Source organism: Bradyrhizobium sp. 137, from assembly GCF_023074095.1.
Classification (GTDB): domain Bacteria; phylum Pseudomonadota; class Alphaproteobacteria; order Rhizobiales; family Xanthobacteraceae; genus Bradyrhizobium.
The window spans coordinates 1-56460 of record NZ_JADPKU010000021.1; the positions used below are offsets into that span (position 1 = coordinate 1).

51 protein-coding genes and 4 pseudogenes are annotated in these 56460 nt (G+C 63.8%); 21 read left to right on the top strand and 34 right to left on the bottom strand.

The features are described 5' to 3' along the window. Positions 1 to 149: 149 nt before the first annotated feature. Positions 150 to 947 (bottom strand): RimK-like protein, encoded by a 798-nt coding sequence (locus IVA78_RS03800; RefSeq protein ID WP_247464324.1) that lies wholly within the window; start codon positions 945 to 947, stop codon positions 150 to 152. A 374-nt stretch (positions 948 to 1321) separates the two neighbouring features. On the opposite strand from IVA78_RS03800, the gene IVA78_RS03805 reads away from it, so the two are divergent. From IVA78_RS03805 to IVA78_RS03815, 3 genes are all read left to right on the top strand, one after another. Then, positions 1322 to 2095, top strand: coding sequence for a ferredoxin--NADP reductase (locus IVA78_RS03805; RefSeq protein WP_247276363.1), 774 nt, complete (start codon positions 1322 to 1324; stop codon positions 2093 to 2095). Positions 2096 to 2500: 405 nt separating this feature from the next. After that, complete coding sequence (locus tag IVA78_RS03810; protein ID WP_247464587.1) at positions 2501 to 4126, top strand: FMN-binding glutamate synthase family protein; 1626 nt, start codon at positions 2501 to 2503, stop codon at positions 4124 to 4126. Between the two features lie 101 nt (positions 4127 to 4227). Then, positions 4228 to 4467, top strand: a complete 240-nt coding sequence (locus IVA78_RS03815; RefSeq protein ID WP_247464328.1) for a PilZ domain-containing protein — start codon at positions 4228 to 4230, stop codon at positions 4465 to 4467. 72 nt (positions 4468 to 4539) lie between these two features. Here the strand turns inward: IVA78_RS03815 and IVA78_RS03820 are convergent, their stop codons facing one another. The 4 genes from IVA78_RS03820 to IVA78_RS03835 all read right to left on the bottom strand — a co-directional run bounded on the left by IVA78_RS03820 (position 4540) and on the right by IVA78_RS03835 (position 9660). Further along, entirely contained in the window at positions 4540 to 5835 is a 1296-nt protein-coding gene (locus tag IVA78_RS03820; RefSeq protein ID WP_247464331.1) for a hemolysin family protein, read from the bottom strand. Positions 5836 to 6082: 247 nt separating this feature from the next. Continuing rightward, positions 6083 to 8053, bottom strand: coding sequence for a carbohydrate porin (locus IVA78_RS03825; RefSeq protein ID WP_247464336.1), 1971 nt, complete (start codon positions 8051 to 8053; stop codon positions 6083 to 6085). A 396-nt stretch (positions 8054 to 8449) separates the two neighbouring features. Continuing rightward, the gene (locus tag IVA78_RS03830) at positions 8450 to 8713 is read right to left on the bottom strand and encodes a hypothetical protein (protein ID WP_247464339.1); all 264 of its coding nucleotides are present in this window, start codon (positions 8711 to 8713) and stop codon (positions 8450 to 8452) included. A 140-nt stretch (positions 8714 to 8853) separates the two neighbouring features. Then, on the bottom strand, positions 8854 to 9660 hold the full coding sequence (locus IVA78_RS03835; protein ID WP_247464341.1) for a creatininase family protein: 807 nt from the start codon (positions 9658 to 9660) through the stop codon (positions 8854 to 8856). Positions 9661 to 9825: 165 nt separating this feature from the next. Between IVA78_RS03835 and IVA78_RS03840 the strand changes: the two genes are divergently transcribed. From IVA78_RS03840 to IVA78_RS03865, 6 genes are all read left to right on the top strand, one after another. Beyond that, the gene (locus IVA78_RS03840) at positions 9826 to 10848 is read left to right on the top strand and encodes an ABC transporter substrate-binding protein (RefSeq protein ID WP_247464359.1); all 1023 of its coding nucleotides are present in this window, start codon (positions 9826 to 9828) and stop codon (positions 10846 to 10848) included. 209 nt (positions 10849 to 11057) lie between these two features. Then, positions 11058 to 11873, top strand: coding sequence for an ABC transporter ATP-binding protein (locus tag IVA78_RS03845; RefSeq protein ID WP_247464362.1), 816 nt, complete (start codon positions 11058 to 11060; stop codon positions 11871 to 11873). Further along, positions 11870 to 12688 (top strand): ABC transporter permease, encoded by an 819-nt coding sequence (locus IVA78_RS03850; RefSeq protein ID WP_247464365.1) that lies wholly within the window; start codon positions 11870 to 11872, stop codon positions 12686 to 12688. The genes IVA78_RS03845 and IVA78_RS03850 overlap by 4 nt, the downstream gene beginning before the upstream one ends. Further along, positions 12688 to 13677, top strand: coding sequence for a 2-hydroxyacid dehydrogenase (locus IVA78_RS03855; protein WP_247464368.1), 990 nt, complete (start codon positions 12688 to 12690; stop codon positions 13675 to 13677). Before IVA78_RS03850 ends, IVA78_RS03855 begins: the two co-directional genes overlap by 1 nt. Further along, the gene (locus IVA78_RS03860) at positions 13677 to 14369 is read left to right on the top strand and encodes an AprI/Inh family metalloprotease inhibitor (protein WP_247464371.1); all 693 of its coding nucleotides are present in this window, start codon (positions 13677 to 13679) and stop codon (positions 14367 to 14369) included. Before IVA78_RS03855 ends, IVA78_RS03860 begins: the two co-directional genes overlap by 1 nt. A gap of 95 nt (positions 14370 to 14464) precedes the next feature. Beyond that, a complete protein-coding gene (locus IVA78_RS03865) occupies positions 14465 to 14839 on the top strand; it encodes a hypothetical protein (RefSeq protein WP_247276373.1) in 375 nt (124 codons plus the stop codon). A 17-nt stretch (positions 14840 to 14856) separates the two neighbouring features. On the opposite strand, the gene radC is transcribed toward IVA78_RS03865, so the two are convergent. The 3 genes from radC to IVA78_RS03880 all read right to left on the bottom strand — a co-directional run bounded on the left by radC (position 14857) and on the right by IVA78_RS03880 (position 17910). After that, a complete protein-coding gene (gene radC, locus IVA78_RS03870; protein WP_247464373.1) occupies positions 14857 to 15570 on the bottom strand; it encodes a DNA repair protein RadC in 714 nt (237 codons plus the stop codon). 89 nt (positions 15571 to 15659) lie between these two features. After that, a complete protein-coding gene (gene map / locus IVA78_RS03875) occupies positions 15660 to 16478 on the bottom strand; it encodes a type I methionyl aminopeptidase (protein ID WP_247302683.1) in 819 nt (272 codons plus the stop codon). A gap of 118 nt (positions 16479 to 16596) precedes the next feature. Then, entirely contained in the window at positions 16597 to 17910 is a 1314-nt protein-coding gene (locus tag IVA78_RS03880; RefSeq protein ID WP_247464590.1) for a mechanosensitive ion channel domain-containing protein, read from the bottom strand. A gap of 216 nt (positions 17911 to 18126) precedes the next feature. Here IVA78_RS03880 and IVA78_RS03885 point away from each other — a divergent pair, with 216 nt between their 5' ends. Both IVA78_RS03885 and IVA78_RS03890 read left to right on the top strand, forming a co-directional pair. After that, complete coding sequence (locus tag IVA78_RS03885) at positions 18127 to 19920, top strand: potassium/proton antiporter (RefSeq protein ID WP_247464376.1); 1794 nt, start codon at positions 18127 to 18129, stop codon at positions 19918 to 19920. Positions 19921 to 20087: 167 nt separating this feature from the next. Next, entirely contained in the window at positions 20088 to 20348 is a 261-nt protein-coding gene (locus IVA78_RS03890; RefSeq protein ID WP_247276378.1) for a PepSY domain-containing protein, read from the top strand. Positions 20349 to 20391: 43 nt separating this feature from the next. Here the strand turns inward: IVA78_RS03890 and modC are convergent, their stop codons facing one another. The 7 genes from modC to IVA78_RS03925 form a co-directional block, all read right to left on the bottom strand. Next, positions 20392 to 21054, bottom strand: a complete 663-nt coding sequence (gene modC, locus IVA78_RS03895) for a molybdenum ABC transporter ATP-binding protein (RefSeq protein WP_247464379.1) — start codon at positions 21052 to 21054, stop codon at positions 20392 to 20394. Between the two features lie 2 nt (positions 21055 to 21056). Next, positions 21057 to 21752 carry a molybdate ABC transporter permease subunit gene (modB, locus tag IVA78_RS03900; protein ID WP_247276380.1) on the bottom strand — a complete coding sequence of 232 codons (696 nt, stop codon included), beginning with the start codon at positions 21750 to 21752 and terminating at the stop codon, positions 21057 to 21059. A 13-nt stretch (positions 21753 to 21765) separates the two neighbouring features. Continuing rightward, positions 21766 to 22551: a molybdate ABC transporter substrate-binding protein gene (modA, locus tag IVA78_RS03905; protein ID WP_247464381.1), complete on the bottom strand. Its 786-nt coding sequence runs from the start codon at positions 22549 to 22551 to the stop codon at positions 21766 to 21768. A 106-nt stretch (positions 22552 to 22657) separates the two neighbouring features. After that, positions 22658 to 23239, bottom strand: a complete 582-nt coding sequence (locus IVA78_RS03910) for a hypothetical protein (protein WP_247464384.1) — start codon at positions 23237 to 23239, stop codon at positions 22658 to 22660. Positions 23240 to 23241: 2 nt separating this feature from the next. After that, positions 23242 to 23451: a TOBE domain-containing protein gene (locus IVA78_RS03915; protein WP_247464387.1), complete on the bottom strand. Its 210-nt coding sequence runs from the start codon at positions 23449 to 23451 to the stop codon at positions 23242 to 23244. A 172-nt stretch (positions 23452 to 23623) separates the two neighbouring features. After that, the gene (gene mepA, locus IVA78_RS03920; protein ID WP_247464391.1) at positions 23624 to 24568 is read right to left on the bottom strand and encodes a penicillin-insensitive murein endopeptidase; all 945 of its coding nucleotides are present in this window, start codon (positions 24566 to 24568) and stop codon (positions 23624 to 23626) included. A 107-nt stretch (positions 24569 to 24675) separates the two neighbouring features. Next, positions 24676 to 25380: a glutathione S-transferase family protein gene (locus IVA78_RS03925; protein WP_247464394.1), complete on the bottom strand. Its 705-nt coding sequence runs from the start codon at positions 25378 to 25380 to the stop codon at positions 24676 to 24678. A 108-nt stretch (positions 25381 to 25488) separates the two neighbouring features. On the opposite strand from IVA78_RS03925, the gene IVA78_RS03930 reads away from it, so the two are divergent. Both IVA78_RS03930 and IVA78_RS03935 read left to right on the top strand, forming a co-directional pair. Then, positions 25489 to 25848, top strand: coding sequence for a helix-turn-helix domain-containing protein (locus IVA78_RS03930; RefSeq protein WP_247276386.1), 360 nt, complete (start codon positions 25489 to 25491; stop codon positions 25846 to 25848). A 29-nt stretch (positions 25849 to 25877) separates the two neighbouring features. Next, a pseudogene (locus tag IVA78_RS03935) lies at positions 25878 to 26134 on the top strand (EAL domain-containing protein); the annotation flags it as partial. Here IVA78_RS03935 and IVA78_RS03940 read toward each other — a convergent pair. Together IVA78_RS03940 and IVA78_RS03945 are read right to left on the bottom strand one after the other, a co-directional pair. Further along, positions 26095 to 27246 carry an acyl-CoA dehydrogenase family protein gene (locus tag IVA78_RS03940; protein ID WP_247464397.1) on the bottom strand — a complete coding sequence of 384 codons (1152 nt, stop codon included), beginning with the start codon at positions 27244 to 27246 and terminating at the stop codon, positions 26095 to 26097. The pseudogene IVA78_RS03935 and the gene IVA78_RS03940 overlap by 40 nt on opposite strands. A gap of 11 nt (positions 27247 to 27257) precedes the next feature. Continuing rightward, positions 27258 to 28478 (bottom strand): MFS transporter, encoded by a 1221-nt coding sequence (locus IVA78_RS03945; protein ID WP_247464399.1) that lies wholly within the window; start codon positions 28476 to 28478, stop codon positions 27258 to 27260. A gap of 240 nt (positions 28479 to 28718) precedes the next feature. Here IVA78_RS03945 and IVA78_RS03950 point away from each other — a divergent pair, with 240 nt between their 5' ends. Further along, entirely contained in the window at positions 28719 to 29966 is a 1248-nt protein-coding gene (locus tag IVA78_RS03950) for a serine hydrolase (protein ID WP_247464401.1), read from the top strand. Between the two features lie 34 nt (positions 29967 to 30000). Then, positions 30001 to 30368: pseudogene (locus IVA78_RS03955) on the top strand (SRPBCC domain-containing protein); the annotation flags it as partial. Here IVA78_RS03955 and IVA78_RS03960 read toward each other — a convergent pair. The 7 genes and pseudogenes from IVA78_RS03960 to lepA all read right to left on the bottom strand — a co-directional run. Then, positions 30313 to 30487 (bottom strand): annotated as a pseudogene (locus IVA78_RS03960) (acyl-CoA dehydrogenase); the annotation flags it as partial. The pseudogenes IVA78_RS03955 and IVA78_RS03960 overlap by 56 nt on opposite strands. A 43-nt stretch (positions 30488 to 30530) precedes the next feature. Next, on the bottom strand, positions 30531 to 31688 hold the full coding sequence (locus IVA78_RS03965; RefSeq protein WP_247464404.1) for an acyl-CoA dehydrogenase family protein: 1158 nt from the start codon (positions 31686 to 31688) through the stop codon (positions 30531 to 30533). A gap of 594 nt (positions 31689 to 32282) precedes the next feature. Next, a pseudogene (locus tag IVA78_RS03970) lies at positions 32283 to 34272 on the bottom strand (protein-L-isoaspartate(D-aspartate) O-methyltransferase). A gap of 425 nt (positions 34273 to 34697) precedes the next feature. After that, a complete protein-coding gene (locus IVA78_RS03975; protein WP_247464408.1) occupies positions 34698 to 35639 on the bottom strand; it encodes a complex I NDUFA9 subunit family protein in 942 nt (313 codons plus the stop codon). Between the two features lie 71 nt (positions 35640 to 35710). Then, positions 35711 to 35944, bottom strand: coding sequence for a hypothetical protein (locus IVA78_RS03980; protein ID WP_247276393.1), 234 nt, complete (start codon positions 35942 to 35944; stop codon positions 35711 to 35713). Between the two features lie 10 nt (positions 35945 to 35954). Further along, a complete protein-coding gene (locus IVA78_RS03985) occupies positions 35955 to 36257 on the bottom strand; it encodes a plasmid stabilization protein (protein WP_247464411.1) in 303 nt (100 codons plus the stop codon). Between the two features lie 585 nt (positions 36258 to 36842). Further along, positions 36843 to 38654: a translation elongation factor 4 gene (gene lepA, locus IVA78_RS03990; RefSeq protein ID WP_247276394.1), complete on the bottom strand. Its 1812-nt coding sequence runs from the start codon at positions 38652 to 38654 to the stop codon at positions 36843 to 36845. A gap of 114 nt (positions 38655 to 38768) precedes the next feature. Between lepA and IVA78_RS03995 the strand changes: the two genes are divergently transcribed. Next, positions 38769 to 40394: a glycosyltransferase family 39 protein gene (locus IVA78_RS03995; protein WP_247464414.1), complete on the top strand. Its 1626-nt coding sequence runs from the start codon at positions 38769 to 38771 to the stop codon at positions 40392 to 40394. Positions 40395 to 40511: 117 nt separating this feature from the next. On the opposite strand, the gene IVA78_RS04000 is transcribed toward IVA78_RS03995, so the two are convergent. The 5 genes from IVA78_RS04000 to IVA78_RS04020 form a co-directional block, all read right to left on the bottom strand. After that, positions 40512 to 40829: an HPr family phosphocarrier protein gene (locus IVA78_RS04000; protein WP_247464417.1), complete on the bottom strand. Its 318-nt coding sequence runs from the start codon at positions 40827 to 40829 to the stop codon at positions 40512 to 40514. Continuing rightward, positions 40826 to 41227, bottom strand: coding sequence for a PTS sugar transporter subunit IIA (locus tag IVA78_RS04005; protein WP_007597752.1), 402 nt, complete (start codon positions 41225 to 41227; stop codon positions 40826 to 40828). The genes IVA78_RS04000 and IVA78_RS04005 overlap by 4 nt, the downstream gene beginning before the upstream one ends. 133 nt (positions 41228 to 41360) lie before the next feature. Then, a complete protein-coding gene (locus tag IVA78_RS04010) occupies positions 41361 to 41885 on the bottom strand; it encodes an HPr kinase/phosphatase C-terminal domain-containing protein (protein ID WP_247464420.1) in 525 nt (174 codons plus the stop codon). Further along, entirely contained in the window at positions 41882 to 43678 is a 1797-nt protein-coding gene (locus IVA78_RS04015) for a sensor histidine kinase (RefSeq protein WP_247464422.1), read from the bottom strand. The genes IVA78_RS04010 and IVA78_RS04015 overlap by 4 nt, the downstream gene beginning before the upstream one ends. Positions 43679 to 43794: 116 nt before the next feature. Next, positions 43795 to 44496, bottom strand: a complete 702-nt coding sequence (locus IVA78_RS04020) for a response regulator transcription factor (RefSeq protein ID WP_008542552.1) — start codon at positions 44494 to 44496, stop codon at positions 43795 to 43797. A gap of 240 nt (positions 44497 to 44736) precedes the next feature. Here IVA78_RS04020 and IVA78_RS04025 point away from each other — a divergent pair, with 240 nt between their 5' ends. The 3 genes from IVA78_RS04025 to IVA78_RS04040 all read left to right on the top strand — a co-directional run bounded on the left by IVA78_RS04025 (position 44737) and on the right by IVA78_RS04040 (position 48303). Further along, positions 44737 to 45486: a DUF2470 domain-containing protein gene (locus IVA78_RS04025; RefSeq protein WP_247464425.1), complete on the top strand. Its 750-nt coding sequence runs from the start codon at positions 44737 to 44739 to the stop codon at positions 45484 to 45486. A gap of 176 nt (positions 45487 to 45662) precedes the next feature. Beyond that, complete coding sequence (locus IVA78_RS04035) at positions 45663 to 46214, top strand: CHAT domain-containing protein (RefSeq protein ID WP_346275285.1); 552 nt, start codon at positions 45663 to 45665, stop codon at positions 46212 to 46214. Between the two features lie 472 nt (positions 46215 to 46686). Continuing rightward, positions 46687 to 48303 carry a phosphoenolpyruvate carboxykinase gene (locus IVA78_RS04040; RefSeq protein WP_247276400.1) on the top strand — a complete coding sequence of 539 codons (1617 nt, stop codon included), beginning with the start codon at positions 46687 to 46689 and terminating at the stop codon, positions 48301 to 48303. Between the two features lie 165 nt (positions 48304 to 48468). Here IVA78_RS04040 and IVA78_RS04045 read toward each other — a convergent pair whose 3' ends face one another. Beyond that, a complete protein-coding gene (locus IVA78_RS04045; RefSeq protein ID WP_247464429.1) occupies positions 48469 to 49284 on the bottom strand; it encodes a thioesterase family protein in 816 nt (271 codons plus the stop codon). Between the two features lie 216 nt (positions 49285 to 49500). Continuing rightward, positions 49501 to 52017, bottom strand: a complete 2517-nt coding sequence (locus IVA78_RS04050; protein WP_247464431.1) for a glycogen/starch/alpha-glucan phosphorylase — start codon at positions 52015 to 52017, stop codon at positions 49501 to 49503. A gap of 636 nt (positions 52018 to 52653) precedes the next feature. On the opposite strand from IVA78_RS04050, the gene IVA78_RS04055 reads away from it, so the two are divergent. Continuing rightward, the gene (locus tag IVA78_RS04055; RefSeq protein WP_247276404.1) at positions 52654 to 53085 is read left to right on the top strand and encodes a hypothetical protein; all 432 of its coding nucleotides are present in this window, start codon (positions 52654 to 52656) and stop codon (positions 53083 to 53085) included. A 22-nt stretch (positions 53086 to 53107) separates the two neighbouring features. On the opposite strand, the gene IVA78_RS04060 is transcribed toward IVA78_RS04055, so the two are convergent. Both IVA78_RS04060 and pyrE read right to left on the bottom strand, forming a co-directional pair. After that, entirely contained in the window at positions 53108 to 53881 is a 774-nt protein-coding gene (locus IVA78_RS04060; RefSeq protein ID WP_247464433.1) for a DUF2865 domain-containing protein, read from the bottom strand. A 249-nt stretch (positions 53882 to 54130) separates the two neighbouring features. Further along, positions 54131 to 54694 (bottom strand): orotate phosphoribosyltransferase, encoded by a 564-nt coding sequence (gene pyrE, locus IVA78_RS04065; protein ID WP_027575142.1) that lies wholly within the window; start codon positions 54692 to 54694, stop codon positions 54131 to 54133. A gap of 174 nt (positions 54695 to 54868) precedes the next feature. Here pyrE and IVA78_RS04070 point away from each other — a divergent pair, with 174 nt between their 5' ends. Further along, positions 54869 to 55495: a glutathione S-transferase family protein gene (locus tag IVA78_RS04070; RefSeq protein ID WP_247464436.1), complete on the top strand. Its 627-nt coding sequence runs from the start codon at positions 54869 to 54871 to the stop codon at positions 55493 to 55495. 178 nt (positions 55496 to 55673) lie between these two features. On the opposite strand, the gene IVA78_RS04075 is transcribed toward IVA78_RS04070, so the two are convergent. Further along, entirely contained in the window at positions 55674 to 56309 is a 636-nt protein-coding gene (locus tag IVA78_RS04075; RefSeq protein WP_247464438.1) for a LysE family translocator, read from the bottom strand. Positions 56310 to 56460: the final 151 nt, after the last annotated feature.

The window sequence follows — 56460 nt, forward strand, 5'->3', positions numbered from 1 at the left end:
GGTCGAAGCGCGAGCGGGGGTGGGGTAATCTCTCCCCACGGGCAGTGTTCGAAGTGGAGAGATCACCCCACCCCGCTGCGCATTCCGCTTCGCGCCATGCACAGCGACCCTCCCCCTCCAGGGGAGGGTGGGCATCTGCGCCGCCGCTGCTAACGTCCGGCAAACACCCGGTCCAGCGCCGCGTCGTACGTCGCCTGCACCAACTCCGGATGCAGCTTCGCCAGCGACTCCATCATCACGCCGGAATTGATCTCGAGCACGCACCAATCGGCGTCGACGCGCACCACGTCGATCGACGCAAAGGCGATGCCGATCGCGCGCGCGGCCTCGATCGCGAGCTTCACGCAAGCCGTTCGAACCTCGCCGCTCTCCAGCAATACCGGCTTTGCGCCGGCATCAAGATTGTGTCGCCAATCTCTGCCACGCTGCTTGCCGTAGACGACGAGGGGTACATCATCGAGCAGCACCACACGGACCTCGTCCTCGATCGCGACATAGGGCGAGATCACGAGCCCGGCACTCATCGAAAAAACCTCGCCAACCGCGTGATCCAGTTCCGCCTCCGTCGTCACCTTGAACACCGAGCGCCCCGATGTCCCCTCGTTCGGCTTCACCACCACGCCTTGCGGATGGCCGTGAAGCAGCTCAAGCATTGCACCTCGCCAGGTGGGGCCAACGACATTCTTGCCGAGCTTCGGGTTGAGGAACAGATGATGCGGAATGCACGGCACGCCCTCCAGCGCCAGCGCCTCGGCGGTGGCCGATTTGTCGTTGGCGAGACGATGCGCGATGGCGCTGTTGAGGCCGATGTCGTAGCCGAAGGCGAAGCGGCGCGTCTTGCCCCGGCGCATCGCAACCAGCCAGCCGCTGGCGTGGACGTCGACCGCAATGCCATGGTCCGCGCAATAGCGCCTGATCGCCTGGATGAAGATCCGCTCGCTCGCCATGGTTTCGGTCGTTCCTGTCGCCAAAAGCCGCAAAAATGCGAGAAACGGCGCCAAACCGGGGTGAAAATCAGAGCTATTCTTAATGAAATTCTCGTTAGCGCGACGGAAATTAACTGCTGCCATCGAGCCCCGGAGGGAAAAGAAATTGCCCGCCGCGCGCGCGGGGCAGCAAATTCATCAATGATGCGCCCAATTCCGCCCAAATGCCGGTTTGGCGGGCACTAATTGCTTCCGAAACGAGGTTGATTATTGGTCTCAATGGCGTAGATCACACACGCGAAATCCTCCGCCATGGCAAATGGTGCTCGCCCCGCCGTCAGGGGCTGGGCGATGCTTTTGTCCGAAAACCGCAAATATTCGGAATATCGAAAATCATGAGCGCGTTTTACCGAGAGAAGGTTCTTTCCGTCCACCACTGGACCGACACGCTGTTCAGCTTCCGCGCCACGCGCGATACCGGCTTCCGCTTCCAGAACGGCCAGTTCGCCATGATCGGCCTCGAGGTCGATGGCCGCCCGCTGCTGCGCGCCTACAGCATGGCGAGCGCCAATCACGAGGAACAGCTCGAGTTTTTCTCGATCAAGGTTCAGGACGGTCCGCTGACCTCGCGCCTTCAAAAGATCAAGGAAGGCGACACCATTCTGGTCGGTCGCAAGGCGACCGGGACGCTGATCACCGACAATCTGCTTCCCGGCAAGCGGCTGATGCTGTTGTCGACCGGAACCGGCCTTGCGCCGTTCGCGAGCCTGATCAAGGATCCCGAGGTTTATGACCAGTTCGAGTCGATCGTGCTGGTCCATGGCTGCCGCCAGGTCTCCGAGCTCGCCTATGGCGAGAAGCTGGTCGCGAATTTGCGTGAGGACGAGGTGTTCGGCGAACTGCTCGCGGACAAGCTCGTCTACTACCCGACCGTGACCCGCGAGCCGTTCCGCAACCGCGGCCGCATCACCGACCTCATCAACTCCGAGCAGATCTTCAACGACATCGGTCAAAGCCCGCTCGACATCGCAACCGACCGCATCATGATGTGCGGCAGCCCGGCGATGCTCGAAGAGCTGAAGCTGATGTTCGAAGGCCGCGACTTCGTCGAAGGCTCCGGCAACAAGCCTGGCCATTTCGTGATCGAAAAGGCGTTCGTCGAGCGCTAGCCCCCGCTCTTCGTCGTCTCGGTGTCGTCCTGGCGAAGGCCCGGTGAAGGCCAGGACCAGTACCGACCGGGTAAAGCTTGGCGAAGGCTTAGTCGTTGCCAGTCTTCGCAACAACGCCCGCTTAGGGGTGGTCCGGGCTTTCGCCAGGAGGACAGCGGCGGGTGAGGCGCCTTTGCCCGCTTAGCCGCGTCCCTTCCCCTTCTGCTGCACTGCAAAAGCCCGCCCATCGGGCTGATTGATTTGTCTCAGCCGAATTCGCTAGCCTGAAACAAGGGCCGCGTCATATCCGTATGACAGGCACAGGCGTATCGTATCGCCTCATGCTGGCGAGAGGATCCGATCGTGGCCGAGGACAACAAGACGCACGAAGCTCCCAAACGCCTGCCACTGGCCGAAGAGGGGGTCATGGAAACCCTGCTGCTTCCGTTCTCCCCGCGCTTCATCGTGCTGACGATCTGCGCGGTCGTCACCGCGCTGCTGATCGCCATCGGTATCGTCGACCGCAAGATCTTCGACATCCTGCTGGTCCCGATCCTGATCTTCGGCGCGCTGACGCTGCTCGGCGTCCGCGATCTCTTGCAGAAGAGTCACGCGGTGCTGCGCAACTATCCGATCTCCGCGCACATCCGCTTCCTCCTGGAAGAAATCCGCCCCGAGATGCGGCAATATTTCTTCGAGAGCGAGAAGGACGGCATGCCGTTCTCGCGCGATACCCGCGCGGTGGTCTATCAGCGCGCCAAGATGGAGCTCGACAAGCGTCCGTTCGGCACCCAGGAGGACGTCTATCGCGAGGGTTACGAGTGGATGCATCACTCGGTCTCGCCGAAGGCGCATGCCGAGGAAAAATTCCGGGTCGTCATTGGCGGACCGGATTGCGCAAAACCCTATTCGGCCTCGGTGTTCAATATCTCGGCGATGAGCTTTGGTGCGCTCAGCCCGAACGCGGTGCGTGCGCTCAATGGCGGCGCGAAGAAGGGCGGTTTCGCGCATGACACCGGCGAGGGCGGCGTCAGCCCCTATCACCGCGAGATGGGCGGCGACATCATCTGGGAGATCGGCTCCGGCTATTTCGGCTGCCGTCATCTCGACGGCAGCTTCGACCCTGAGGCGTTCGCGCGCGTCGCCGGCGAGGACCAGATCAAGATGGTTGAGCTCAAGATCAGCCAGGGCGCCAAGCCCGGCCATGGCGGCGTGCTGCCGGCCGCAAAGGTCTCGGAAGAGATTTCCAAGATCCGCGGTGTCGCGATGGGCGAGGATTGCATTTCGCCGGCCTCGCACCGCGCCTTCTCCACGCCGGTTGGCATGATGCAGTTCATCGCCGAGATGCGCCGCCTGTCCGGCGGCAAACCGGCCGGCTTCAAGCTGTGCATCGGCCATCCCTGGGAGTTCCTGGCGATCTGCAAGGCGATGATAGAGACCGGCATCTATCCTGATTTCATCGTCGTCGACGGCAATGAGGGCGGCACCGGCGCGGCGCCGCTGGAATTCATGGATCACCTGGGCATGCCGATGCGCGAGGGCGTCAATTTCGTCCACAATGCGCTGGTCGGCATCAATGCGCGCGACCGTATCAAGATCGGCGCGTCCGGCAAGATCGCCACCGCCTTTGACATGGCGCGCGCCATGGCGATTGGCGCCGACTGGTGCAATTCGGCGCGCGGCTTCATGTTCTCGCTGGGCTGCATCCAGTCGCTGAGCTGCCACACCGACCGCTGCCCGACCGGCGTCGCAACGCAGGACCCGACGCGCGCGCGCGCGCTCTACGTGCCGCTCAAGATCGACCGCGTGCACAATTACCACCATGCGACGCTGCACTCGCTGACCGAGCTGATCGCCGCTGCCGGCCTCGAACATCCGCAGCAGCTGCGTCCGATCCACTTCAGCCAGCGGACGTCGACAACCCAGGTGCAATCCTTCGCACAGCTCTATCCGGCGCTGCGCCCGGGCGAGCTGCTCGAAGGCACGGAAGATCCTCGGTTTCGCGACGCCTGGCGGATGGCGCGCTCCGAGACGTTCCAGCCCGCGCAGTGAGCGTCGCGCCGCCCCGCAAGGACGCCGGTCCCGGCGCGTAAAATCATCGCGAGCTGGACTGCGTTTAACTCTTGGTTCAACTTTGGGTGTAAATTGTGCCCATGGACGAACGGCGCGACAAGGCGAGACATCGCGTGCTGAAGGCCGGGACGATCGAGTTCGGCGGCGGCGCGATCGACTGCACCATCCGCAATCTGTCCGATACCGGCGCAGCCCTCGACGTCACCAGCCCGGTCGGCATCCCCGAACATTTCACCCTGTTCGTCCAGTCCGACGGGACGCATCGATCGTGCACCGTGGTCTGGCGCAAGGAACGGCGGATCGGGGTGAGATTCGGGTGAAGGTTTTGCGTTTGGCCTGCGCCGGGACGAGTGGGTGCGGCGTCCCGCGCTGGTGCATGCAATGGCGCACCCTCACGCCGCCGCCTGTTCGCCTCTCCGGCTCGCCAGAATTTTGTCGATCCGTCGCCCGTCGAGATCGACCACCTCCATGTGCCAGCCGGCGAAATCGAAGGCGTCTCCGACGTTGGGCAGCATGCTGAATTGTTGCAGCACGAGGCCCGCCACCGTGTTGTAGCGATGCGGCGGCAGCTCGATGCCGAGCAGTTCGCCGAACTCGTCAACCGGCATCCAGCCGGAGATCAGGAGCGAGTCGTCGTCGCGCCTGATAAAGGCCGGCTCGGGCGGTCCTTCCTCGGAATGGAAGGCGCCGACGATCGACTCGAGGATATCGGCGGCTGTCACCATGCCTTCGAAGGCGCCGTATTCGTCGTAGACGAAACCGACGTGAACCGGCGCAGCTTTCAGGAGGGCCAGCACGTCGCGGGCATCGGCCGAGGCCGGAATGCCCGGCGCCTCACGCACCAGCGCGCGCAGATCCGGCGTGCGCTCGTTCATATAAGCGATCAGCAGGTCCTTGGCCTGGAGCACGCCGATCGGCTTGTCACGATCGCCGTCCGAAACGGGGAAACGCGAGTGCGGGCTCTTCGCGATGATCTCGTGAATGGTCTCCACATTGTCGTTCAGGTCGATCTCGTCCACCTCGGTGCGCGGCGTCATGACCGCGCCGACTGGCCGATCGCCGAGTCGCATCACGCCGGCGATCATCTCCTTCTCGCCCGGCTCGAGCACGCCGGCGCTTTCGGCCTCGCTGACGAGGTGATGGATTTCGTCCTCCGAGACCTTTTCCTCGGCTCTGCCGCCGCGACCGAGCAGCGCGAGGATCACCTTGCCCGAGACATCGAGCAGGAAGACGAGCGGCAGCGAGATCCGCGCCAGCAGGTGCATCGCGGGCGCGACGCTGACGGCGATGCTCTCGGGGTCGCGCAGTGCCACCTGCTTCGGCACCAGTTCGCCGACGATCAGGGTGGCGTAGGTGATGAGCGTGACGACGATGCCGACGCCGACGATGTCGGCAATGCCTGGGGACATGCCGAGCTCGAGCAGCCATTGCGTCAGCCGCTGCCCGAGCGTTGCGCCCGAGAATGCGCCGGAAAGCACGCCGACCAGCGTGATGCCGATCTGCACCGTCGAGAGGAATTTGCCAGGATCGGCCGCCAGCGTCAGCGCCCGCTCGGCGCCGCGCACGCCCTTGGCGGCGAGCAATGACAGCCGCGCCGGGCGGGACGACACTACGGCGAGTTCGGACATGGACAGCAGGCCGTTGATGACGATCAGGACGACGACGATGACGAGTTCGATCGAGAGCATTGATGTTCCGAGGTAAGGGAGTGTGGCTGGGCGCCCAGGCCTTGATATAGGTATTCAGCGAGAGACAATCCCGCCGCATCTGGCGCCTCGGGAACCGTATGATCGATGGTTCCTGCGCGCCGGCGAGGCCGGCCGCGGCTTCGCCGTCGCCTCCGAACAACTCTTCCCGCTCGGAAATCGCATTTGAAAAGCGAATCCCTGCGCGTCTCGAAGGACTACGCGCGCATTCATCCCGCCCGAGCTGCGCTCAGAACTCCCCGTGCAGCCGTCCCGAAAACACCGACACCGGTCCGCGATCGGCGTTGTAGGCAGGATTGACGATGAGCTGGTAGTCGGCAGTGAGGGTGAGGTTCTTGTTCAGCGCGTAGGCGTAATACGTCTCGAGGATGCGCTCCTTGCGGTAGTTGAGCGCGCCGTCGCCGATCAGCACGCCGAGGCCGCCGGCGGCCAGGAAGTCACGATAATCCTGCGAGATGGCATTGACGGCGCCGCCGATACCGATCACGTCGTCGGGCCGGCCCCATCTCGTGCCCTTGATCGACAGTCCGGCGGACAGGCTGCGATGAATGTCGGTGAAGGCCACCGTTTCGAAACGGCCGTCGTTCCAGCTCCAGCGGCCGAACAGCCCGACATCGTCCGTGATCGCCTGCTCGAGATTGAGCACATAGCCATACTTTAAACGGCCGCGCCGGGTCTGCGCGATGTCGAGATTGAGCGCGGGATTATCCAGTGTCTCGCGGAAGCTGCCCATGTTCGCGCTGTCGAGCCAGCCCATGGTCCTGAGCTTGCCGGGCTGGCCGAACAGCGAGAAGCGCGTCTCGAGCTCGAGTACGTACTGGCCGCGCTCTCCGACCTTGGTGTCGAAATGATTCGAGTTGGGCTCGGAGACCATCAGGAAATAGCCGCCGCGCAGCGCCCATTGCTTCTGGTTGAGCTCGGCGGTGACGCCGTAGGTGAGGCCGACCTTGTCGGCGGAATAGTCGAAGGCGCCCGGCGCCCATAGCGACCAATTCATGAAGTCCTTGCGAGTGTCCTTGGCGTAGGCATTGCCGTCGAACACGTCGACCACCGCGAACTTGCCGGCCTGCAGGGTGAGGCGGGACACGTCGACCTTCTGCCCGAGCTGCAACTGGCCGCTCGCGAGCTCCTCCTGCTCGCCGCCGAAGCCGAAGGTCTGGCGCACGAATAGGCGCGAGGTGTTGTAATGCGGATAGGGGAAGTTCGACTTCTGCGCTTCGCCGTTCGGGAAGCCGGCGGCGCCAACGGTGTCGTTCAGTCCAAACCCCTGGAGCAGCTCGGGATTGTAATAGACCTCGCCACCGTCCCAGAGCCGTGCGTTCAGGAACAGGCTGTTGCTCCAAGTCGCTTTGGCCTGCGCCGACGGTGAGAGCGAATTCGGCCCCGTGTAGAGGGCGGGGAACGACGGATAGCCTTGCGGCAGATAGGTGCTCTGGCCGTGGATCTCCCAGCGGTCCGATTCCGTGTCGGTCAGGGAGCTCTTCGGGACGTAGCTCGGCAGGCCCTCCCAATCGACCTTGCGGTTGAGGCCGAGCCTGATCTGCTGGAAGTCGAGCGACGAGGAGCTGTATTGGGCCCCGGTCGAGAAGGCGACGTTGGCGCCGTCGAAGCGGCTGTAGAGATATTCGAGCCGCGCACTCCAATGGGGCGCGAAGCCGTATTCGATGCCGGCGCCTGCGACCCAGCCGGGCCGCGTGTTCAGGATTTTTGGGATTTCGGCACCGGAAGCCGGCGCGTCGAAATAGCGCTCGCCCATCCAGGCAAAGCCGCCGGTGACGTAGAGCAGCCACGGACCGCTGGTGTAGCCGACGCGGCCACGCAAGCTCGCGGTGTAGTCCCATTGCTGCGTGACGGTGTTGGCGGGGGTCGAAAGGAAGGAGACGATCGAGTTCGAGGTGATGTAATTGGGAAACGAAAAATCGCCTTCGATACCAACCAGCCACCCGGAATTGAGCCGGTAATTGTAGCCGGCCTGCACGCCGCCCATCATGCCGCTGAAGACGCCGCTGTCGCTGATTGCAGCCCCGTCGTTCAGCGCAAAGTGCGACGAACCTCGGCCATAGCCGGCATGCGCGCCGATATAGAGCCCCGTCCAGTCATAGACCGCTCTCAGCGCCGGGGCCTTCAGCGGCAGATCGGCCGCGGTGCCTGTGGCGGGAAAAGCCAGCACGCCCGTCGCAATCGCCGCGGCCGTCCGCAAGTACCGGTAACGGTGACCTCTCAACGTCAAAACGCACGCCCCCAAACGCGAATGTGTCCCGATGCTGCGGCATCCCTGCCGATTCGTGGCGACCCTGTCATCAGGTCTTGGTTGGCATGCGATCGGGCGAGATGATCTCGATTCGACGCGATTCCGTCCCAAGCACCTGTGCCTGTTGCGAACTTTATTGCGAGTAATTCTCAATAGCAACTGGTGTCAATTGCCGCAGGTGTTGGTTCGCACCCTCATGTGACGGGCCTGCAACAGGGTCACGGCCCGAAAACAGATGACCCCGCCCGGGGGGACAGCCGGGCGGGGTCGGGGGCACGACACGGGGTGGATGAGGCGCCCGTGTCGGACGCAGGATCCACGTGAGATCGGCCTCAGGTACTCAAGTCAGTAGCAGGTACGAACGCGGCCGACGTACTGGCCGAAAGCGTTGTACTGGGCGACCCAGCCGCAGCGGTGATAGCCGTAGTAATAGGGATCGTTGCTGGCGGCGATTGCGGAGCCGACGACGGCGGCAGTGGCGATGCCGGCGCCCACACCCCAGCCCCAGCCAAGCGGCTTGGCTTCGGCCTGCGAGGCGGTGGACACGATGCCGCCTGTCACGGCGAGGGCAGCGAGAGCGACAGCGGCAATCCTGGTCTTGATCGACATGTGAAACTCCATCCGGGGTTGAGGCGGTCCGTTGTGGCCCGCGTGCCCAATTGGACGGAGGCTGCGCGCGTCCGGTTCGAAGCCGGCAGATGCGGTCGCGGAGCCCTGTGCTTTCCTGAACAATTCCAGGAGCATGGGATCTAGCCGAGGGGCCCCTTGGCGAGCCTGTTCACGTCGAAGTTATCGACTTCAATCAGCAGCTTGCAAAAGGCCGTCGCGCCCTGATCGATCAGGCGTTCGCCCTTTTCTGCAACGGCCAAAGTCGCATTGCCGACTGCGCCACTGGCGTTGAGATCCTGCGCCTGCCAGGCGAACGGCGCGGGGCGCTGCGTCGACAGCCAGCGATATTGCTGCTCGATCGCGATGCTGCTCGCGGGAAAATCCGCGATCGCATCTTTGCGCACCTGATCGGGGTAGCGCGCCAGCATGATCGAGGTCTCGATCGCACCGCCATGAATGCCGTGGCGAACTTCGTCCGCCGGGAACAATTTGTCGGCGCCCGACAGCCGCGACCACGACGTCGTCACCACGAGCAGTTTTTGGTGCGCGCGAAGATCCTGCGCGACCAGCATCATCGCCGGGCTGTTGCCGCCATGGCTGGTGATGATGACGAGCTTCCTTAACCCGCGTCGGGCGACGTCTTCGCCGATACCTGTCCATCGCTTCAGCGCAACGTCGGTCGGCAGCGTCTGCGTGCCCGGATAGTCGATATGCTCGGTGGAGATGCCGACTGGTTCAACGGGCAGGAAACTGGCCGGAACGGTTTCGGGCAGCAGCTCGCGCACGCGCGCGAGATAGGCATCCGCAATCAGCACGTCGGTTTCGAGCGGCAGATGCGGGCCATGCTGCTCGGTCGCCGCCAGCGGCAGCACCGCAATCCAACGCGAGGCCTCGGCCGGGGCAACATCGGCCCAGCGGATCTCGGTCCAGTCGCGGGACGGCATCATTGAACTTTCCTTGGAGGTTTCTTTGCCCGAATTTGTCACGTAATTTGGGGTATGAGGGGACGCGGGCCCGGACGGCTCGCGTCCCCGAACTTCATGCGGTTTTATCGCGTTGCGTTCACATGAGCCAGACGCGATTGGGCCAGCAACGATCGACGGAGTCCCTTCATGAGCCCTTCTCATCTGCGGCGAGCGTTAACGGCGGGCTTGATGGCCGCTTTGATCGGAAGCGTCCCGGTGGAGGCCGAAACGCTCGACAAGGTCACCTTCGGCACCAATTGGGTCGCCGAGGCCGAGCATGGCGGCTTCTTCCAGGCGGTCGCCGACGGCACCTACAAGCGTTACGGGCTCGACGTCACCATCGTTCCCGGCGGGCCCAACGAGAACAATCGGATGCTGCTGATCGCCGGCAAGATCGATTTCTTCATGGCCGCGAACACGCTGATGTCGTTCGATGCGGTCGCCAACGACGTTCCCGTCATCACCATCGCCGCGATCTTCCAGAAAGATCCGCAGGTGATGCTGACGCAGCCCGATGCCAAGGTCGCCAAGATCGAGGATCTCAAGCCGCTCACGCTGTTCGTCTCCAAGGAGGGCATGACCAGCTACTTCCAGTGGCTGAAGTCCGAATATGGATTCAGCGAGAAGAACGTCCGCCCCTATAATTTCAATCCTCAGCCCTTCATCGCCAATCCCAAGAGCGCCATGCAGGGCTACGTGACATCCGAGCCCTTCGCGGTCGAGAAGGCGGCCGGCTTCAAGCCCAACGTACTGCTGCTCGCCGATTACGGCTTCAATACCTATTCGACCCTGATCGAAACCCGCCGTGACGTGGTCGAGAAGAAGCCGGATTTGGTGCAGCGATTCGTCGATGCCTCCATGATCGGCTGGTACAATTACATCTACCGCGACAATTCCGCTGGCAATGCCATGATCAAGAAGCTCAATCCCGAGATGACCGATGATCTGCTCGCCTACTCCGTCGCCAAGATGAAAGAGCACGGCATCGTCGATTCCGGCGACAGCCTGAAGAACGGCATCGGCGCCATGAGCGACGAGCGCTACGCTTCCTTCTTCAACAAGATGGTGAAGGCGGGCGTGGTGAAGCCCGATCTCGACTTCCGCAAATCCTATACGCTGCGCTTCGTCAACAAGGGCGTCGGCGTCGAGCTGCGCCCGAGCAAGCCGTAACGCATGTTGAGATCTGGCGCAGGCGGCTCGGTGTCCTACACCTCTCCCGAAGGGAGAGGTCGCATCGCATCGTCAGATGCGATGCGGGTGAGGGGTTACTCTCCCTGGGGTGACCTGAGTCCCCTCACCCGGCGCTGCGCGCCGGCCTCTCCCCGATGGGGAGAGGTGAAAGGCGCGGCCCGACCGCGTCTCACAACAGCCTGCGGCCAATGCTAGAGAGCTCAACCTCGCCCGCCGTGGAGGCCAACCTGACGGCGCTCGCCGTCAGCCTCCGCGGCGTGACGAAAGCCTATGACAACGACGTCATGGCCCTCGGCCCGCTCGACCTCGCCGTGCGCAAGGGCGAGTTCATCTCGCTGCTGGGTCCGTCCGGTTGCGGCAAGTCGACGGCGCTGCGGCTGATCGCGGGGCTCAGCACGCCCTCGTCCGGAATAGTGCGGGTGGCGCGCCGCGAAGGCGTGCCGCAGCCGGGCCGCGGCATCGGCTTCGTGTTCCAGGAGCCGACCCTGATGCCCTGGACCAGCGTGCGCGAGAACGTGCGGCTACCCCTGAGGCTTGGTCGCGTTCCGAAGGCCGAGGCGTGCGCGCGTGCCGAGGCGGCGCTCGCCAGCGTCGGACTTGCCGATTTTGCCGAGGCCTTTCCGCGCGAGCTCTCCGGCGGCATGAAGATGCGGGTGTCGCTGGCGCGCGCGCTCGTCACCGATCCCGATATCCTGCTGATGGACGAGCCGTTCGCGGCGCTCGACGAGATCACGCGCTTTCGCCTCAACAATGATTTGCTCGCGCTGTGGCGCAGCCTCGGCAAGACCGTCATCTTCGTCACCCATTCGGTGTTCGAATCCGTTTACCTGTCGCAGCGCGTGGTGGTGATGACGGCGCGCCCCGGCCGCATCCAGGCCGACCTCCGCATCGAGACGGTCGAGCCGCGGGGCGAGGAGTTTCGTACTTCAGTCGCCTATTCCGATTATTGCCGCAGGGTGTCGGCGGCCTTGGCGCCGTCCTATGCGGGGCAATCGACGCTATGAACGTGCAAGCTGCCGTCACCGCAAAGCCGTCCGGCGCGCAACGTGCAATGCGCCTCGTGCCGCCCGTCCTAGTGTTCGCGGCCGGCCTTCTCGCCTGGGAACTGGTGGTCCGTATCAAGGAGATTCCGCCCTACGTGCTGCCGGCGCCCTCCGTCATCTTTCTGACGCTGATCAAGGATTGGGCGGTGCTGTCGCAGTCGCTCGCCACCACGCTTCTGACCACGCTAGAAGGTTTTGTGGCGGCGAGCATCGGCGGCATCGGGCTGGCGCTCCTGTTCAACCAGTCGAAATGGATGGAATATTCGCTGTTCCCCTATGCCATCGTGCTCCAGGTGACGCCGGTCATCGCGATTGCGCCGCTCTTGCTGATCTATCTGGAGCAGCAGACCGCGGTGGTGGTCTGCGCCTTCATCGTCGCCTTTTTCCCGGTGCTGTCCAACACCACGCTCGGGCTGAATTCGGTCGACCGCAATCTCGCCGGCCTGTTCCAGCTCTATGGCGCATCAAAGCCGCAGACGCTGCGCTTTCTCAAGCTGCCCGCGGCACTGCCCTACATCCTCGGCGGCTTGCGCATCGCCGGCGGCCTGTCGCTGATCGGCGCGGTCGTGGCCGAGATTGCAGCGGGAACGGCCGGTGCCGGCTCCGGGCTCGCCTACAGGATCGCCGAGTCAGGCTATCGATTGAACATACCCCGCATGTTCGCTGCGCTGCTTCTGCTGTCGCTCGCCGGGATTGTCATCTATGGGGTGCTGGCGCTAGTTTCGCACCTCGTTTTACGGCGCTGGCATGAGAGCGCGCTTGGAAAGGAAAACTGATGACCGCCGGTTCGATTTCGTCCGAAAAGATCGATCTTTTGATTTATGGACCGGTGCGGCCGATCCTCGAGAACGGGTTTTCCGACCATTTCGTCGTGCACAAGGCCGAGACGCGCGGTGACCTCGAGCGGCTGACCCCGGCGGTCCGCGACAGGATCCGCGGCGTCGCCGTGACTTATCACACCGTGCGCGCCGACAAGGATTCACTGTCGCAGCTGCCGAGGCTGGAAATGGTGGCGAGCTTCGGCGTCGGCTACGATCACATCGACGCCAAATACGCGGCCGAGCACAATATCATCGTCACCAATACGCCCGATGTCCTGACTGAGGAGGTCGCCGACGTTGCGATGGGCCTTCTGATCTCCACACTGCGCGAGTTCATCAAGGCCGATCGCTACGTCCGCTCCGGACTGTGGCAGACGCAGAACTATCCGCTCAGCGTCGGCTCGCTGCGTGACCGCAAGGTCGGCATCGTCGGCATGGGACGGATCGGCCAGGCCATCGCGCGCCGGCTCGATGCCTCGCTGGTGCCTGTGGTCTACCATTCCCGCAACCCATCCAAGGATGTCTCCTACAAGCACTACGCTAATTTGATCGAGATGGCGAAGGCGGTAGACACGCTGATGGTGATCGTGCCCGGCGGCGCCAGCACCGACAAGATGATCAACGCCGAGGTGCTCAAGGCGCTCGGCCCGCGCGGCGTGCTCATCAACGTCGCGCGCGGCTCGGTGGTCGACGAGCCGGCGCTGGTCCAGGCGCTGAAATCAGGTACCATCCTTGCCGCCGGCCTCGACGTGTTCGCGGCGGAGCCGAACGTGCCGGACGAGCTCAAGACCATGCAGAACGTGGTGCTGCTGCCGCATATCGGCTCGGCCTCGGTGGTGACGCGCAACGCGATGGACCAGCTCGTCGTCGACAATCTCAAGGCCTGGTTCGCCGGCAAGGCGCCGCTGACGCCGGTTGCGGAAACGCCGTTTAGGGGGCGCTGATGAGAGCTCTTCGGGGCGTTGCATTGATGATGGCGGCATGTGCTGCCGCGATCGATCCTGCGCCCGCGCAGGATGCGGCGACCCTGAAGAAGCAGATGCCCGGACAGTGGGAGCTCTCGACCACCGAGCGCAACAAGACCTGCGTCATCACCCTCAAGGGCGACGCCAAGGGCCAGGGTTTTAAGCTGGAGCTGGAGCCGGCCTGCAAGACCGCGCTGCCCTTCACCAAGGACATCGTCGCCTGGAACGTCCGGGGTCTCGACATCGTCCGCTTCCAGGACGCCACCGGTGAAGCCGTGATCGACTTTACCGAGGTCGAGGCCGGCATCTTCGAGGGCCTGCGCCAGGGCGAGGGTGTCTACATCCTGCAGGATCTCGCCGCGGCGCGATCGATGGCCAAATCGATGGACCAGATGATCGGCGACTGGTCGATGGTGCGCGGCAACGGCCAACCGGTGTGCGGGCTGACTTTGACCAACACCGAGGCGGGCGCGGACAATTTCCAGGTCTTCCTCAAGCCGAAATGCGACGCGGCGATCGCGCAATTCAACCCGACGCAATGGCGGCTCGAGCGCGGTCAGATCCTCCTGATGTCGAAATCAGGCGAGGCCTGGCAGTTCGAGGCCGACGACAACGCGCAGTGGCGGCGCGTCCCCGATACCGCCGATCCCTTGATCATGCTGCGTCAATAGGCAAGCCGTCAGCGCTGCCGAACGACGGGCGTGAACGCGGAACCCGCCGCCAGGGCAGCCCGTTGACGAAAGAGCGATTTCGTTGGGAGATCCGCATGGCCAAGCGCATCCTCGCGATCGGCATTGAGCCCGGCAATGCGGATTATAGCGCATTCCCGCAGCTCACGCCCGAACATGTCCGCAGCTACATCGAGGCCCAGCTCCTGCGGCTGCGCGGTCTCGGCTTCGAGGTCACGAGCTGTCTGATCGATCTCGATGCGACTGCGGAGGCTGCCGTGACGGCGGCGCTGCGCGACGAGCGCTTCGACTGCATCGTGATCGGCGCCGGGCTCCGCGAGCCGAAGGAACGGCTGCTGCTGTTCGAGAAGGTGCTCAACCTCGTCCACCGCCTGGCGCCGGAAGCCGCGATCTGCTTCAACACGACGCCGGCCGACACAGTCGAAGCGGTGCAGCGCTGGGTCGAACCATAAACTGACATCCCGCGGTGCTAGATCAAGCGCATCCCGCGCAAGCTCGCATGCCCGTTCCTGCCGACGATGATGTGGTCGTGCACGGAAATCCCGAGCGGCTTTGCGATGTCGATGATCGCCTTGGTCATCTGGATGTCGGCCTGCGAGGGCGAGGGATCGCCTGAGGGATGGTTGTGCACCAGGATCAGCGCGGTCGCGGAGAGTTCGAGCGCGCGCTTGATCACCTCGCGTGGATAGACCGGGGTGTGGTCGACGGTGCCGGTCTGCTGCACCTCGTCGGCGATGAGCTGGTTGCGCTTGTCGAGGAAGAGCAGGCGGAATTGCTCCTTGTCGGCGAACGCCATGCTGGTGCGGCAATAGTCGATCACCTCGTTCCAGGAGGACAGCGCGTTGCGGCTGTTGACGTCGCCTTTGGCGACGCGATGCGCTGCTGCTGCGACCAGCTTGAGCTGGTTGATCGCGGATTCGCCGATGCCCTCGACCTCACGCAGGCGCGCCACCGGCGCATGCACGACCTCGGCGAACGAGCCGAAAGTCTTGATCAAGGTCTTTGCGAGTGGCTTGGTGTCGCGCCGCGGCAGCGCGGCAAACAGCGCCATCTCCAGCAGCTCGTAGTCGCTGAGCGCATCCGCGCCCGCGCTGTAGAAGCGCTCGCGCAGCCGCTCGCGATGGCCGTGATAGTGCGGCGCGTCCTCAGGTTTGCTCTTGTCGTGGTCCGGCTTGGTGGGCATCGGCTGCCAGCATTGCCGGGGAACCGCAGTTTTGCAACCGTCAATTGCGATGGCAAACGCCGTTCATTGTAGGCCGGCGGCCCAAAGCATCAGCCGATCTGCTTCTCGCCGTGCCGCTCCGACAGCGTGAAGATCTCGACGCCCGTCGCCGTCACGCCGACCGAGTGCTCGAACTGTGCCGACAGCGAGCGGTCGCGGGTCACAGCGGTCCAGCCGTCGGAGAGAATTTTGACATGCGGCTTGCCGAGATTGATCATCGGCTCGATGGTGAAGAACATGCCGGGCTTGAGCTGGACGCCCTCGCCGGGCCGGCCGATATGGATGATGTTCGGCTCGTCGTGGAACATGCGCCCGAGGCCGTGCCCGCAGAAATCGCGCACCACGCTCATGCCCTGCGGCTCGACGAAACTCTGGATGGCGTGGCCGATGTCGCCGGTGGTGGCGCCGGGCTTCACCGCGGCGATGCCGCGCATCATCGCTTCATAGGTGACTTCGATCAGCCGCTCGGCTTTGCGCGCGATCGGGCCGACCGCATACATCCGGCTGGAATCGCCGTACCAGCCGTCGACGATGAAGGTGACGTCGATGTTGACGATGTCGCCTTCCTTCAGCGGGCGGTCGCCGGGCATGCCATGGCAGACCACGTGGTTGAGCGAGGTGCAGGTCGAGTAACGGTAGCCGCGGTACATCAGCGTCGCCGGATAGGCGTTGTGGCTGAAGGCGAAGTCGCGGACGAATTCGTCGATGCGCGAGGTCGGCACGCCGGGCCCGACGATATCGGTGAGCTCGTCGAGGCACTTGGCCACCAGCGCCCCCGCCTTGCGCATGCCGGCAAAGGCGCTCGGCCCATGCAGCTTGATCTGTCCGGTCTTGCGCAGGGAGGTCTCGGTGGCTTCGACGTAACTCATGCGGGCGCGATCTTCCAAAGGGGCTCGATGTCGGCGGAAAAGCTTGATTTCAGGCTCCAATCTAATGATTGCGGGCCTTCATGCAAGCCAAGCGTGATGTTTGCACCCGAAAGCGGGCCTAATTCGGGACTTCTACGGCCGTTTCGACCGGCAGGGCGCCGCGCACGCGGATTTCGCGGACGGGGTAGGGAACCCGGATGCCCTCGCGCTTGAAGGCGTCCCACAGCGCCAGCATCACGTCGCTCTTGACGTTATCCATGCCGTCGGGGTCCGCGATCCAGAACGTCAGCGAGAACTTCATGCCGGCCTCGGCGAACTCGGTCAAAATGCTGTTCGGCGGCTTGCCCTTCTGCGCGCGCGGATGGGCGGCGGCGGTCTCGGCGGCGAGCTTGCAGACGAGGCGCGGGTCGGCGTCGTAATTGGTGCCGAAGGCGATCTTCACCAGCGTGTTCTTGTCGGTGTAGGTCCAGTTCACGACCTTCTGCGTCACCAGATCCTCGTTCGGCACCAGGAATTCGCGCCCGTCGCCGGCCGCGACGGAAATATAGCGCGTCTTCATCGCGCTGATCCGCCCGGTATTGTCGCCGATGGTGACGAGGTCGCCGGGCTTCACCGACTTGTCGGCGAGCAGGATGATGCCGGAAATGAAATTGGCCACGATCTTCTGCAGGCCGATACCGATGCCGACACCGACCGCGCCGGAGAATACCGCGAGCGCCGACAGATCGATCCCGACCGCCCCGAGCGCGATTACGATCGCGACCGCGAGCAGCCCGATGCGGATGATCTTAACCAGCAGCACCTGCACCGACGGCGTCAAATCGGTGGTCGCATTGATCCGGCTCTCGGCGAAATTGCTCGCGATGTTGGTCAGCCAGAGCGCGATCAGCAGCAGCGCGCCGGCCTTGAGCGCCAAGAGCGGGGTCAGGCGCAGGCCGCCGAGCACGATTGCGAAGGAATCGAGCAGCTCGACCGTCGCATCGAGCTGGCCGAGAATGGAGAGCGCGGCGATGAACCACGCCGTGATCGACACCAGCTTGACGATGAAGGCGTTGCGCAGCACCGAGGTGAGGAGCCGGATCACCAGCCAGGCCAGTCCGAGCTTGGCCGCGACCATCAACAGATAGCTGCGGCTCGGCCAGGTCGCGTGGTACATCACCACGCGCGAAATGATCACGAGCAGGGTGAAAACCGCGGTCGAGGCGCTCGCGACCATCACCCGGACGAAGTGCCGGAGCGGCAGCGGCCAGCGCATCGCCAGCGACGTCATGTCGAGGCGGCTGCGAATGGCGGCCTCCGCGGCATAGGCGAGGCCGGCGGCCGCCAGGATGAGACCGAATTGCAGGTAGAACCAGGGTGAGGAGATTTCCGCCCCGACGCTGCGCGCGGTCGTCTGCACGAACTCCATGAAGTCCTTGAGGTCCATGTCCATCGGGTCGGTCTCGTCGGGAAGCAGGCCGGAGAATTTTGATTCGAGGGCGCCGCAGAATCCCACAAAGGGCACGGCCGGACCATCGATACACCGCGAAGTGATGCGCGTTAAGGCCGCAAAATGCGGGCAGATTGCCGCGAGCGGGAGAAAATGGGTTGGCGCGCGAGTCCGCCGACGATAAGGATGCAAATCCAGCGATTTTCACCCGGAAGGTGGATGGCCTCCCTCGACTCCGTCAGCCTCGCCATATTGCTCGGCGCTGTTCTCGTCATGGCCGGCATCCTCTCGAGCCTGCTCGCGCTGCGCTTTGGCGCGCCATTGCTGCTTGTCTTCCTTGCGATCGGCATGCTCGCCGGCGATTCCGGGCCCGGGCAGCTCCAGTTCGATGACGTCCGCACCACCTATTTGGTCGGCTCGGTGGCGCTCGCCCTGATCCTGTTCGACGGCGGCCTGCGGACGCGCTTTGCCAGCATCCGCACCGTGCTCGCGCCCTCCGTGGTGCTGGCGACCATCGGCGTGCTGCTGACGGCGCTGATCACCGCGCCATTCGCGAAATACGCGCTCGATCTCAACTGGTCGGAATCGTTGCTGGTCGGCGCTGTGGTCGCCTCGACCGACGCCGCCGCGGTTTTTCTGCTGGTGCACACCCAGGGCCTGCGCCTGCGCCCGCGCGTCGGTGCGACACTGGAGGCGGAATCCGGCACCAACGATCCGTTTGCGATCTTCCTCACGCTCATGCTGGTCGAGTACATCTCGCTCGGCTCGAGCTCGCCCGGCCATGTGCTGATGGAGTTCGTCCAGGAGGCGGTGCTGGGTGCCGTCGTCGGCGTGATCGGTGGACGCCTGGTCGTCATCGCGCTCAACCAGGTGGCGCTGCCGCAGGGCCTGCATGCGCCGTTCGTGACGACCGGCGCGCTCGTCATCTTCGGCGGCTCGCAGATCATGCACGCTTCCGGTTTTCTTGCGGTCTATCTCGCCGGAATCATTATCGGCAACCGGCCGACGCGCGCGCATAATTCGGTGGTGGCCTTCCTGGATGCCGCGACCTGGCTGGCGCAGATCGTGATGTTCGTGCTGCTCGGCCTCTTGGTCTCGCCGAGCCGGCTTGGGGCCAGCGTGCTGCCCGCCGTCGGCGTCGCGCTCGTCTTGATGCTGGTCGCGCGGCCGCTCGCCGTGTTCGCGTGCCTTGCGCCGTTCCGGTTCAACTGGCGCGAGAAGGTCTTCATCGCCTGGACCGGCCTGCGCGGCGCGGTCGCGATCTTCCTGGCCTCGATCCCGATGCTGGTCGGCCTGTCCAAGGCGTATCTCTACTTCGACGTCGCTTTCGTCGTCGTCATCATCTCGCTGCTGCTGCAAGGCTGGACGCTGGCGCCCGCCGCGCGCAAGCTGCACGTGGCGCTGCCGCGCGCCGAGCGCGGGCCGCGCCGCGTCGAGTTGGATCTGCCGGGCCAGCTCGAGCAGCAGCTGGTCGGCTATCCGGTGCGGCCGAAGAGCTTGTATTTTCGCCGCGGACTGATTCCATCCTGGTCCAAGCCGACGCTCGTCATCCGCAACGAGAACATCCTGACGCCGGTGGAGGCCGATCCAATCGCGCCCGGCGATTACATCTACCTGCTGGCGCCGCCGGAAAAGGCGGAGGCACTCGACCGCTTCTTCGTCGACATGCAGCCGAGCTCGGCGCCCGATCCGCATCTGCTCGGCGACTTCATGGTCTCGGGCGAGCACACGCTCGCCGAGCTCGCCGAGATCTACGGCGTGAAGGTCGACAAGGAGGAAAGTAAGCTGACGCTGGCTGATTATTTCGACGTTCATCTCGATCACGCGCCAAAAGAGGGCGCCGAGCTTGCGCTGGATACGATTGTGCTGGTCGCGCGCTCGATCTCCGGCGGCCGCGTCAACGTCGTTGGCCTGCGCCTGCCGGAAGAGGACGAGACCCCGACACCGCTGACGCGCGCGCAGGCGCTAAGGCGCAAGCTCGCTGACGTCTGGGCGTCGGTGGCGGGGGTCTGATTTGGGTGTCGTCCTGGCTTTTCCCAGGACAATCACGATGAGGAACCGCCACCAAATCGCCGCAACCGGCGAAGATTTGCGCGGTTTCGTGACGTCGAAACCCGGAACACTCTGCCATGCCGCTCGTTCTAAGCCGCGTAACAGCTTGGACCGACAGGAGTATGCCAATGCGAAAGTTCATCCTTCCGATCGCAACAGCCCTCGCGCTCGGCGCTGCCGCACCGGCGATGGCCTACGATACCGGCGATCAGATCTCGATGCAGGTCGCGCTCGACGTCGCGACAGATCTTGGCGTCGTGACGGTCTCGCACACCAATTTCCTCGGCGACGAATGGGAGGTTGATGGGCGGGATCGTGCAGGCCGCTGGATGGAAGTCTATGTTGACGCGAGGACGGGTGAGGTGCGCAACGTCGAGCGGGGCTGGTAGGTCTGAATGATACGGCCGCGCAGCCGGATTTCCGGCTGCGTCTTTATGTCAGCACCTTCACCCCGCCGAACGACGTCACGCGGCCCTGCTTCAGCATCACGATCTGCGTGGCGAGCTGGCGCAGCTCGGCGGCGTCGTGGCTGACATAGACCATCGGCACGTTGGCTTCATCGCGGAGCCGCATCAGATAAGGCAGGATCTCGAGCTTGCGGCCTTCGTCGAGCGCGCCGAGCGGCTCGTCGAGCAGCAGGAGGCGTGGCTTCGACAGCAGCGCGCGGCCGAGCGCGACGCGCTGGCGCTCGCCGCCGGAGAGCTTTCCGGGGCGGCGGCCGAGCAGGGTGCCGATATCGAGCAGGTCGACGATGCGCTTGTGCTGGGCCGGATCGGGTGGGAGGCGGTTCATCTGCCGTCCATAGTCGAGATTCTGCGCGACATTGAGATGCGGAAACAGCCGCGCATCCTGGAAGACGTAGCCGACGCGGCGGCGCCAAGTCGGCACATGGATGCCGGCCGCGGTGTCCTCGACGGTTTCGCCGTCGATCACGATGCTGCCGCGGTCGGGCCGCAACAGGCCTGCAATCATATTGACCAGCGATGTCTTGCCGGCGCCCGAGGCGCCGAACAGCCCGATGACGCGGCCTTCGCTGGTGAAGGACGCGTGCAGCGAGAATTCGCCGAGCTGTTTTTCGACATCGACACGCAGCATGGTCAATTCCCGTGCAGCCGCGCGGTGGCGCGGCGGGCGAACCACTCGGCCGCGATCAGAGCGCCGAGCGCGAGCACGATCGAGACGATGACGAGGCGTCCCGCCGCGGCGTCGCCGTCGGGCGTCTGGATCAGCGAATAGATCGCGGACGAGATCGTCTGGGTCTCACCGGGAATGTTGGAGACGAAGGTGATGGTGGCACCGAACTCGCCGATCGCCTTGGCAAATCCGAGCACCATGCCGGCGAGCACGCCGGGCAGCGCGAGCGGCAGCGTCACCGTGAAGAACACCTTCCACGGCGCCGCCCCAAGCGTCTCGGCGGCCTGCTCGAGCCGGCGGTCGATCGCCTCGATCGACAGCCGCATCGGCCGCACGAGAAGCGGAAACGACATCACGCCGCAGGCGAGCGCAGCGCCGGTCCAGCGGAAAGCGAAGACGATGCCGAGATTGTCGGCGAGAAAACCGCCGAGGAGGCCGCGGCGGCCGAAGCTAAGCAGCAGCAGATAGCCGGTGACCACAGGCGGCAGCACCAGCGGCAGATGCACGAGTGCGTCGAGCAGCGACTTGCCCCAGAAATCGCGCCGCGCGAGCAGCCATGCCAGCGCGATGCCGAACGGCGTCGCCACCAGCGTTGCGATGACGGCGACCTTGAGCGAAAGCAGGATCGCCGTCCATTCCGCGGGTGAAATCTCGGACATCAAGCCGGAGATATCATGTGGTGGGGCTGATAAGGAACTTGAAGCCGTATTTCTCCAGAATGGTCTTGGCGACCGTCGAGCGCAGGAAGGCAAGATAGTCGCTGGTCTCGCCCTTCGCGGTCGTGGTCGCGGCGACGGGATAGATGATCGCGGGATGCGAATCGGCCGGGAAGGTGCCGACGATCTTCACGTCCGGCTCGACCTTGGCGTCGGTCGCATAGACGATGCCGAGCACGGCCTCGCCGCGCGCCACCAGCGTCAGCGCGGCGCGCACGCTCTCGGCCATGGCGAATTTCGGCTCGGCGGCCCGCCAGGCGCCCAGCTTCTCGAGCGCAGCCTTGGCGTATTTGCCGACCGGCACGGATTTCACGTCGCCGGTCGCGATCCTGCCGTCGCCGGCGAGCCTGGCGAGGTCGAGGCCTTGCGCGATCGTGACGTTGTCGATCTTGGAGTCCTTCGGCGCGATCAGCACGATGCTGTTGCCGAGCAGGTTGACCCGGGTGGATTCGTTGACGGCTTTCTTGGCGATGGCGTAGTCCATCCAGTCGGTGTCAGCGGAGACGAACACGTCGGCCGGCGCGCCCTGCTCGATCTGCCTCGCGAGCACCGAGCTCGCAGCATAGCTGACACTGAACTTGACGCCGGTCTTGGCGGTGTAGGCCGCGTCGATCTCGTCGAGTGCGTTCTTCATCGAGGCGGCCGCGAACACGGTGATGGTCTTGTCCTCGGCACTAGCGGGCGACAGGCTCGCGCCCGCGAGGATGCCGAAGGCGGTGACAAGTGCGGCAATACGAAACATGGATAACGCTCCGTGCGAGCTCGCGCGCGGTGACGCGCGCAAATTTGGCGTTGGGTGGGTCTGATGCGACGGGCGGACCCGCTGTTCCACGGAGCCCCGCGGCGGCTTACGGCCGGCAGGGATATCGCTGCTCAAAGATAGCAGGCACACGTCTTAGGTCAAAGGCGACCGTTTGTCTAACCAGGGGCGCCGCCGGCAGGATCGCGATCGAGACCGAATTGTCCTTGGCGCCGCTGACCTGGAGCACGAAGGGCTGCGCCGACAGCCGATATTTCATGGTCTTGCGGATGCCGTCGCAATCGGTCGCGCCGCTAAAGACCACGGGCTTGAGGACATGCCCGTCCTGGACCACGTCAACCCAAGCCCCGGCCGAGAGGCTGATCGAGTAGAGCCCGGCCTTCGGCGCCTTGACGCTGGTGAAGCCCGCGAAGGTGCCGTCCTTGGGCGCGCGCTCAGGCGGCATCGGCAATTCTGCGTCCGCGGGCGCGACCAGCCCCAGCGTGATGGCGGATGACGGCACTGCCGCCTGTTCGCTGCCCGATGCGAATTTCGCACGGTCCGGCGCGGTGAGCGCCGTGCGGTCGCGCTCGATCGGCCATTTGAACTTGTCGCAGCCGCTGGGCTCCTCGGCGGCAAGAACGGGGGCCGTGCCGAGCAGCAGCAGGGCCACGAGGAAGGACGATTTCATGGTCAATCCACGGCAATCATGACGTCGGAGGCCTTGATCACCACGGTGACCTTGCCGCCTGCCCTTATGCCGAGGTCGTCGACGGCTTCGTTGGTGATCGAGGACGTCACGATCGTGCCGTTGCCGATGTCGACGCGGATGTGCGAGGTCGTGACGCCCTTTGTGACCTCGACGACATTGCCCTTGATCTGATTGCGTGCACCGATGCGCATGGAGTTCTCGCGGTGGCTGGCGCACGGCGATAGCGCCGCGCGTGCGGATGGGATGGGCTGGAGCGGGATGCGCGTCCCGGGGGGTCGCACGCTTACGGCAGCGCGACGCCGCACCATAGCGCATTCGTGAGGTCATGGACCAGCCGCTGACGGAGTTTTTACCGCGCACCTGTCACGGCTTCGCATCCGCCGCGTGCAGCACCGCCTTGCACGCGGCCGGCATCTCGGCCAGCGTCATCGGCGGCTTCGGTTTCGGTGGCTCCGGCGGCGGTTTTGGGTGCAGCACCGCATCCGAGAACCAGTAGGCAAGATCGGAAGGCTTGCAGCCTTCGTCCTCGGATTGCGACGGCTGACCCTCGCATTCCCCAGCGCCCGCCGGGCAATGCATGCGGATGTGGAAGTGATAGTCGTGGCCCCACCAGGGGCGGATCTTCGACAGCCAGGCGCGGTCACCTTTGGCCTCGCGGCACAACGCCTTCTTGATCGCGGCGTTGACAAAGATGCGCTGCACCGCCGGCTCCCGCGCCGCGTCGCGCAGCACCAACACATGGCCAGGTGTGAACACGTTCGGATCGATATCGAGTCGGTCGGGACGCACCATCATCACCGCCGACATCTCCTCGCGCTCCTCGCGCGAGAGCCGGCGTTCCGGCATCGGCGTCAGCCAGATGTCGGCATCGAGACCGATCTGGTGGCTGGCATGGCCCGACAGCGCCGGCCCGCCACGCGGCTGGGCGATGTCGCCGACCAAAATGCCAGGCCAGCCGGCGTCCTTGTGCGCCTTGGCCGCGAGCCGCTTGATCAGGGCGATCATGTCGGGATGGCCGTAATTGCGGTTGCGCGACAGTCGCATCACCTGCCAATTGTCGCCGTTGAGCGGCATCTGCATGGCGCCACCGATGCAGCCCTTGGTGTAAGAGCCGAAGACATGCGCCGATCCTTTCGACGGCAGCAGCTTTCGCGCGAACAGCTCCTTGGCAGCGAGCGTGGGATCGTTCGGATTGGCGAGCGGCGGCAGCGGCTTCGGGGTGACGCTGCCCTTGTCCTGGGCCAGCGCGGCGCCGGCGATCAGAAGCGCAGCCAGAAGCAGGAGGAGGGTGAGACGGCGGGGACTCATGCCGGGACTTTATAGCCCAACGCCGTCTCAAGGGCCAAGAATTAGACTTTCAGCCCGCCGTAACCTGTGTCTTCGGATGCCGCCGCGACGACCTTCGGCGCGGCATTCTATCTTCCGAACCGCTCGATGACCTTCGCGAGTTCAACGTCGCCCGCGCGCGCCCCGTTTCCACGGTTGGTCCCCCCTTTCTCCAGATCGGACGCATAAATGACGGCGGGATCGGCTTCCAGCCGCTGGCGCAGAGTCGCCATCTTCGGCCACCGTTCCTTGTCGGCAACTTTATGAAATTCGAGCCAGCGGGCTACGCCGATGAACGCGGCATCGGCCAAGGTCGGGCGGTCGCCGACCAGGAAGGTGCTTCCCTCAATCATCTGCTCGAGCTTGTCGTGGCGCTCAATCACTCGCTCGCGCCCCCAGGTCCGCAACGCCGACTGCATCGCCGGGTCGGGCGACTTCATTTCCATCGCAAACCACAACGGGCTGAATGCAGCCGTGAAGCCGGTATTTAGGAATGCCATCAACTGGTGCATCCGGTCGGCCTCACGCGAGAGCGGGTCGAAGCTGATGCGCCGCTCCGGGTCTCGGGCCTCGAGCCAGGCGGCAATCGCCATGGTCTCCGTCAGCACGTGTCCCTCCGCGGTGATCAATACCGGTGTCTCGTGTCGCGCGTTTATGCGGGCGTAGGATGGCACGCGCATCTCTTCGAGCATATCGACGCGACACAGCCGATAGGGCTTCCCTAGCCATTCGAGCGCGGCGACGAGCCCCATAGAGCTTCCCAACGGGAAGCCGTACAATAAGATCGATTCCATAGCCTTGTTCTCCGTGACTTCTGATGATCACGCTGCGCAGCGCAGTCAGACCCTACTCGGCCGTGCCGCCGAGTAAATTACGCACTTTTTGGTAACCACGAGCCCTCAATGAAAGATCTCGTTTCCCGCTGTCCCATCGAGGAAGTGATGCAGGTGCTCAGCGGCCGCTGGCCCACGCTTCTGATTTATTATCTGAAGGAGGGCACCAAGCGATTCAGCGATCTGCGCCGGGACAACCCTACCATCTCGCACAAGATGCTGGCCCTGGAGCTTCGCAAGCTTGAGGACGCCGGCATTGTCCAGCGCGCGGAGTTCGAGGGATATCCGTTGCGCGTCGAATATGATCTGACCCCGTCCGGCCACGCACTCGTGCCGCTGATAGATGCGCTGGGTGAGTGGTGGGCAGCGACCGACAGCGCTCGCGCGGAATTGGCGGATCGCAGCGAGATGGCGGATCGTCACGATTAGAGGAAGCCAGCTTAGGGATTGGACAGTACGAAGCGCCAGCGATCATCCGCTCCATGGTCAGCCTCGGCAAGGTCTCGGGGTCGCCATCACCGCCGAAGGCGTCGAGACCGAAGCCGAGCTCTGCTGTCTCCGCACCGAGGGCTGCGATGAGGGTCAGGGCTTTCTGTTCAGCAAGGCAAGGCCGAATGCGGAGATCATCAGCCTCCTCGCCGCACAGCGCGGCATTGATGCGGCCGACGAGGGCTATCAATGCCCCGCCAGAATCGCCTTTCCGACATCCTCATAATGCGTATCGCGCGCCTGGATCTGCTGCGCGATGGCATGCATGTCGCGAAACCGTCGCTCAAACGGATTGCTGCGGAACACGGCCGTCGCACCGGCCATGTGATAGGCGGCGTCGACCACCTTCGCCGATTGGTGGATGGTCCAGGTCGCGGCGAGGCGAACCGCGCTGCGATGCGTCGGACTGAATTCGCCGGTCGCGCTGAGATCGCGCCACATCGCGTGCGCGGTGGCGTAGAGATAGGCGCGGGCGGCGCGAAGATCGCCCTCGGTGCGGCCGATCAGTCCCTGGACCGCCCCGTTATCGCGCATGGCGCTGACCGCGAGTGACTGGTGTTTTCCACGCGCCAACGCGATGGCCGCATCCAGCGTGGCGCGCGCCACGCCGAGCGAGACTGCCGCAAAGCCGAGGCTGAAGGTCGAGCCGGTGCCGATTCTGTAGAGAGGACTCTGTTCGCGCAGCGCGGACGGCACGTCGCGGAACGCCGTGAAACGCTCGGGGATGAAGAGATCGGTGACCTCGTAGGAGTCGGTGCCGGTGCCGGCGAGCCCGATCGCCTGCCAGACGTCGTGCAGCACGGCGCTCGCGACCGGAAACAGAATGGTGCGCACCTCCGGCGAGCTATCGGCATTTTTCCGCGGCGTGCCGTCGGCATTAACGATACGGACATGCGCCCCCAGCCAGCTCGCCTGCCGCGAGCCGGAGGCAAAGTCCCAGCGCGCCGTGACGCGATAGCCGCCGTCCACGATGCGCGCCTCATGCCCGATCGCGCCCCAGGCAAGGATGCCGGGCGGCGTATTGAAGATCTCCTGCGCAGTATCATGATCGAGCCAGGCGGCGATCATCGCGCAGACGCCGCACTGGCCGAGACACCAGGCGGTCGAGGCGTCCGCCGTCGCGATCTCCTCCAGCATTTGCATGAAGATATCAATCGGGGCTTCAGTGCCGCCGAGGCTTTGCGGCAGCAGCGCGCGGTAGAGCCCGTTCTCGATCAGTGCGGCGACCACGGCAGGCGTCAGCCGCCGCGACTGCTCGATCTCGTCGGCTTCACGCGCGATGAGCGGCGCGATCGCCCGGGCACGTTCGACGAGATCGAAGGCCTGCGATCTGTTCATGCGCGACCTCGTCAGGCCGCAGCGCGGCCAAAGTCGAGCGATGGCCGGCGTCTGGTCGGAAAGCTCAGTGCCACCGCGACCGCTGCGAGCCCGATCGTAAACGAGCCGGCGTGCAGCCACGTGTAGCGCTGGAAATTGTCGAACACGAGCCCGCCGGCCCATGGCCCCAGTGCCATGCCGAGGCTGGCAAAGCCCGACACCGCGCCGAACACCGTGCCCATGATGCGTGCGCCAAAGAATTCGCGGACCAGCACCGCATAGAGCGGCATCACGCCGCCATAGGCGAGGCCGAACACGACCGAGAGCGCGTAGAACTCGCCGAGCTGCGCCACCGCGAGATAGGTCGCGATGCACATGGCTTGCACGAGCAGCCCGCCGACCAGCACGGGCTTTGCGCCGCTGCGATCGGCCAGCGCGCCCAGCAGCAGGCGGCCGCCGAGGCCTGAGACGCCGGCCACGCTGTAGACCGTCACGGCCGTCAGCGGGGCGATACCGCAGACCATCGCATAGGACACCATGTGGAAGATCGGACCGGAATGCGCGGCGCAACAGGCGAAATGGGCAGCGGCGAGCGCGACGAACTGCGGGGTGCGCAGCGCCTGCGCCGCGGTCAGCTCGACCTCCGGCGCCGCGTCCGCCGTTGCAGGGGCCGCCACTGCGGGTGCCGGACGCACCAGGAAGCAGGCGGGGATCAGCAGCGCCCAGGCGGCGATGCCGATCACCAGCATCGCGGTGCGCCAGTCATAGGCCGCGATCAGCCAGCTCGCGGTCGGCGCGATTGTCACTGGCGAGACGCCCATGCCGGCTGAGACCAGCGCCACCGCGAGGCTGCGGTTCTTCTCGATCCAGGCGCTCGCGAGCGCCATCATCGGCGCGTAGAAGCTGCCGGCGGCAATGCCGATCAGTACGCCGAAGCAAAGCTGGAATTGCCACAGGCTTGCTGCCTGACTCGCGCTCACGAGGCCGAGCCCCAGCAGCAGGCTTCCGGCAAGCACCACGATGCGGGTGCCGAACCGGTCCGACAGCGTGCCCCAGAGGAACGCGGCCACCCCCATGCAGAGAAAATCCAGCGTCGCGGCCGCCGACACGCCGGCGCGCGACCAGCCCATCGCTTGCGAGATCGGCTGCAAAAACACCGCCAGCGACAGCATCGTGCCGAATCCGACACAGGTCATCAGCGCACCCGCGGCGACAACGACCCAGCCATAGTCGAAGCTTGACGGCTTGCTCATGCGTTTCCTTAGCGCTTTTGATTTTGTTGATGGTGCGCGCAGGGGATGGTGGCCTATCTGCCGGGCGAGAGCAAGGCGGGTTGCCACCGCGGGCGACACGGCCCGCCCGCAATGATATCATATCTCACGTCACCGGCCTGCGATGTTGTTCTCACAAGCGCACACACATCAACGTGCGAGGAGGCAAATCCAATGAAATGGGGAGCGCTGTGCAGGCCGCGTGGGCGCCGCAGGCTTGCCTTGCCCGTCATTTTCGCCGCCGCAGTCTGGGCACCTTCAGCATGCGCAGAGGACATTCGAACCGCCGAGCCGGGGCCGGTCTTTTCAGACAGCGGTCCCGATGCCGATCTTTACGGCGCGGCTGACGGCTATCCGGTCGGCACGCGGGGAGGCGTCCCTCAGCTCGACAAGCTCGTCGGGGTCTACAGCCATTTCGGCGAGATCTATCCCTCGCGCGCGGTCGTTCGCGCCACGGCGCCCTGGCAATTCAAACGCGCGCCGGAGCCGTCGATCGCCTACAGTTTTGGCGCCGAACGTCTGAGCATCGCGGACTACCTCAAGCGCAACCCGGTGACGGGACTCCTGATCGCCAGGGACGACACCATCCTGTACGAGCACTATCAATATGCGCGGACCGACCACGACCGCTTTGTCTCGCAGTCCATGGCCAAGACGCTGGTGGCTATGCTGGTCGGGATCGCGGTCTCGGAGGGACGAATCAAATCGATCGACGACCTCGTCTCGACCTACGTTCCCGGCCTTGCAGGCACGGAATATGGAAACACATCGATACGCGCCTTGTTGACCATGTCTTCGGGCGTCCAGTTCTCGGAAGTCTATGATGGGAACGACGACATCGCCCGGCTTGGACGGGCCCTGTTCGTCGATGAGCCGAAAGATCCCGCGGCCATCGTTGCGCAATTCAACACCCGAACCGCACCGCCGGGCACCAGATGGCACTATGCCAGCGTAGAAACCGAAATCCTCGGCCTGGTCCTGCGCTCGGCCACGGCCATGCCGGTTGCCGACTATCTCCACGACCGGATCTGGGACCCCATCGGCGCCGAAGCGGATGCGTCGTGGGCGATCGACGGGAGCGGACAGGAGATTGCCTTTTGCTGCTTCAACGCAACCTTGCGCGACTATGCGCGGCTGGCGCGGTTGCTCGCACATGACGGCGCCTGGGAAGGTCGCCAATTGATCCCCCGGCAGTGGCTGCTGGATGCCACGACCGTCAGACCAGCCGATGGCCATCTCGCGCCGCGCGTGGCCACACCCTATTTCGGCTACGGCTATCAGGTGTGGCTGCTCCCTGGCGAGCAGCGCAGATTTGCCCTGCTCGGCATCCGCGGTCAGGTCATCCTGGTCGATCCGGCCTCCAAGCTCGTCATGGTGCACACGGCCGTTCGCCAAAAGCCATCCGAGCCGGCAGCCCTCAGGGAGCCGCTCGCATTGTGGTCCGCCGTGCTTCAGCAGCTCGGGCAATGATGATCCGACAGCTTTGAACCCCATGAGGGCGCGTTTGCTCGCCTTCAGCGCTGCGGCGTCCGACGACTGGCATACGACCAGGGCGACGGTGACCTGCGGGAAGGCGGCGCCTTCTCGTCCCGGATGGAAGCCAAGGACGGCGGCATGGGCTTCAACTTCGCCGGCACCTACACCAAGATCGTCGAGCACAAGCGGATCGAATACGCGTTCGGCGATCGAACAGCCGAGGTCGAGTTCGTGCCCGGCCCAAATGGCACTGTCGTCCGCGTCGTCTTCGATAGCGAAGCGACTCACTCGGTCGAGCAGCAGCAAGGCGGCTGGCAGGCGATCCTCAATAATTTCGCGCGCTACCCGAGCTGCTCGCCTGCCACGAGCCCAAGGCAAGATCCCAGCGTGCCGTGACGCGATAACTGCCCTCGACCGCGCGCGCCTCATGCGCGATCGCGCCCCAGGCCGGGCGGCGTATTGAAGATCTCCTGCGCAATGTCGTGATCGAGCGAGGCCGCGATCATCGCGCAGACCCTCACTGGCCGAGACACCAGGCGCTCGTCCCGCGTAGGGACGTCAGTAAATTTCGTCGACTGGGAGCCCAAGAGCCATTGCACCCGTATATCTTGCTTGGGCGCCGGGCTGCAGGGGATGATAGCGTGCGGCCTGTATGTCGCGGAAGCGCCGTTCTAGACCGGCCGCGCGATAGAACCCCGCGCCGCCAGCGAGCTCCATTGCTAACTCCACCGCTGCGATTGCATGCCGCGCTACGAGATGGCGGCCGATCACCACCTGGTTCACTGTTTCGGCCGACGGCTTATTCAGGCGCACAGCTGCAAGCATGGTTTGCCGTGCCATCCGTGCGCCAGCAAGCTCGGTATCCATGCGGCCAGCCAGCTGTATAACGTTATGATCGAGCTCTTTGCGCCGCGCGAGCAAGAGAGCAATATCCCGTGCGCTCTCGGCAACGCCCACATAGACCGAGTAAATCAGTGGCAGTGCGATGGTTGCGATCGTCTGGAATAAGGGATCCCACTCACCAGCCTTGCGACGCGCCGATACGGCACTTTCAGGCACTACGTAGCCATCAATCATCACGTCATTCGAACCGGTCGAGCGCATACCCAAAACTCGCCAAGTGTCCAAGATCTTCACCTGGGGTGAGCTCATCGGCACACCAAAGTGAAGCACCATTGGCGGCTCACACTCCTGTTGCAGCACCGCGCCCGTCATCATGAGAGTCCCGGCTGGCGAGCCCGAGGAGAAAACCTTTCGAGCGGTGATCTTATAGCCGCCGTCCACCTTCTCGGCTTTGCCGGAGCCGCCGACCCAATCCGAACCGCCGCTTGAGAGTAGGAAAATGCGTTCCTGGGCGATACGTGTCAGTAGGTTCTCCACCGCCGTCACTTTCTGATGCCGCCAGCGCCAAGCGGTGATGGCGACCTGGTGGGTGTGCATGGAGAATGCAAGCGCTGTGGATCCGCAGTGATACGCCAGGACACGGAGCATCTCGGCCAGCTCATCGACCTCCGCCCCACGGCCCCCGAGCTCGGTGGGGACGCCGGCTTCGACCAATCCCGACGATTTCAAGTCCTCATAGTTTTCGGCTACAAAGCAATCTTCGTCCGTCGCCTGCTCGGCCCGTCGTTGGAACACGGGCCCGAGTTCCCGCGCAACGTCGATCGAACTGCGCGGGCTCGCTGATTGGATATCGTGATCTTGATTGAGGCTCATGGCGGTCCTCCTCCGAGAAGATAGGAGAACCGTAATCCTCTAGGGCCGGACCTTTCCAGTTCAAAATCCGTACTAGCGGTAGCCCAGCTGGGACGGGCTCGATGCCTTTCACGTCGGCCTGAGCCCCTTCGCAGAAGTCGAACGACACGTGCGGTGACGCGGCGGAGGGAGCTGTTCTTATGCCGCTAATTGACTCGTGGCGGATGATTATGCGTCAACACAGCTTTCCTGATGCATGAGCCGATACCCGCTATTCAGCAGGCGTCGCCATTTTGCGCGAATGCGAGTTCGCGACATGCTCCGCAACAGTCCGCTTTCTCGCGGCAATCCGAAATCGCAACCAACCGCCCCCGTCGGCGCTTTTGACCCTGAGCGGAAATGGAACCGCCCCTGTATCGTCATCTCTCCCTGCCACAAGCGGCGAGCATCGTGGCCCGGCCTGCACGAAGATCTTGGCGACATTCAATGACAAGAATGCGTTCATCACTTATCGCCTCACGACCAGCCTTCCATGAAGGCTGCATGGCAGTAGTGGACGCCGGTGTAAGCTTCACATCACCTTCACCTAACGTTCTTGGCCCGGTCACGCTGCAATCAGAGTCCGAACGGATAGGTGTCTGGGACAGCGCTGCGACGATGCTCGGGACCCAAATGTGTCACCGCATGTGTCTCGTCAAACCACACCAGCGCGTTAAACTGTTGAGGCAGTGAGGCCTCGGCATAATGGCTTTGCAGTTCGGTGTCCGGTCGATAGATCACGCCGATAAAGCGTTCCAGGCGCGGTTCGAGCAAGCGACGACGAAGGGCCTCCTCGCGGCGGAATTCAATCAAGCCGCGCGTCGCACCGGCATCGTGAAACAGCCGCTCATAGCTGTCTGGTCGAGACGGCCGAACCTGCATCACTTCCATCTCGGCGTCCCAATCTGAGGCCGCTGCCACCGTGCCGGTATGTGTGCTTAATCCGATCAGCGACGCCGCTTCACCGAATTTCTCCCGACAGAGCTGACCAATGTTGAGCTCGTTGCGGACCGCGCCCATGCTGGTAAAACGCGCATTTCCGATATGGGAATTGTGCGCCCAGACCACGGCCTTGGATTGGGGACCATGTGCGTCAAGTACATGGCTTAGCGTCTCGAACATATGCGTATCCCGTAGATTCCAAGACTCCGCGCCGCCGTAATACATGATCCGGTAGTAGCGTTCCGCTGACGCGATCAAGCGGGCGTTCTGCGCGGCATCCAGGAAGTTGTCTGGATCGTCCGCCGCATAGTCGAGCTGCTTCTTCAGAATATCCTGGCACTGCCGAACCACCTCCGCCTCGCATTTCCGGTAGCGCTCGGTCAGGACGGCGCGGCCATAGGTCGAAGGCTCGCGCTGCCACGGCGTCAGGCAGCCGTAGCGTTCGCGCGCCACCGCTGCCGATTGAGGATCGATCTTGTCGAGGTAAGTGAGAACGGCCGCGATCGAGTCGCGCATGTTGTAAATGTCGAGCCCGAAGAACCCGGCTCGATCGGTCGCCGGCATTCGTTCATTGCGACTGCGCATCAACGAAGGAGGCGACATCCGTGTTTCGCCACATCCAGGTCGGAAAGCGTTCGAACGGGGTCTGGCTTGACGCTCCGCGGTGCGTTCGACCGCGAACGTACCTGTCGATCGCTGCGGCGTCGGGCCAATCCGCCTCGACGGCGACGATCGTAAATCCGTGTTTTTCGATCAGCCGGCGCGTAATCGCTGCGCGCGCTTGGTAGAACTCCGACGTACCGTGACTGGCTTCGCCCAGCAAGACGATGCGCGATTGTCCGAAGCGATCGAACAGCACACCGAATGCAGGATCATCGAAGGCAGGCAACGATTCGATAGTAGCACGGATCATGTCTGTCAGCGATTGCAACCGCGTGTGACCGGGGATGTGGTTGCTGGCCGAGCGCGTGCCATCCTCGGCCCATCCTTGCTCGCCGATCAACGGCACGAAGCGGACGGCCCCGAAGGTCTCCTCATCGTAATCAGTCTGGCTCCGGCGCGTAATCCGGAGCAGCGATTGTTTGTGCCCGAAATTGCCGACGGGAATGACGAGGCGGCCGCCGACGGCCAACTGGCGCTTAAGCGCGTCAGGCACCGAGGGGCCGCCGGCAGCGACCAGGATCGCGTCGAATGGCGCCTCATCGGCCAGGCCGCGGGTGCCGTCGCCGGTATGGACAATGCAATTCGCACATCCGAGCGCAATCAGCCGCTGCGCTGCGATTCTGGCCAGGGCGCCATGTCGCTCGATCGTGTGAACCGTTTTAGCAAGCCGAGAAGCAATTGCGGCAGCATAGCCTGAGCCGGTACCGACCTCGAGCACCTTGTCCGTCGGCTTCAGTTCGGCAGCCTCGGTCATCAGCGCGACAATGTAGGGCTGCGAGATGGTCTGGTTGTTTGCGATCGGCAGTGCGCCGTCCTCGTAGGCAAATTCCTCAAAACCGGCTTCCACAAACCGCTCCCGCGGGACCTGTCGCATAGCCTCCAACACGCGACGATCACGGATACCACGGCGCGCGAGTTGAACGTCGACCATACGGTCGCGAAGATCTGAAAATTCGCTCATGCGACCCGTCCATCAAGAATGCCCAGTGCATAAAGCCAATGGGAACGGACGTGACGAGTTCCTTTCCATGGACTGAATCGCGCCGGAACCAAGGCCGGAACCAAGAGAGAGTTTACCGGTTCCGATCACCCGCAAAGTGGAATAATCATACGCATGCGTTGTTCAGGATGGTTCGTGAAGGTCCAGCGCGGACGCCTCCTCCTCACAAGGAGCCTTATCCGACGGAGCGAGCGAGGGGCGGAGAGATCATTCTCCGGACATCGGCAAGGAGAGCAATCTTCCTGACCGGGCTGCTCGGGCCGTCGTGCTCGCGGTGCTGATCCTGGTTATTGCGCACTGATCGCGCTGGGTTTTGAGGTTGTTGAAGAAGCCATCGGTGGACCGCGATCCATACTCCTGGCTGCCATCATCAAATGGCATCAGGTTCAAGAGTTGGTTCGCCCGATACTTTCCCGTAACATTGTTGGTACAACTTGTTCGACTGATTGCGGCGGGATTCCAAGCTCGGAAAATCCTGGCATTCCCACCGACGCTATGTTGTCGAGCTGCATCAACTCCACCTGATTCCGGGTGATGGGTGGCCTTGGAAGCAGCTCCGAAATCCATCCCGCTGCATGCCAAGCAGCAAACGGCACTGGAACGAGCATGGGGCTGCGGCCGGCTGCGTGCGCAACCTTTTTGAGAAGCTCTTCGTATGTGTAGATGCGAGGACCAGCGCATTCATATGTGATTGCGCTTGTTTCGGCTCTCAGAAGCGCTCTTGTGATCGCGTCGGCCACATCGTCAACATAGGCCGGCTGCAATCTCGTCAACCCGCGGCCGAACATCGGATAGATCGGATATCGGCGGAGTAGCTTGAGGATGACGGTGAGAAACGCGTCATCCGGGCCGAACATTACCGCCGGGCGAACCAGCGTAGCCTGAGAAAATACTGCGCGGACCGCGAGTTCGCCTTCGCCACGCTTGCGAATATAGAGGGACGGCGAAGTGGCGTCAGAGCCGATTCCGGAAACGTGGATGAGCCGCTTGACGCCAGCTCGATGTGCCTGGGCCGCCAGTCGCCGGGCTGATTCCACATGTACGGAATGAAAAGTCTCCTGTCCGTGTTCGACATAGAGGCTGACCGTGTTGGTGGCGCCGTATGCGCCATCAACAGCAGCGGCTATCGAACCCTCGTCGCGTAGATCGACGTTCACGGATTGGAGGCGTGGGTCGTCGTGACCAAAAAGCTGTCTGCTCCGTTCGGGATGTCTTGATGCAATCCGAACGAAAAACTCAGGTGCCCGGAGCAGGTGTTGAACAACGCGGCGGCCGAGAAACCCCGTTCCACCGAACACCGTAACAAGGCGATTATGTGCGGGCGCCATGGCGCAACTCGTACTGAGATCGTCTCAAGCAAGGTATGGCCAGCGGAGACCGCAGGCTCGTCGGTCGTCCATTACACACGATCGCGGAGGTCGGTCACGCCTTCCTTCTGGGCGCAGTGGTCGCAGCAATAGTAGGTGCCGCTCTTTTCCAGGCCGTGCCCCACGATGCGCGTTCCGCAATGCTTGCACGTTGGCGCCAAGGCATGAATTGCGCACTCGAAGCTGTCGAACGTGTGCGCCTGGCCGTTCATCACCACCTGAAAAGCCTTGTCATAATCATTGCCGCAGGTTTCGCATGTCGACATTGTGCCTCCTTCACGCCGCGCGGCGTTTGCGAGTTTGAGCAGCCTTCTTGGCTGACCTGGTACGTTCATCGGCCGGTCGGCTGGCTGGCGCTTTTCCGCCAAGTCTGCCGCCCTTGCGTGACGGCGAGGTGTCTGCTTCGGTGCCTCTGCCGGACCCGCTCTTCTTGCCGCCATCGGTTTCTTTGTTGACGGTCGCCCAGGCCTGCCGTTCGGCTTCCGTGTCGGGTACACCTCGGGATTCGTAGCCTTCCTCGATGTGTTCGGCCTGTCCCTTCTGCTTATCGATGTAGCTGCGTTTGTCTCCGCGTGGCATCACGGCCTTCCTCTGCAGGTACGTCTCCTCGCGCCACGAACGGCGGAGTTCACCAATTGTTCCTATTCGACCTGACTTACCGCAGACCGTGCAGGAGCCAGTGTGCACCGCCCGCTGAGACACTCAGTTAGCGTCCAGGGCAACCGTAGAGAGGCGGGATGAAGTTGATTGATCGAACCGTCAACTTGCGCCATGCCTTTCGGAAGTCCGAGGATGTGCGCGGGGTCTTTGCCGATGCAGTTTGCCGACCGCGGCGAATTGTTTCGCCGGCATTCCCGCAGGGGCCCGGAAGCCGACGGAAAGCCATCACCGATGTGGCGTTCGGATCCCGAGATCGAAGGCTAATCGGTCGGCGGTCGAGATGTTGCGTGCTGATGGGCGCCGGCCTCACGCCCGTTGCGATGATGCCATCATGCCGCTGTTTTGCCCGACGGGTCAAATGGATTTCGTAAAATCGAAAAACGCAATACAAACAAGACCCCGGCTACTGTGCATGGGGTTGTTTTTCGATATTTTGTTTTTCGGGTCCCAAACGTCCCGGACCGACCAATCTCGTCACGCTTGAAACAGGCCTAAGCCCCCGCCTCAGCTGTCCACCTTCAGCGCGGCAATGAAGGCTTCCTGCGGGATGTCGACCTTGCCGAACTGCCGCATCTTCTTCTTGCCTTCCTTCTGCTTCTCAAGAAGCTTGCGCTTACGCGTGATGTCGCCGCCGTAGCATTTTGCGGTGACGTCCTTACGCAGGGCGCGCACCGTCTCGCGCGCGATCACCTTGCCGCCGATCGCCGCCTGGATCGGGATCTGGAACATGTGCGGCGGGATCAGCTCCTTCATCTTCTCGACCATGGCGCGGCCGCGCCCTTCCGCGCGGGTGCGATGCACCAGCATCGAGAGCGCGTCGACCGGCTCGGCATTGACCAGGATCTGCATCTTGACGAGGTCGGCCGGCTTGTAATCGGTGAGATGATAGTCGAACGAGGCGTAGCCCTTGGAGACCGACTTCAGGCGGTCGTAGAAATCGAACACGACCTCGTTGAGCGGCAGGTCGTACTTCACCATTGCGCGGGAGCCGACATAGGTGAGCTCCTTCTGCGCGCCGCGGCGGTCCTGGCACAGCTTCAGCACGCTGCCGAGATATTCGTCGGGCGTGAGGATCGTCGCCTCGATCCAGGGCTCGTCGATCTCGGCGATCTTGACCACGTCGGGCATGTCGACGGGATTGTGGATCTCGATCTCCTGGCCGTCGGTGAGCTTCATCTTGTAGATGACGCTCGGCGCGGTCGCGATCAAATTGAGATCGAACTCGCGCGACAGCCGCTCCTGGATGATCTCGAGGTGCAGCAGCCCGAGGAAGCCGCAGCGGAAGCCGAAGCCGAGTGCAGCCGAGGTCTCCATCTCGAAGGAGAAGCTGGCATCGTTCAGCCGCAGCTTGCCCATGGCGCCGCGCAGCGTTTCGAAGTCGTCGGCATCGACAGGGAACAGGCCGCAGAACACCACCGGGATCGCCGGCTTGAAGCCGGGCAGCATCTCCGTCACCGGCTTCCGATCGTCGGTAATGGTATCGCCGACGCGGGTGTCGGCCACTTCCTTGATCGCGGCGGTGATGAAGCCGATCTCGCCGGGACCGAGCTCGTCGACCTGCTGCATCTTCGGCGTGAAGAAGCCGACGCGCTCGACGTCGTAGGCAGCACCGGTGCCCATCATGCGCACGCGGCTGCCCTTCTTCATGACGCCGTCGACGACGCGGATTAGCACGACGACACCGAGATAGACGTCATACCAGCTGTCGACCAGCAGCGCCTTCAAGGTCGCCTCGCGATCGCCCTTCGGCGGCGGCAGGCGGGTGACGATCGCTTCCAGCACATCGGGGACGCCTAAGCCGGTCTTGGCCGAGATCATCACCGCGTCGGAGGCGTCGATGCCGATGACGTCCTCGATCTGCTGCTTGATCTTCTCGGGCTCGGCGGCGGGAAGGTCGACCTTGTTCAGGACCGGGACGATCTCGTGGTTGTTGTCGAGCGCTTGGTACACGTTGGCGAGCGTCTGCGCTTCGACGCCCTGGCTGGCGTCGACCACCAGCAGGGAACCCTCGCAGGCCGCCAGCGACCGCGAGACCTCGTAGGCGAAGTCGACATGGCCGGGCGTGTCCATCAGGTTGAAGATGTAATCCTTGCCGTCCTTGGCGCGGTATTGGAGCCGCACCGTCTGCGCCTTGATGGTGATGCCGCGCTCGCGCTCGATGTCCATGGAATCGAGCACCTGCTCCTTGCCCGCCATCTCGCGGTCGGACAGGCCGCCGGTCATCTGGATCAGGCGGTCGGCCAGCGTCGATTTGCCATGGTCGATATGGGCGACGATGGAGAAATTGCGGATGTTGGAAATGGGGACGGTCGTCATGGGCGCGGGATACCACTCACATCCCCGTGCGGCAACCATATTGCTGTATTTTCAGGGCCTTTGTTCACGCCAAGCTGATTCCACGATCGCCCAAAACACGCTAGGCAACCGCTCATGTCGACGACTTCGATCCCCTCTGCCAAAGCGCGCGCGAAGACCCGGGTGAGCTATGCCCGCTTCCGGGCCTGGTTGGTTGCCTGCGCGATCCGCCCCGAGGCCCGCCTCTGGTTGGTGATCCAGCTCGCCATCCTGCATGCAGTGCTCTGGACCTTCATCCTGATCAATCTCAAGGCGGCGCAGGACGTTCACATGGACGTCGCAGAAGCTTATGCTTGGGGCCAAAAATTCCTGTGGGGTTACGGCAAGCATCCGCCACTGTCGGGCTGGGTCGCCGGCCTCTGGTTCAAGCTGTTTCCGGCGGCGGATTGGGCGACCTATGCGCTTGCGATGGCGACCGTCAGTATCGGCATGGTGGTCTGCTGGATGGTTGCCTTGCGCGTGGTCGACGCGCGGCGCGCGTTCCTGGTCATGGTGATGATCGCTCTTTATCCGATCTTCAATTTCAAAGGTTTCAAGTACAATCCGGACCTGCTCCAGCTCGTCACGCTGCCGCTGCTCGTGCTCGCTTACCTCAACGCCTTCGCGAAGCGGAGCTGGCAATCCGGAATCCTTCTCGGGCTTGCCGGCGCGCTGGCGCTGATGACCAAATATTGGGTGCTGACCATGGTCGGCGCCATCGGCCTTGCCGCGCTGATCCATCCCGAGCGGCTGCGCTTCCTGTCGTCGCCGGCGCCATGGGTCGCGATCGCGACGATGGCGGTGGCGATGATCCCGCACTTCGTTTGGCTGGCGGATGCGCATTTCGTGCCGCTGACCTATGCCGGCGACACCTACAGCCTCCAGGACTCGAGCCAGGTGCATCAGCTCGTCGCGGGTTACGTCTTGCATAATTTGGCGCTGCTGGCCCTGCCGGTCGCGCTGGCCGCCCTCGCCATGGCGCTGGCGCCGCCGTGGCTCACGCTGCTGGTGCGGGCGCCGTCGCGCATCGTCACGCGGGCCTGGGCGCGCGGGGTCAATCCGGGCGTCAACCTCTCGCAGGCGCTGAACATCTGGATCATCCAGATCATCGTGGCGTTCGGTCCGCCGCTCGGCGCGCTGGCCTTCAGCATCTACATGAAGACCGATTGGGGCATCTCGCTGTTCTTCCTGGTGCCCTTGGCGCTGGTCGCGATCCCCGCATTGCGGGTGCAGAGCTCTGTGCTGTTCAACATCGCCGCGATCTGGCTCGTGCTCAGCGCAGCCACGCTCGCTGCCTCGCCGTGGATCGCCGCGCGCGAGATGGCGGCCAATGCCGGCAACACCGCAACCTATGGCGCGCGTTCGGAGCTCGCGCGCGAGCTGACGCAGGCCTGGCACGCGCGCTTTGCCTCACGCTGGGCGGTCGTTGCCGGGACGATGGAGACGATTCAGCCGATGGTGTTCTACAGCCCCGATCACCCCAGCCCGTTCACGCCGAACGAAGCCTGGGCGTCCGGGCTGACCTCGCTCGACGATGTCAAGACCTACGGCTTCATCGGCGTGTTCGATCCGACCGACGAACGCCTGCCCGCGTTCGAGAAATGGGTGTCGGCGATCGCGCCGAATGCCGAGCGCATGGTGATGACGACGCGCCGCTTCACCCACGGCAAGGCCGGCCCGGCGATGAGCTGGAATATCTACATCGCCCCGCTGGCGAAGTGATCGGGATATCGTAGGGTGGCAAAGCGAAGCGTGCCCACCAATGTCAGCACACGATGAGAGAGATGGTGGGCACGGCGCGTCGCGCCTTTGCCCACCCTACGGCGTCGAGCGCTTGGCTCAAATCCCTTCCTCGTTGAACTTGCTCTCGACGAGTTCGGTGATCGCCGCGAGTGCCGCTTCGGCTTCATCGCCGGCCGCGGCGACCGTGATGGTCGTGCCGGGACCCGCGGCAAGCATCATGAGGCCCATGATCGAGGTGCCGCCGACGGTCTCGCCGCCGCGCGTCACCCACACTTGCGCGTTGAAGCGCTCGACCGCCTGGACGAATTTCGCCGAGGCGCGGGCGTGCAGGCCGCGCTTGTTGATGATCAGGAGCTCCTTGGAGATCGCGCCTGCGGGCACGCCCGCTGCGGCTTGCGGCGCGTCGTCGCTCATTTGCCGGCGAGCACGCGGCTGGCGATGGTGACGTATTTGCGGCCCGCTTCCTGGGCCATCGCGATCGCGTCGGGCAGCGGGCGCTCCTCGCGCACCTTGGCGAGCTTCACCAGCATGGGTAAGTTGATGCCCGCGAGCACTTCGACCTTCGGCCGGCTCATGCAGGATATTGCGAGGTTCGACGGCGTGCCGCCGAACATGTCGGTGAGGATCGCAACGCCGTCGCCGGAATCGACGCGGTTAACCGCCTCGATAATGTCGCTTCGGCAGAGATCGGAATCATCTTCGGCACCGATCGTGATCGCTTCGATTTGCTTTTGTGGGCCCATGACATGCTCAAGCGCTGCCTTGAATTCGTCGGCAAGGCGCCCGTGGGTCACAAGTACTAGACCAATCATCGGAAAACTCCTCGCGGGCGCTTTTGGTGCACCGCACGAACGCGCCACTTTGACCATCCAGAGCCCCCGCGCAAGAGGGGATGTTGCGTATCTCCCTGAACCTAGACGGATGGATGAGGGAAGCTGCGCCGGTCTACTCGGTCGCGATAGTGGGGTTCATATGGTTACCATTTCCCTTCAAACAATCGCCTGAGAGGTTAACGGAAGATGAACTCTTGGTAGTGGTCAAGGCCGCGACAACCAGCGGGAGGGGCGAATAGCCGCGCTCGACCGGGATGCGCGGTATTTCGACACCAGAAATGCTGGCCTTCAGCGATTCTGTCGCAGGCAGACGCTCGGCATCGGCTGCGTCCAGATCGACCACGAGGCCGACGATCGCATGCTCCACGAAGTCGCAGCGGCGAATTCCCAAGCCCCGGATCTCGATCAGGCCAGCCAAGACCGGAGCGGGGCGGACTTCAATTTCATGGCCGACTGTCGCCAGATGGACACGGTCGTCTCCGACCAGAACGGCCCTTTCGATCAGGCCTGACCGGCCCGCCATGATCAAATCGAAGGCAAGGCGCGACTTGCCGGAGCCGGAGGGACCGCGGATCAGCACGGCAAAAGTCCCGACCTTGACGGCGGAGGCGTGCACGCTGGGGCCGCCGTCGCTCATAGCGCCGGCAGCCTCACCACGAAGCGCGCGCCGGCGACGGTCGGCGCGCCTTCGGCATCCAGCGGGCCGGCGCGGTTCTCGGCCCAGATCCGCCCGCCATGGGCATCGACGATCTGCTTGGAAATCGACAATCCGAGGCCGGAGTTCTGGCCAAAGCCCTGGTGCGGACGATCGGTGTAGAAGCGCTCGAAGATGCGCTCCAGCGCGTCGTCGCGGATGCCGGGCCCGTCGTCGTCGATCACGATCTCGATCTCTCCGCGCACGCGGCGGCAGGTGAGGCGCACCTTGCTGCCGGCTTCCGAGAAGGATTGCGCGTTGGACAACAGGTTGGAGACCACTTGTCCGAGCCGCGAATCGTGGCCGGTCACGGAGAACGTGTCGGTCGGGCCGCGGCCCTCGAAGCGGGTCTCGACCGCGACGTCGTGGCCGAGCTTGGTTTCGTTGGCGACCGACACCAGTGTCGTCAGCAGGCGGCGCACGTCAACCGGGATCGCATCCTGACGCTGCAATTCGGCATCGAGGCGGCTGGCGTCGGAGATATCCGAGATCAGACGGTCGAGCCGCTTGACGTCGTGCTCGATCACCTCGAGCAGGCGTGCGCGGCTGGTCTCGTTGCGCGCCAGCGGCAGCGTCTCGACCGCCGAGCGCAGCGAGGTCAGCGGGTTCTTCAGTTCATGCGCGACATCGGCGGCGAACATCTCGATCGCCTCGATACGGCTGTAGAGCGCGCTGGTCATGTCCCGCAGCGCGCCCGAGAGGTGGCCGATCTCGTCGCGGCGGCGGGTGAAATCGGGAATCTCGATGCGGGCCTTGATACGGCGGCGGACGCGCTCGGCGCTGTCGGCGAGCCGGCGCACCGGACCTGCGATCGTGCTGGCAAGCAGCAGCGACAGCATGATCATGACCGCTGCGGCAACGCCGCCGACCTTCAGGATGGCGAGGCGCTCGGCAGTGACCATCTGGTCGATGTCGTCGCCCTGGGTCGACAGCATCAAAGCGCCGTGGATTGCGCGCGAGCGCAGCACGGGGACCGCGACCGAGACGATCACCTCGCCGCGGGCGTTGACCCGCACCATCGAGCGCTTCTGGCCTTGGAGCGCATCGCCCACCTCCGCGTAGCCATTGCCATTCTCGGGCCCGAGCTCACGGTAGAGCGGCAGGTCGCCGCGGTTCAGCCAGGTTCGCACCGCGACCATGCCGCGCTCGACGATGCCGGGCTTCTCGGCGGGGGGCGGCAGGTTGTAGCGCAGCACGTTTTCGAGGTTGCGGCTGTCGACCAGCAGGCTGCCGTTCGGATCGTAGATGCGCGCGCGCGTCTTGGTCGGCGAGATCAGCGTGCGCAGCACCGGTGCCACGCGCTCCGGATTGATCGGGAAATCCAGTGGCGAATATTCGTCCGAGCCGCCATAGGTCTCGCCCGGCTTGAGATCGAGCAACCGGTCGGGGTCGATGGTGATGGCGTTGGTCTGCACGGTCGCAGAGGCCGCGATCGCGCCGGCGATGATCTCGGCCTGGACCAGCAGGCTCTGCGCCCGCGCGTCGATCAGGCCGGCCCGGAATTGCGACAGATACAGGATGCTGGCGACCAGCGCGACGAGGCCGGCGAGGTTGAGCGAGACGATGCGGCGCGTCAGGCTCGAGAAGGACAGCGCGAAGAAGAACTGACCGGCGCGCTTCAGCCAGTTCAGCGGCCGCCAGCCCTGCGGCTCGTCTTCGCCAACGTGCTCCGGAACGCCGTCGGATGCGATATCCTCGGCGCTCTGGTTTGGGTCAGGCTGCGTTCGGTCAAGCAATGCTTACGCCCGCGTTAGGACAGCTCGTTGAGAAGGTCCCCGCATCCTAGAGCCATCCCGGTTCCGATGGAATCAGAACCAGCGATGCTCTCGTCTTTCGTGAAACTGCGCGAGTCTCAGGCTTCCTTGAAGCGGTAGCCGACGCCGTAGAGCGTTTCGATCATCTCGAACTCGTTGTCGACCACCTTGAATTTCTTGCGCAGCCGCTTGATGTGGCTGTCGATGGTGCGGTCGTCGACATAGACCTGGTCGTCATAGGCGGCGTCCATCAGCGCGTTGCGGCTCTTCACCACGCCGGGCCGGGTCGCCAATGCCTGGAGGATCAGGAATTCGGTGACGGTCAGCGTCACCGGCTCGTTTTTCCAGGTGCAGGTATGCCGTTCCGGATCCATGCGCAAAAGGCCGCGATCGAGCGCCTTGGCGTCGTTCTCCTTCGGCGCGACGGTCGGGTCCTTCGGCGCCGAGCGGCGCAGGACCGCCTTGACGCGCTCGACCAAAAGGCGCTGCGAGAACGGTTTGCGGATGAAGTCGTCGGCGCCCATCTTGAGGCCGAACAGCTCGTCGATCTCCTCGTCCTTGGACGTCAGGAAGATCACCGGCAGGTCGGACTTCTGCCTGAGACGGCGCAACGTCTCCATGCCGTCCATGCGCGGCATCTTGATATCGAGGATGGCGAGATCGGGCTGGGTGGTGCGGAAACCGTCAAGTGCGGAAGCGCCGTCGGTGTAGGTCATGATGCGGTAGCCTTCGGCTTCCAGCGCGATCGAGACGGATGTGAGAATGTTGCGGTCGTCGTCGACCAAAGCGATTGTGGGCATGAGCCTCTGCTTTCTGCTTCCGTTTTGGGTCGTGGCTTGAAACGGCGAGCAATCAGTGATGCGCCGCATACATGGGTGCCGAAGTCGGCATTCGAACCTTGTCACCGAGCAATGCAAGCTGGGCTGAAGTGTGACCAAGTTCCACGAAACACGGCAGATTCGCCGCATCTCGACCCATAACCTGGCCCCCGTTTACCCGAGAAAAGGCCTCTATTGCAACCACCCGACCCGAGAAAGCCGATGCAACCGACCCCGGATTTCGACCCCGCAAAACTCGCCAAATCGCTGCTGCGACGGTCGCGGCAGGGGGCGCTGGCGACCCTGATGGCCGGCAGCGGCGATCCCTATTGTTCCCTGGTCAATCTGGCGAGCCACCCGGATGGCTCACCGATCCTGCTGATCTCGCGCCTCGCCGTGCACACCAGGAACATCCTGGCGGACAGCAGGGTCTCGCTGATGCTGGACGAGCGCGCGGCCGGCGATCCCCTGGAAGGGGCCCGGATCATGCTGTCCGGCCGGGCCGAGCAGGCCGACGCCGACAAGGACTTGCTTCGGCGGCGGTATCTCAATGCCCATCCGTCGGCGGAAGGCTTTGTTTCGTTTAAGGATTTCTCCTTCTTTCGGATCCCGCCCACAGGAGCCCATTTGGTCGCCGGCTTCGGCCGGATCGTCGACCTCAAGCCGGAGCAGTTCCTCACGGACCTCACCGGCGCCGAGGATCTGCTGGCGGCGGAACAGGGCGCCGTCGAGCACATGAATGCCGACCATCGCGACGCCATGAACCTCTATGCCACGAGGCTGCTCGGCGCGGCCGAGGGCGGCTGGCGCTGCACCGGCTGCGATCCGGAGGGCCTCGACATGCAAATGGATCAGACCGCGCTGCGGCTGGAGTTCCCGGAGCGGGTGACGGATGGCACGGCACTGCGCAAGATGCTGGTCCGCCTCGCCGGTGACGCGCGCAAGAAGCTGGACCAAGGCGCAACACGTTGATCGTCGCGGCTCATCGCTGCAATCCAAGACCGTAATCGGTCCGACGGTGCAGCGAGAGTGGTGATGGCAAGATGAATCGGCCGGCGCTGATCGCAGGGCTCGCGCTCGCGGCGAGCGCATTGCTCGCCACGCCAGAAAGGAAGTCTTGCCGCGGCGGGCGCGTGATCAACCCGCTCATGGGGGCCTGCAAGTATTCGGAAGCGCGCTTCCGCTCGCGCAGGCGATGGTTGCGACCCTGGAGAAAAGCGATATCGGCCGCGAACTCGCCGCGGCGCTCAAGATCCTGTTTTCCGCGGTCACGCGGCTGGCAAAGGCGCTGCCCGCAATTGCCGAATACCGCCGAGTTGAACGCGGTGGCGAAGGATGTCGACGCGACGGATGCCGACATCCATCTCGGCTGCGACGCCAGCGAAACGACGCTCAAGCGTGCAGCGCTTGCTCAATATGGCATCATCAACTTTGCCACCCACGGCCTCTTCGCGGCGACATCAAAGGACTCGGTGAGCCCTCGCTTGCACTCTCGATCCCGATCAGCCATCGGAGCTCGACGACGGCCTTCTCACTGCGAGCGAAGTCACCCAGCTCAAGCTGAATGCGGACCGGATTGTGCTGCTGTCGACCTGCAACACATCGCGGGCGACAAGGCGGGGCCGTGGCCCGGTCGGGATTGGCGCGCTCGTTCTTCTATGCCGGTGCCTGCGCGCTTCTTGTGTCGCATTGAGCGGTAGATTCGGAAGCTGCCACGCGTTTGACCACGTCGACGTTCGAGCTGCCCAAGACGAACCGAAAATCGGTCGCGGCAAAGCCTTGCGCGTGCGATGCTGACTTATCTCGACGCCGCCTCGTCACCGCAATGCCTATCCCGCGATGTGGGAGCGGTTCGCACGCATCGGCAAAGTCGAGGTACGATGGGAAGGCAACTCGATCATTGTGCGTCGCAATAACTGGAAGCAACGTGCAAACGCGCCTTTGGTTGCGCGATCATTCTGACTTTTTGATGCGCTTGCTCAGAGCTGACATGCGCGACGTTTGGCGCGGTCTTTGAATAAACCAAATCCTACGGGATCAGCTTGGCAACGCCAGCGTTCATCAGTATTAGGTCGTTCCAGCCGAGGCCAAACGGGCCTATTATTCACGGTGACCGCGATGGTGCCAAAGCTTGGTCGCGCTGAGTGTCGCGGGTTCTAGGAGGACTTTTTCGTGCAAGAGACGGGCGTGCGCAACGGTGCCTTCGGCGCCGACAAATTCGGTTTAAAGAATCTCAAGCAGGTTCACTGGAACCTCGGTGCGCCGCAACTCTATCAGTACTCGCTCTCCGCGGGCGAGGCGGTGCTGTCAGCGGACGGTGCACTCTGCGCCGATACTGGCGAGTTCACCGGCCGCAGCCCGAAGGACAAGTTCACGGTGCGTGACGCCACTACCGACAAGAAGATGTGGTGGGCCGGCAACCAGTCGATCACCGCAGAGCAGTTCGAGACGCTCTACCAGGATTTCCTCAAGCACGCCGAAGGCAAGAGGCTGTTCGCGCAGGATCTCTATGGCGGCGCCGATCCGGCCTACCGGATCAAGACGCGCGTCTTCACTGAGCTCGCCTGGCACTCGCTGTTCATCCGCACACTTCTGATCCGCCCCGAGGCGATCGAGCTGTCGACCTTCGTGCCTGAGCTCACCATCATCGACATGCCGAGCTTCCGCGCCGATCCTAAACGTCACGGCTGCCGCTCGGAGAACGTCGTCGCAATCGATTTCGCCCGCAAGATTGTCCTGATCGGCGGGTCTTATTATGCCGGCGAGATGAAGAAGTCGGTCTTCACCACGCTGAACTACTATCTGCCCGAGCGCGGCGTGATGCCGATGCACTGCTCGGCCAATGTCGGCGCCAAGGGCGATACCGCGATCTTCTTCGGCCTGTCCGGTACCGGCAAGACGACGCTGTCGGCCGATCCCAACCGCACCCTGATCGGCGACGACGAGCACGGCTGGGGCCCGAACGGGGTGTTCAATTTCGAAGGCGGCTGCTACGCCAAGTGCATCAAGCTGTCGAAGGAAGCCGAGCCCGAGATCTACGCAGCGTCGACGCGCTTCGGCGCAGTGCTCGAGAACTGCGTGCTCGACGAGGACACCCGCATCGTCGATTTCGACGACGGCTCCAAGACCGAGAACACGCGTTCTGCATACCCGCTCGACTTCATCCCGAACGCCTCGCACACCGGCCGCGCGCCGCAGCCGAAGAATGTGGTGATGCTCGCCGCCGACGCGTTCGGCGTGCTGCCGCCGATCGCCAAGCTTTCGCCGGCGCAGGCGATGTACCACTTCCTGTCCGGCTACACTGCCAAGGTCGCCGGCACCGAGCGCGGTCTCGGCAACGAGCCGCAGCCGGAATTCTCGACCTGCTTCGGCTCGCCCTTCCTGCCGCTCGATCCATCCGTCTACGGCAACATGCTGCGCGAGCTGATTGCCCAGCACAATGTCGATTGCTGGCTGGTCAACACCGGCTGGACCGGCGGCAAATATGGCGTCGGCTCGCGCATGCCGATCAAGGTGACGCGCGCGCTGCTGACCGCCGCACTCGACGGATCGCTTCGCAACGTCGAATTCCGCACCGATAAATATTTCGGCTTTGCGGTCCCGACCGCGCTGCCGGGCGTGCCGGCCGAGATCCTCAACCCGGTCAACACCTGGAAGGACAAGGACGAGTTCGACAAGACCGCTCGCGCGCTGGTCGGCATGTTCCAGAAGAACTTCGCCAAGTTCGAAGCTCAGGTCGACGCTGAAGTGCGCGCAGCCGCGCCCGACCTGAAGCTCGCGGCGGAGTAGGGGTCGCGCCTTGTAATGCAAAGGGCGGCCGCGAGGCCGCCCATTTTGTTTACGCGATATCTATCCAACGTCATTGCTGTCTCAGCAAAGCAATCCAGGAATCTCTCCGCGGAGACAGTCTGAATTGCTTCGCTGCGCTCGCAATGACGAGTTTTGCGGAAGCAGCTACGCCTTGAAATACGCGATCTGCGTCGTGGTCGCGAGCAGCCGTCCGTTCGGCGACCACAGCTCGCCGTTCTGGTCGCCATAGCTCTTGTGGAAAATCTTGGCGTCAGCGGTGGCAAGCACACGCGTGATGTCTTCGGCGGCTAGCTCTTCGGCATCGGTGTGGAAATAGGTCGTCAGCGATACCGTACCGAACGGCACCAGCTCGCGCCGTGCGTGGAAGATGCGGCCGAAGAAGGCGTCCGACATCGACATCAGCGACAGCATGTCGAGCTTGCGCGGCGTGCGGTCGCTGATCCAGATTTTCGAATAGGTGCTGGCGGGCTCGGTCTGCGGCGGGCCGATCCGCATCTCGCCCTCGACAAAGCGGAATTCATACTGGTTGGCCCAGGACGCCGAGATCTTCGGAAATGGCAGCGTCTGTTCGAACGGTTTGGCGTCCGGGCACGTCGCCACCCTCTGCTCCCAGGACGGTCGCCGCTCGGCGAACACGGCGGTGGCGAGCGTTGCCACCCCGCCGCCGCCTTGGCTGAGCTCGACGCTCCAATGCTGGCTGGAGCGATTGGCCTTCACCAGCCGCACGTCGAGATCGAACGGACCCTTGGCGATCGGCGCGCAGTAATTGACGGTGAGCGCGAGCGGATCGCCGGCGCGGTCCGGATGGTCGATCAGCGCGCGCAAAATCGTCGCGGCAGTGACGCCGCCGAACGGACCGACAAAGGCCCAATAATCGTCGCTGGTGTGCCCCTGCCAACTGGAATCGCCGGCGCTGACGCGGGTGGCGTCATCGAAGGGGTGCGGGAGCTTGGCGTGCATTGTTGGTCCTCGGTGTCTCACCAACGTCATTGCGAGCGCAGCGAAGCAATCCAGACTATCTCTGCGGAGGGATTTTGGATTCGCTGCGCTCGCAATGACGGCGCTTGAGGTAGCGGCCTCGATATCGATGCCTTGGAGATGATGACGACCATATCATCATCCGCGGCGCCCGATGCAATAACCTCGCAGGTAACGCCGATTTCACGCCGCGGAAAATCAGCCTGCGACGTCGCGCAGATTTGGCAGCAGCGGCGTGGTCGGATTGACCGGCACGTTCCAGATCTCCTCGGCATATTCGCGGATGGTACGGTCCGACGAGAACCACGCCATGCGGGCGACGTTGAGGATCGAGGCGCGCGTCCAGGCCGGTGCCACCTGCCAGCGCGCATCGACCGCGCGCTGCGCCTCATAATAGGAATCGAAATCGGCGCTGACCATGTAATGGTCGAGATAGCGCAACGCGTGCGCGATAGATTCGAAACGGCCGGGATCGCCGGGCGAGAACTCGCCGGTCGCGATCGCATTAATGGCGCGCTGGAGCTTCGGCGAGTTGCGGATGACGTCGGACGCATCCAGGCCCTGCTTGCGGCGGATCATCACGTCGCCGGCCTCCAAGCCGAAGATTGCGATGTTCTCAGCTCCGACATGGTCGCGGATCTCGATATTGGCGCCGTCGAGCGTGCCGATGGTGATAGCGCCGTTCAGCGCCAGCTTCATGTTGCCGGTGCCGGAGGCCTCCATGCCGGCGGTCGAGATCTGCTCGGACAGATCGGCCGCGGGAATGATCACTTCCGCGAGGCTGACATTGTAGTCGGGCAGGAAGGCGACCTTGAGCTTGCCGCTGATGGCGGGATCATTGTTGACGGCCTCTGCGACGTCGTTGATCAGCTTGATGATCAGCTTGGCATAGCGGTAACTCGCCGCCGCCTTGCCGGCAAAGATCTTCACCCGCGGCACCCAATTGCCGTTGGGATCGTCCTTGATCGACTGGTACAGCGCGACCGTCTCGATGACGTTGAGGAGCTGGCGCTTGTATTCGTGGATGCGCTTGATCTGCACGTCGAACAGCGCGCCGGGATCGACCTTAATACCGAGCCGCTCGCCGATCAGCCGCGCCAGCGCCGCCTTATTGGCGTGCTTGACGGCGCGGAATTTCTTCTGGAATTCGACGTCGCTGGCGCGAGCTTCGATCAGGCTGAGCTGGGTGGCATCGTCGAGCACTGCTTCGCCGCAGGTCTCGCGCAACAAATCGGTCAGCTTCGGGTTCGCCAGCATCAGCCAGCGGCGGAAAGTGATGCCGTTGGTCTTGTTGGTGATGCGGCCGGGATAGAGATGGTTGAGATCGTGGAACACGGTCTCGCGCATCAGGTCGGAATGCATCGCCGAGACGCCGTTGATGCGGTGCGAGCCGACGAAGGCGAGCTGGCCCATGCGCACGCGGCGGCCGCTCTTCTCGTCGATCAGCGAGACCGAAGCGCGGAAGTCGATGTCGCCGGGGCAGCGTGCTTCCGCGAGCGCCAGATGCTGCACGTTGATGCGGTAGATGATCTCCAGATGCCGCGGCAAGAGTCGCTCGAACAGCTCGACCGGCCAGGTCTCCAGCGCCTCGGGCAGCAGTGTATGATTGGTGTAGGAGAGCGTGGCAACGGTGATCTTCCAGGCCTCGTCCCAGCGGAAATTATGCAGGTCGACGAGGATCCGCATCAGCTCGGTGACCGCAAGGCTCGGATGAGTGTCGTTGAGCTGCACCGCGACCTTGCTGGCGAGGCTGCGGAGCTGGCCGTCGGAGGCGAGGTGCCGTTTCACCAGATCCTGGAGCGAGGCGGAGACGAAGAAATATTCCTGGCGCAGCCGCAGCTCGCGGCCCGCCGGGCTCTCGTCGTTCGGATAGAGGAATTTGCAGATCGCCTCCGCGCGCGCCTGCTCGGCGCTGGCGCTGACATAGTCGCCCTTGTTGAAGGCGTCGAGCCTGAGAGGATCGGGCGAGCGCGCCGACCACAGGCGGAGCGCGTTGACGTGCTGGCCGCGCCAGCCGACGATCGGCGTATCGTAGGCGATCGCCTGCACGGTCTCGCCCGGATGCCAGATGGCGCGGTCGCGGCCCTTATCGTCGACATGCTCGACGGCGCCGCCGAAATTGATGTCGTAGATCACCTCCGGCCGCTGCAATTCCCAGGGATTGCCGAAGCTCAGCCATTCGTCCGGATATTCCTGCTGCCAGCCTTGATTGATGATCTGGCGGAACAGGCCGTAATCGTAGCGGATGCCGTAGCCGATCGCAGGGATCGACAGCGTCGCCATGCTCTCCATGAAGCAAGCGGCGAGCCGGCCGAGGCCGCCATTGCCGAGCGCCGCATCCGGTTCGCATTTGCGCAGCTCGGGCAAGGAAACGCCGAGGTCGCCGAGCGCGACCTCGAAGATCTTCAGGAGCCCCATATTGTTGAGCGCGTCGGTGAACAGGCGGCCGATCAGGAATTCGAGCGAGAGATAATAAACGCGCTTGCGCCCGGCGTCGTAGCTCAGCTTCTCCGCGCTCAGCCAGCGATGCACGATGCGGTCGCGCAGCGCGAGCGCTGCGGCCTGGTACCAATCGTGCCGGGTCGCCATGCCTGCGTCCTTGCCGATGGCAAGGCGCAGCTTGGCCAGGATCGCGCCCTTGATCTCAGCCAGCGCGAGCTCGTCGATGGGCTGGCCGGGAGCGGGAAAATTCGGCTGGAACGATTGATCTTGCAAGGCCTTCACTTCCTGGTCGACTGAACACTCACCCTACGCGTCTTGCTTCCGCGCCGGAACCGTCACTGGTGCGGCCGTGCACTGCGCTGGCGTAAATTTATGCAAGGAACGGGCCGGCTTGGGAACCCGGACGAGCACGGAGAAACACGAGTTTGCTGTTAGAATGCAGGCCAATTCAGCCATCACTGTGGAGGAGACCGTTGAGACCTCTGATGAGACTGCTGATCGAAATCGCCACTGCGACCCTGTCTGCATCACCGTCTCCACCGCCGCCTCCGCCGCCGGCAGGACGGGCCGCAGCGCCGACGGCCTCAGTTGCGCTGTCTCGCTCCCGCAAAACGCAACGCCTGCAGCACGCTGCGCCGCCATCAAGCGCCAATGCGGCGGCAAGTTTTATGCGAGCGCGTGCGGGGACAAGTTGATGTCGGCGGCGAGGTGAGGCGAGGGATCGTACCGCGGAATCCGCGTTCGTTCGGGCGAAGGCTTTCACGCGGTTGTTTCTCGGCGAAGGTCGCGACGACTTTGCGGCAGCATCAGAACAAATTAAGAACACTTTAGCAAGTCTTTGATATATCATTGTGATTCGGCGCCATGCCGACACAATATCTAGCGTCCGTCAGACTTTGCGAGGACCACATGTCCACCATTGCCTTCGATCAATTTGCCCTCACCCGGATTGCCGATTTCGCGCGGTCGCTGTCGCTTCTGCATCGGGCGGCGCGGCGCCAGAGGATCGATGACGACCAGTTCGACCGCGAGTTCAATGCGGTGTGCCAGTCGATCTGGGGCTACACCATCGACGATATCAGCGACGAGCTGTTTTCGACCGACGACCATCTGTTCCTTGACACGCTGGACGAAGCGCATGCGCGCATCTTCGCGGCCGAGCAGGGTTATGACCTCGTCGACGATCAAGGCATGCTGACCGATTGGTGGGGCTTTTGCTGGATGATCCTGGCCGAGAAGCGCGGCCTCCTCACGCCGGAAAACCGCGCCGCTGCGCGCACCGCGATCGAGGAGAAATATCTCGCGGCGCCGAATGTGATCGGGGTGATCATCGGGAGGTGACGGCTCAGTTGCCGTCATTCCACTAATCCAACCCCGCCCGCTTCGCCGGTTTTTGCGTCTTCGGCACCGTGACGTCAGGCAGCGCCTCGCGCACGATCTCTGCGGCCGGGGCATCCGCCGCGACCGTCTCCGCCCGCACCGGCGCCACCTTCATCTCGCCGAGCCGCGCGCGGACCTGTGCGGTGAGGCCGGGATAGGAGGCAACCGGGGTGAAGTCCGCAGCCTGATCGTTGCCGACACGGATGCCGGTATAGGCAACGAGGCCGTCGGCCGTGGCAATCACGTCCCCGGCTTTCAGCGATGAATCCAGCGCGAGATCGACCGGGGCGAGGCCGACCGGCTCGCGGCCGTTGCAGGTGCAGTCGGCGCGCAGCGCCTTGCGATAGGCGAACGCGTTCTCACTGTCGGTGTAGCGCTCGCCGGTCTGCGACGCGGCACCCTCGATCGAGGAGCCGAAATAAACCTTCGTCGCACTGGCAGGACAGAACGCCTGACACATCTGGGCAGGCGAGGCGAGCCCGCGCATCAGCGGGAAATATTTACCATCGCAGCTGCGCACGCAGAAGGCCGGGCCGGAGCCGCCGGCCGCCGCCGAACGGGTTGGCGGCACGTATTGCGGAGTTGCGGCATTCTGCTGGCCGGTGAAGGGATCGGCGTAGGAGCCCGCCTGCTGCGGCACCTCGCGCTGCGGGCGCTGTTGCCGCATGCCGCCGAAGAAGAAATCGAACAGCCCTTCGGCCGCAACCGGGGACGGCGCCGCGAGCAGCGGAGCGGCAAGGCTGGCGGCTACAAGCATCGCGCGACGCCGCCGGCGCGCATGGGACGAGATTGTACGCAACGCGCTGCTCCACCCGACGCTACTGAATCAGCCGAGACCAGCGAGGTCTTGGCACATGATTCACCATAAAGCGGGATGGTAAATGAGCAGTTGAGCGGAGGCGGTTTCAAGTCGAGGCCGTGACCTCTTTGAGGCCGGGCACAGCTTCCGACAAATCGTTGCTTCCGGGCCACGCCCGGACATGACGGCCAGGGCTGTTTCGCGGCCTCAAGCCTTCAAGAACTCGGATGCCTTGTACAGCGAGCGGAACGGCAGGCCGGCCGCACCGAACGTGTCGGTGGCGCCTTCCTCGCGGTCGACCATGGTCAGCACCAGCACCACATTGGCGCCGGTCTCGCGCACGGATTCCACCGCCTTCATCGCCGAGCCGCCGGTGGTGGTGACGTCCTCGACGATCACGACGCGCTTGCCGGCCAGGGTCTCGCCCTTGGGCAGGCCCTCGATCGCGAGCTTGGCGCCGTGCTCCTTCGGTTTCTTGCGCACGAAGAATGCCGCGATCGGATGGCCTTTGATCCAGGAGATCTGCGCCAGCGCCCCGGCGAGCGGCACCGCGCCCATCTCGAGCCCGCCGATGAAATCGAGCTGGTCGTCCTTCAGCGCCTCGTAGGTGAGCTCGGCGAGCAGCGTCGCGCCCTCGGGGTCGAGCATGGTCGGCTTCAAGTTGAAGTAGAAATCGCTCTTGCGGCCCGACGCGAGCGTCACCTCGCCGCGCCCGAATGAACGCCGGCGGATGATTTCGAACAGGCGGGCGCGGGAGGCTGATTTCGACACGGCGGTCCCTCGGAAGCATTTTTGGAGGAGGCGGAATTTATCCGCGACCGCCGCCACATTCCAGAGGGGGCGTCCCCCGTCAACAGAGATCGGCTATCCCGGTCCGCCGGTTGTGGGGGTGCAACCTTCTGGAGTAGGTGAGGGCCGAACCTGTCAGCGGCAAGGAAGCAAGGCATGACCATCGAACTGCACACCTGGAACACGCCGAACGGCCGCAAGATCTCGGTCGCGCTGGAGGAGATGGGGCTGCCTTACAAGGTGATCCCGGTGAACATCACCAAGGGCGAGCAGATGGCCACGGAGTTCCTGAAGCTCTCCCCCAATAACAAGATCCCCGCGATCGTCGACCCCGAGGGTCCCGACGGCAAGCCCGTCAGCATCTTCGAATCCGGCGCCATCCTGCTCTATCTCGGCGAAAAGACCGGCAAATTCCTGCCGAAATCGCTTGGCGGGCGCATCCCCGTCTATGAATGGCTGATGTGGCAGATGGGCGGTTTCGGCCCGATGCCCGGACAGGTGCACCATTTCATCGCGCTCGAAAACGAGCAGGACCGCGCCTATGGCCTCAAGCGCTTCATGGCGGAGACGCGCCGGCTCTATGGCGTGCTCGACCGCCGGCTGGAGGGCCGCGACTTCGTCGCCGGCGACCTCTCGGTTGCCGATTTTGCCATCCTCGGCTGGGCCTGGCGCCATCCTCGCCACAAGGTGGACCTCGCCGACTTCCCCAACGTCAAGCGCTGGTACGAGGCGCTGATGGCACGGCCCGCTGTGAAGCGGGGGATGGAGGCGAAGCTGGATTGATCTTTCTCTCTTACCCTCCCCTCGAAGGGGAGGTCGATCGCGCGTAGCGCGAGCGGGGTGGGGTGAAGGTCCCTCCGCATCGAACCGTGCTCGTGGGGAGAGATCACCCCACCCCGTCTCACATTTCGCTGCGCTCAATGTGAGCCGACCCTCCCCCTCCAGGCGAGGGTCGGAAAGCTCACACCTTCTTCGCCTCGACCGCCATCCGCACAGCGAGCCCGGCCAGCACCGTGCCCATCAGCCAGCGCTGCACCAGCATCCAGCTCGGCCGACTTGCGAGGAACAGCGCGATCGATCCGGCCGCGAGCGCGATCATCGCATTCACGCTGACGCTGATTGCGATCTGGATCGCCCCTAACACCACCGACTGCGCCAGCACGCTGCCGGCAGTGGGATCGATGAACTGCGGCAGCAGCGCCAGATACAGCATCGCGATCTTGGGGTTGAGCAGGTTGGTGACGAAGCCCATCGCGAACAATTTGCCCGGGCTGTCGATCGCGAGCTTCCTGACCTGGAAAGGCGAGCGTCCGCCCGGCTTCACCGCCTGCCAGGCGAGCCACAGCAGATAGCCGGCGCCGGCGAAGCGCAGCGCGTCATAGGCGAAGGGAATCGCGAGCAGCAGCGCCGTGATGCCGAAAGCCGCGCACAGCATGTAGAACACGAAACCCAGCGCCACGCCGCCGAGTGAGATAATGCCCGCCGTCGGCCCCTGCGTGATCGAGCGCGAGATCAGGTAGATCATGTTCGGCCCGGGCGTGAGCACGAGACCAAGGCAAACGAGGGCAAAGCCGAGCAGGGCGGGTGTGTGGGGCATGGGGCGACCGGTGCGAAGGACGGCACGGTTCTAATATGCGCGCCGACGCGAGGCCATCGCGCAATTGCTCGGAGGACAATCGAGGCGGGGCGCGCTCTCTTTGCTCCCTCTTCCAGCAAGGGGCAGGACTGTCACATTTGAAGACTCTGCG

Excerpts from the sequence above, each read along its gene's own strand:
- IVA78_RS03800 (WP_247464324.1), bottom strand. The coding sequence starts at position 947 with ATGGCGAGCGAGCGGATCTTCATCCAGGCGATCAGGCGCTATTGCGCG.
- IVA78_RS03805 (WP_247276363.1), top strand. The coding sequence starts at position 1,322 with ATGAGCGCGTTTTACCGAGAGAAGGTTCTTTCCGTCCACCACTGGACC.
- IVA78_RS03810 (WP_247464587.1), top strand. The coding sequence starts at position 2,501 with ATGGAAACCCTGCTGCTTCCGTTCTCCCCGCGCTTCATCGTGCTGACG.
- IVA78_RS03815 (WP_247464328.1), top strand. The coding sequence starts at position 4,228 with ATGGACGAACGGCGCGACAAGGCGAGACATCGCGTGCTGAAGGCCGGG.
- IVA78_RS03820 (WP_247464331.1), bottom strand. The coding sequence starts at position 5,835 with ATGCTCTCGATCGAACTCGTCATCGTCGTCGTCCTGATCGTCATCAAC.
- IVA78_RS03830 (WP_247464339.1), bottom strand. The coding sequence starts at position 8,713 with ATGTCGATCAAGACCAGGATTGCCGCTGTCGCTCTCGCTGCCCTCGCC.
- IVA78_RS03835 (WP_247464341.1), bottom strand. The coding sequence starts at position 9,660 with ATGATGCCGTCCCGCGACTGGACCGAGATCCGCTGGGCCGATGTTGCC.
- IVA78_RS03840 (WP_247464359.1), top strand. The coding sequence starts at position 9,826 with ATGAGCCCTTCTCATCTGCGGCGAGCGTTAACGGCGGGCTTGATGGCC.
- IVA78_RS03845 (WP_247464362.1), top strand. The coding sequence starts at position 11,058 with ATGCTAGAGAGCTCAACCTCGCCCGCCGTGGAGGCCAACCTGACGGCG.
- IVA78_RS03850 (WP_247464365.1), top strand. The coding sequence starts at position 11,870 with ATGAACGTGCAAGCTGCCGTCACCGCAAAGCCGTCCGGCGCGCAACGT.
- IVA78_RS03855 (WP_247464368.1), top strand. The coding sequence starts at position 12,688 with ATGACCGCCGGTTCGATTTCGTCCGAAAAGATCGATCTTTTGATTTAT.
- IVA78_RS03860 (WP_247464371.1), top strand. The coding sequence starts at position 13,677 with ATGAGAGCTCTTCGGGGCGTTGCATTGATGATGGCGGCATGTGCTGCC.
- IVA78_RS03865 (WP_247276373.1), top strand. The coding sequence starts at position 14,465 with ATGGCCAAGCGCATCCTCGCGATCGGCATTGAGCCCGGCAATGCGGAT.
- radC (WP_247464373.1), bottom strand. The coding sequence starts at position 15,570 with ATGCCCACCAAGCCGGACCACGACAAGAGCAAACCTGAGGACGCGCCG.
- map (WP_247302683.1), bottom strand. The coding sequence starts at position 16,478 with ATGAGTTACGTCGAAGCCACCGAGACCTCCCTGCGCAAGACCGGACAG.
- IVA78_RS03880 (WP_247464590.1), bottom strand. The coding sequence starts at position 17,910 with ATGGACATGGACCTCAAGGACTTCATGGAGTTCGTGCAGACGACCGCG.
- IVA78_RS03885 (WP_247464376.1), top strand. The coding sequence starts at position 18,127 with ATGGCCTCCCTCGACTCCGTCAGCCTCGCCATATTGCTCGGCGCTGTT.
- IVA78_RS03890 (WP_247276378.1), top strand. The coding sequence starts at position 20,088 with ATGCGAAAGTTCATCCTTCCGATCGCAACAGCCCTCGCGCTCGGCGCT.
- modC (WP_247464379.1), bottom strand. The coding sequence starts at position 21,054 with ATGCTGCGTGTCGATGTCGAAAAACAGCTCGGCGAATTCTCGCTGCAC.
- modB (WP_247276380.1), bottom strand. The coding sequence starts at position 21,752 with ATGTCCGAGATTTCACCCGCGGAATGGACGGCGATCCTGCTTTCGCTC.
- modA (WP_247464381.1), bottom strand. The coding sequence starts at position 22,551 with ATGTTTCGTATTGCCGCACTTGTCACCGCCTTCGGCATCCTCGCGGGC.
- IVA78_RS03910 (WP_247464384.1), bottom strand. The coding sequence starts at position 23,239 with ATGAAATCGTCCTTCCTCGTGGCCCTGCTGCTGCTCGGCACGGCCCCC.
- IVA78_RS03915 (WP_247464387.1), bottom strand. The coding sequence starts at position 23,451 with ATGCGCATCGGTGCACGCAATCAGATCAAGGGCAATGTCGTCGAGGTC.
- mepA (WP_247464391.1), bottom strand. The coding sequence starts at position 24,568 with ATGAGTCCCCGCCGTCTCACCCTCCTCCTGCTTCTGGCTGCGCTTCTG.
- IVA78_RS03925 (WP_247464394.1), bottom strand. The coding sequence starts at position 25,380 with ATGGAATCGATCTTATTGTACGGCTTCCCGTTGGGAAGCTCTATGGGG.
- IVA78_RS03930 (WP_247276386.1), top strand. The coding sequence starts at position 25,489 with ATGAAAGATCTCGTTTCCCGCTGTCCCATCGAGGAAGTGATGCAGGTG.
- IVA78_RS03940 (WP_247464397.1), bottom strand. The coding sequence starts at position 27,246 with ATGAACAGATCGCAGGCCTTCGATCTCGTCGAACGTGCCCGGGCGATC.
- IVA78_RS03945 (WP_247464399.1), bottom strand. The coding sequence starts at position 28,478 with ATGAGCAAGCCGTCAAGCTTCGACTATGGCTGGGTCGTTGTCGCCGCG.
- IVA78_RS03965 (WP_247464404.1), bottom strand. The coding sequence starts at position 31,688 with ATGAGCCTCAATCAAGATCACGATATCCAATCAGCGAGCCCGCGCAGT.
- IVA78_RS03975 (WP_247464408.1), bottom strand. The coding sequence starts at position 35,639 with ATGGCGCCCGCACATAATCGCCTTGTTACGGTGTTCGGTGGAACGGGG.
- IVA78_RS03980 (WP_247276393.1), bottom strand. The coding sequence starts at position 35,944 with ATGTCGACATGCGAAACCTGCGGCAATGATTATGACAAGGCTTTTCAG.
- IVA78_RS03985 (WP_247464411.1), bottom strand. The coding sequence starts at position 36,257 with ATGCCACGCGGAGACAAACGCAGCTACATCGATAAGCAGAAGGGACAG.
- lepA (WP_247276394.1), bottom strand. The coding sequence starts at position 38,654 with ATGACGACCGTCCCCATTTCCAACATCCGCAATTTCTCCATCGTCGCC.
- IVA78_RS03995 (WP_247464414.1), top strand. The coding sequence starts at position 38,769 with ATGTCGACGACTTCGATCCCCTCTGCCAAAGCGCGCGCGAAGACCCGG.
- IVA78_RS04000 (WP_247464417.1), bottom strand. The coding sequence starts at position 40,829 with ATGAGCGACGACGCGCCGCAAGCCGCAGCGGGCGTGCCCGCAGGCGCG.
- IVA78_RS04005 (WP_007597752.1), bottom strand. The coding sequence starts at position 41,227 with ATGATTGGTCTAGTACTTGTGACCCACGGGCGCCTTGCCGACGAATTC.
- IVA78_RS04010 (WP_247464420.1), bottom strand. The coding sequence starts at position 41,885 with ATGAGCGACGGCGGCCCCAGCGTGCACGCCTCCGCCGTCAAGGTCGGG.
- IVA78_RS04020 (WP_008542552.1), bottom strand. The coding sequence starts at position 44,496 with ATGCCCACAATCGCTTTGGTCGACGACGACCGCAACATTCTCACATCC.
- IVA78_RS04025 (WP_247464425.1), top strand. The coding sequence starts at position 44,737 with ATGCAACCGACCCCGGATTTCGACCCCGCAAAACTCGCCAAATCGCTG.
- IVA78_RS04035 (WP_346275285.1), top strand. The coding sequence starts at position 45,663 with ATGGGGGCCTGCAAGTATTCGGAAGCGCGCTTCCGCTCGCGCAGGCGA.
- IVA78_RS04045 (WP_247464429.1), bottom strand. The coding sequence starts at position 49,284 with ATGCACGCCAAGCTCCCGCACCCCTTCGATGACGCCACCCGCGTCAGC.
- IVA78_RS04055 (WP_247276404.1), top strand. The coding sequence starts at position 52,654 with ATGTCCACCATTGCCTTCGATCAATTTGCCCTCACCCGGATTGCCGAT.
- IVA78_RS04060 (WP_247464433.1), bottom strand. The coding sequence starts at position 53,881 with ATGCTTGTAGCCGCCAGCCTTGCCGCTCCGCTGCTCGCGGCGCCGTCC.
- IVA78_RS04070 (WP_247464436.1), top strand. The coding sequence starts at position 54,869 with ATGACCATCGAACTGCACACCTGGAACACGCCGAACGGCCGCAAGATC.
- IVA78_RS04075 (WP_247464438.1), bottom strand. The coding sequence starts at position 56,309 with ATGCCCCACACACCCGCCCTGCTCGGCTTTGCCCTCGTTTGCCTTGGT.